54 protein-coding genes (2 of these 54 only partly in view) are annotated in these 56,015 nt (G+C 64.5%); 6 read left to right on the forward strand and 48 right to left on the reverse strand.

The features are described from left to right. Positions 1-336, reverse strand: partial view of a P-type conjugative transfer ATPase TrbB gene (trbB, locus tag ACTUWL_RS14755; protein WP_307756212.1) — the 5' portion only. Its footprint begins 615 nt before the window's first position; only the first 336 of its 951 coding nucleotides appear in the window; the start codon lies at positions 334-336; its stop codon lies off the left edge, out of view. A 225-nt stretch (positions 337-561) separates the two neighbouring features. Continuing rightward, positions 562-990 (reverse strand): MerR family transcriptional regulator, encoded by a 429-nt coding sequence (locus ACTUWL_RS14760; protein WP_203368982.1) that lies wholly within the window; start codon positions 988-990, stop codon positions 562-564. A gap of 83 nt (positions 991-1,073) precedes the next feature. On the opposite strand from ACTUWL_RS14760, the gene ACTUWL_RS14765 reads away from it, so the two are divergent. Genes ACTUWL_RS14765 through merA form a run of 3 tightly spaced genes read left to right on the forward strand, consistent with a single transcriptional unit; the run spans position 1,074 to position 3,282 of the window. Then, a complete protein-coding gene (locus ACTUWL_RS14765) occupies positions 1,074-1,490 on the forward strand; it encodes a mercuric transporter MerT family protein (protein ID WP_203368981.1) in 417 nt (138 codons plus the stop codon). Positions 1,491-1,519: 29 nt separating this feature from the next. Further along, entirely contained in the window at positions 1,520-1,828 is a 309-nt protein-coding gene (locus ACTUWL_RS14770; protein ID WP_203368980.1) for a mercury transporter, read from the forward strand. Between the two features lie 23 nt (positions 1,829-1,851). Beyond that, complete coding sequence (merA, locus tag ACTUWL_RS14775; protein ID WP_203368979.1) at positions 1,852-3,282, forward strand: mercury(II) reductase; 1,431 nt, start codon at positions 1,852-1,854, stop codon at positions 3,280-3,282. Positions 3,283-3,385: 103 nt separating this feature from the next. Here the strand turns inward: merA and ACTUWL_RS14780 are convergent, their stop codons facing one another. The 15 genes from ACTUWL_RS14780 to ACTUWL_RS14850 all read right to left on the reverse strand — a co-directional run bounded on the left by ACTUWL_RS14780 (position 3,386) and on the right by ACTUWL_RS14850 (position 13,755). Next, positions 3,386-3,832, reverse strand: coding sequence for a CopG family transcriptional regulator (locus ACTUWL_RS14780; protein ID WP_203369113.1), 447 nt, complete (start codon positions 3,830-3,832; stop codon positions 3,386-3,388). Between the two features lie 7 nt (positions 3,833-3,839). Beyond that, positions 3,840-5,822: a conjugal transfer protein TraG gene (locus tag ACTUWL_RS14785; protein ID WP_203368978.1), complete on the reverse strand. Its 1,983-nt coding sequence runs from the start codon at positions 5,820-5,822 to the stop codon at positions 3,840-3,842. Between the two features lie 41 nt (positions 5,823-5,863). Continuing rightward, positions 5,864-7,603: a relaxase/mobilization nuclease domain-containing protein gene (locus tag ACTUWL_RS14790; RefSeq protein WP_203368977.1), complete on the reverse strand. Its 1,740-nt coding sequence runs from the start codon at positions 7,601-7,603 to the stop codon at positions 5,864-5,866. Next, the gene (locus ACTUWL_RS14795) at positions 7,596-7,961 is read right to left on the reverse strand and encodes a hypothetical protein (protein ID WP_203368976.1); all 366 of its coding nucleotides are present in this window, start codon (positions 7,959-7,961) and stop codon (positions 7,596-7,598) included. Before ACTUWL_RS14795 ends, ACTUWL_RS14790 begins: the two co-directional genes overlap by 8 nt. Then, positions 7,958-8,674, reverse strand: a complete 717-nt coding sequence (locus tag ACTUWL_RS14800; protein WP_203368975.1) for a lytic transglycosylase domain-containing protein — start codon at positions 8,672-8,674, stop codon at positions 7,958-7,960. The genes ACTUWL_RS14795 and ACTUWL_RS14800 overlap by 4 nt, the downstream gene beginning before the upstream one ends. 4 nt (positions 8,675-8,678) lie before the next feature. Then, positions 8,679-9,014, reverse strand: a complete 336-nt coding sequence (locus ACTUWL_RS14805; RefSeq protein WP_203368974.1) for a DUF736 domain-containing protein — start codon at positions 9,012-9,014, stop codon at positions 8,679-8,681. A 34-nt stretch (positions 9,015-9,048) separates the two neighbouring features. Continuing rightward, on the reverse strand, positions 9,049-9,594 hold the full coding sequence (locus ACTUWL_RS14810) for a S26 family signal peptidase (protein WP_203368973.1): 546 nt from the start codon (positions 9,592-9,594) through the stop codon (positions 9,049-9,051). Next, positions 9,591-10,109, reverse strand: coding sequence for a DUF2840 domain-containing protein (locus tag ACTUWL_RS14815; RefSeq protein ID WP_203368972.1), 519 nt, complete (start codon positions 10,107-10,109; stop codon positions 9,591-9,593). Before ACTUWL_RS14815 ends, ACTUWL_RS14810 begins: the two co-directional genes overlap by 4 nt. Further along, positions 10,106-10,360 (reverse strand): hypothetical protein, encoded by a 255-nt coding sequence (locus tag ACTUWL_RS14820; protein WP_203368971.1) that lies wholly within the window; start codon positions 10,358-10,360, stop codon positions 10,106-10,108. The genes ACTUWL_RS14815 and ACTUWL_RS14820 overlap by 4 nt, the downstream gene beginning before the upstream one ends. Continuing rightward, positions 10,357-10,995 carry a ParA family partition ATPase gene (gene parA, locus ACTUWL_RS14825; RefSeq protein ID WP_203368970.1) on the reverse strand — a complete coding sequence of 213 codons (639 nt, stop codon included), beginning with the start codon at positions 10,993-10,995 and terminating at the stop codon, positions 10,357-10,359. The genes ACTUWL_RS14820 and parA overlap by 4 nt, the downstream gene beginning before the upstream one ends. After that, positions 10,992-12,101: a replication initiator protein A gene (locus ACTUWL_RS14830; protein WP_203368969.1), complete on the reverse strand. Its 1,110-nt coding sequence runs from the start codon at positions 12,099-12,101 to the stop codon at positions 10,992-10,994. Before ACTUWL_RS14830 ends, parA begins: the two co-directional genes overlap by 4 nt. Positions 12,102-12,112: 11 nt before the next feature. Beyond that, the gene (locus ACTUWL_RS14835) at positions 12,113-12,364 is read right to left on the reverse strand and encodes a helix-turn-helix transcriptional regulator (RefSeq protein WP_188582766.1); all 252 of its coding nucleotides are present in this window, start codon (positions 12,362-12,364) and stop codon (positions 12,113-12,115) included. 214 nt (positions 12,365-12,578) lie between these two features. After that, a complete protein-coding gene (locus tag ACTUWL_RS14840) occupies positions 12,579-13,058 on the reverse strand; it encodes a DUF2285 domain-containing protein (protein ID WP_448213942.1) in 480 nt (159 codons plus the stop codon). Further along, positions 13,018-13,365 carry a transcriptional regulator domain-containing protein gene (locus tag ACTUWL_RS14845; RefSeq protein WP_374044824.1) on the reverse strand — a complete coding sequence of 116 codons (348 nt, stop codon included), beginning with the start codon at positions 13,363-13,365 and terminating at the stop codon, positions 13,018-13,020. The genes ACTUWL_RS14840 and ACTUWL_RS14845 overlap by 41 nt, the downstream gene beginning before the upstream one ends. A 126-nt stretch (positions 13,366-13,491) precedes the next feature. Further along, positions 13,492-13,755 (reverse strand): DNA -binding domain-containing protein, encoded by a 264-nt coding sequence (locus tag ACTUWL_RS14850; protein ID WP_203368967.1) that lies wholly within the window; start codon positions 13,753-13,755, stop codon positions 13,492-13,494. A gap of 231 nt (positions 13,756-13,986) precedes the next feature. Between ACTUWL_RS14850 and ACTUWL_RS14855 the strand changes: the two genes are divergently transcribed. Then, positions 13,987-14,238 (forward strand): helix-turn-helix domain-containing protein, encoded by a 252-nt coding sequence (locus ACTUWL_RS14855; protein WP_203368966.1) that lies wholly within the window; start codon positions 13,987-13,989, stop codon positions 14,236-14,238. 110 nt (positions 14,239-14,348) lie between these two features. On the opposite strand, the gene ACTUWL_RS14860 is transcribed toward ACTUWL_RS14855, so the two are convergent. The 15 genes from ACTUWL_RS14860 to ACTUWL_RS14930 all read right to left on the reverse strand — a co-directional run bounded on the left by ACTUWL_RS14860 (position 14,349) and on the right by ACTUWL_RS14930 (position 28,962). Continuing rightward, positions 14,349-14,675: a DUF736 domain-containing protein gene (locus ACTUWL_RS14860; protein ID WP_203368965.1), complete on the reverse strand. Its 327-nt coding sequence runs from the start codon at positions 14,673-14,675 to the stop codon at positions 14,349-14,351. A 594-nt stretch (positions 14,676-15,269) separates the two neighbouring features. Then, the gene (locus ACTUWL_RS14865) at positions 15,270-15,710 is read right to left on the reverse strand and encodes a hypothetical protein (protein WP_203368964.1); all 441 of its coding nucleotides are present in this window, start codon (positions 15,708-15,710) and stop codon (positions 15,270-15,272) included. A 148-nt stretch (positions 15,711-15,858) separates the two neighbouring features. Beyond that, positions 15,859-16,026 carry a hypothetical protein gene (locus tag ACTUWL_RS14870; protein ID WP_203368963.1) on the reverse strand — a complete coding sequence of 56 codons (168 nt, stop codon included), beginning with the start codon at positions 16,024-16,026 and terminating at the stop codon, positions 15,859-15,861. A gap of 526 nt (positions 16,027-16,552) precedes the next feature. Next, positions 16,553-17,482, reverse strand: coding sequence for a DUF2493 domain-containing protein (locus ACTUWL_RS14875; RefSeq protein ID WP_203369112.1), 930 nt, complete (start codon positions 17,480-17,482; stop codon positions 16,553-16,555). Between the two features lie 325 nt (positions 17,483-17,807). Then, positions 17,808-18,863, reverse strand: coding sequence for a DUF7146 domain-containing protein (locus ACTUWL_RS14880; protein ID WP_203368962.1), 1,056 nt, complete (start codon positions 18,861-18,863; stop codon positions 17,808-17,810). Then, complete coding sequence (locus ACTUWL_RS14885; RefSeq protein ID WP_203369110.1) at positions 18,863-23,197, reverse strand: strawberry notch family protein; 4,335 nt, start codon at positions 23,195-23,197, stop codon at positions 18,863-18,865. Before ACTUWL_RS14885 ends, ACTUWL_RS14880 begins: the two co-directional genes overlap by 1 nt. A 97-nt stretch (positions 23,198-23,294) precedes the next feature. After that, positions 23,295-23,603, reverse strand: coding sequence for a DUF4326 domain-containing protein (locus ACTUWL_RS14890; RefSeq protein ID WP_203369111.1), 309 nt, complete (start codon positions 23,601-23,603; stop codon positions 23,295-23,297). Between the two features lie 176 nt (positions 23,604-23,779). Beyond that, the gene (locus tag ACTUWL_RS14895; protein WP_203368961.1) at positions 23,780-24,424 is read right to left on the reverse strand and encodes an antitoxin of toxin-antitoxin stability system; all 645 of its coding nucleotides are present in this window, start codon (positions 24,422-24,424) and stop codon (positions 23,780-23,782) included. Then, positions 24,417-24,827 (reverse strand): hypothetical protein, encoded by a 411-nt coding sequence (locus tag ACTUWL_RS14900; RefSeq protein WP_203368960.1) that lies wholly within the window; start codon positions 24,825-24,827, stop codon positions 24,417-24,419. The genes ACTUWL_RS14895 and ACTUWL_RS14900 overlap by 8 nt, the downstream gene beginning before the upstream one ends. A gap of 69 nt (positions 24,828-24,896) precedes the next feature. Then, a complete protein-coding gene (locus ACTUWL_RS14905) occupies positions 24,897-25,169 on the reverse strand; it encodes a hypothetical protein (RefSeq protein WP_203368959.1) in 273 nt (90 codons plus the stop codon). Beyond that, positions 25,166-25,582, reverse strand: a complete 417-nt coding sequence (locus tag ACTUWL_RS14910; protein WP_203368958.1) for a hypothetical protein — start codon at positions 25,580-25,582, stop codon at positions 25,166-25,168. The genes ACTUWL_RS14905 and ACTUWL_RS14910 overlap by 4 nt, the downstream gene beginning before the upstream one ends. Before the next feature lie 71 nt (positions 25,583-25,653). Beyond that, on the reverse strand, positions 25,654-25,848 hold the full coding sequence (locus ACTUWL_RS14915) for a hypothetical protein (RefSeq protein WP_203368957.1): 195 nt from the start codon (positions 25,846-25,848) through the stop codon (positions 25,654-25,656). Position 25,849: 1 nt separating this feature from the next. Continuing rightward, positions 25,850-26,227, reverse strand: a complete 378-nt coding sequence (locus ACTUWL_RS14920; RefSeq protein WP_203368956.1) for a DUF6915 family protein — start codon at positions 26,225-26,227, stop codon at positions 25,850-25,852. 10 nt (positions 26,228-26,237) lie between these two features. Then, entirely contained in the window at positions 26,238-26,717 is a 480-nt protein-coding gene (locus ACTUWL_RS14925) for a DUF6878 family protein (protein ID WP_203368955.1), read from the reverse strand. Between the two features lie 103 nt (positions 26,718-26,820). Further along, positions 26,821-28,962: a ParB/RepB/Spo0J family partition protein gene (locus ACTUWL_RS14930; RefSeq protein ID WP_203369109.1), complete on the reverse strand. Its 2,142-nt coding sequence runs from the start codon at positions 28,960-28,962 to the stop codon at positions 26,821-26,823. A gap of 227 nt (positions 28,963-29,189) precedes the next feature. On the opposite strand from ACTUWL_RS14930, the gene ACTUWL_RS14935 reads away from it, so the two are divergent. Beyond that, complete coding sequence (locus tag ACTUWL_RS14935) at positions 29,190-30,443, forward strand: hypothetical protein (protein WP_203368954.1); 1,254 nt, start codon at positions 29,190-29,192, stop codon at positions 30,441-30,443. Between the two features lie 4 nt (positions 30,444-30,447). Here the strand turns inward: ACTUWL_RS14935 and ACTUWL_RS14940 are convergent, their stop codons facing one another. Beyond that, the gene (locus ACTUWL_RS14940) at positions 30,448-31,398 is read right to left on the reverse strand and encodes an ArdC family protein (protein ID WP_203368953.1); all 951 of its coding nucleotides are present in this window, start codon (positions 31,396-31,398) and stop codon (positions 30,448-30,450) included. Between the two features lie 223 nt (positions 31,399-31,621). Between ACTUWL_RS14940 and ACTUWL_RS14945 the strand changes: the two genes are divergently transcribed. After that, positions 31,622-32,779 carry an IS110 family transposase gene (locus tag ACTUWL_RS14945; RefSeq protein WP_203368952.1) on the forward strand — a complete coding sequence of 386 codons (1,158 nt, stop codon included), beginning with the start codon at positions 31,622-31,624 and terminating at the stop codon, positions 32,777-32,779. Between the two features lie 465 nt (positions 32,780-33,244). Here ACTUWL_RS14945 and drmC read toward each other — a convergent pair whose 3' ends face one another. From drmC to ACTUWL_RS15020, 15 genes are all read right to left on the reverse strand, one after another. After that, positions 33,245-34,006 carry a DISARM system phospholipase D-like protein DrmC gene (gene drmC, locus ACTUWL_RS14950; protein WP_203368951.1) on the reverse strand — a complete coding sequence of 254 codons (762 nt, stop codon included), beginning with the start codon at positions 34,004-34,006 and terminating at the stop codon, positions 33,245-33,247. Further along, the gene (gene drmB, locus ACTUWL_RS14955) at positions 34,006-35,847 is read right to left on the reverse strand and encodes a DUF1998 domain-containing protein (protein WP_203368950.1); all 1,842 of its coding nucleotides are present in this window, start codon (positions 35,845-35,847) and stop codon (positions 34,006-34,008) included. The genes drmC and drmB overlap by 1 nt, the downstream gene beginning before the upstream one ends. Next, positions 35,844-39,863 (reverse strand): DISARM system helicase DrmA, encoded by a 4,020-nt coding sequence (gene drmA, locus ACTUWL_RS14960; RefSeq protein ID WP_307756213.1) that lies wholly within the window; start codon positions 39,861-39,863, stop codon positions 35,844-35,846. Before drmA ends, drmB begins: the two co-directional genes overlap by 4 nt. Next, positions 39,860-41,809, reverse strand: a complete 1,950-nt coding sequence (locus ACTUWL_RS14965; RefSeq protein WP_203368949.1) for a BbrUII/HgiDII family restriction enzyme — start codon at positions 41,807-41,809, stop codon at positions 39,860-39,862. The genes drmA and ACTUWL_RS14965 overlap by 4 nt, the downstream gene beginning before the upstream one ends. Further along, positions 41,802-45,911, reverse strand: coding sequence for an Eco57I restriction-modification methylase domain-containing protein (locus tag ACTUWL_RS14970; RefSeq protein WP_203368948.1), 4,110 nt, complete (start codon positions 45,909-45,911; stop codon positions 41,802-41,804). The genes ACTUWL_RS14965 and ACTUWL_RS14970 overlap by 8 nt, the downstream gene beginning before the upstream one ends. After that, on the reverse strand, positions 45,908-49,030 hold the full coding sequence (drmD, locus tag ACTUWL_RS14975; RefSeq protein ID WP_307756214.1) for a DISARM system SNF2-like helicase DrmD: 3,123 nt from the start codon (positions 49,028-49,030) through the stop codon (positions 45,908-45,910). The genes ACTUWL_RS14970 and drmD overlap by 4 nt, the downstream gene beginning before the upstream one ends. After that, the gene (locus ACTUWL_RS14980) at positions 49,027-49,452 is read right to left on the reverse strand and encodes a very short patch repair endonuclease (protein WP_203368947.1); all 426 of its coding nucleotides are present in this window, start codon (positions 49,450-49,452) and stop codon (positions 49,027-49,029) included. The genes drmD and ACTUWL_RS14980 overlap by 4 nt, the downstream gene beginning before the upstream one ends. Further along, positions 49,424-50,518 (reverse strand): DNA cytosine methyltransferase, encoded by a 1,095-nt coding sequence (locus ACTUWL_RS14985; RefSeq protein ID WP_203368946.1) that lies wholly within the window; start codon positions 50,516-50,518, stop codon positions 49,424-49,426. The genes ACTUWL_RS14980 and ACTUWL_RS14985 overlap by 29 nt, the downstream gene beginning before the upstream one ends. Beyond that, positions 50,515-50,757, reverse strand: coding sequence for a methylation-associated defense system helix-turn-helix domain-containing protein MAD1 (gene mads1, locus ACTUWL_RS14990; protein WP_203368945.1), 243 nt, complete (start codon positions 50,755-50,757; stop codon positions 50,515-50,517). Before mads1 ends, ACTUWL_RS14985 begins: the two co-directional genes overlap by 4 nt. A 152-nt stretch (positions 50,758-50,909) precedes the next feature. Next, a complete protein-coding gene (locus tag ACTUWL_RS14995) occupies positions 50,910-51,632 on the reverse strand; it encodes a hypothetical protein (protein WP_203368944.1) in 723 nt (240 codons plus the stop codon). A 43-nt stretch (positions 51,633-51,675) separates the two neighbouring features. After that, positions 51,676-53,034, reverse strand: coding sequence for a tyrosine-type recombinase/integrase (locus tag ACTUWL_RS15000; protein WP_203368943.1), 1,359 nt, complete (start codon positions 53,032-53,034; stop codon positions 51,676-51,678). Between the two features lie 283 nt (positions 53,035-53,317). Further along, positions 53,318-53,560, reverse strand: a complete 243-nt coding sequence (locus tag ACTUWL_RS15005) for a hypothetical protein (protein ID WP_035650515.1) — start codon at positions 53,558-53,560, stop codon at positions 53,318-53,320. 319 nt (positions 53,561-53,879) lie between these two features. Continuing rightward, positions 53,880-54,302, reverse strand: coding sequence for a PaaI family thioesterase (locus ACTUWL_RS15010; RefSeq protein WP_021077609.1), 423 nt, complete (start codon positions 54,300-54,302; stop codon positions 53,880-53,882). Positions 54,303-54,324: 22 nt separating this feature from the next. Next, a complete protein-coding gene (locus ACTUWL_RS15015; RefSeq protein WP_021077610.1) occupies positions 54,325-55,563 on the reverse strand; it encodes a CaiB/BaiF CoA transferase family protein in 1,239 nt (412 codons plus the stop codon). Further along, positions 55,550-56,015, reverse strand: partial view of a haloacid dehalogenase type II gene (locus ACTUWL_RS15020; RefSeq protein ID WP_021077611.1) — the 3' portion only. The gene runs 236 nt beyond the window's last position; only the last 466 of its 702 coding nucleotides appear in the window; its start codon lies beyond the right edge, outside the window; it ends in the stop codon at positions 55,550-55,552. The genes ACTUWL_RS15015 and ACTUWL_RS15020 overlap by 14 nt, the downstream gene beginning before the upstream one ends.

Consider the following 56,015-nt stretch of genomic DNA (forward strand, 5'->3'; position numbering starts at 1 on the left):
ATAGTCGTCGAGGGTGAAGACGGCGATGGCGGGCTTGCGTATGGCGAAGGCCGGCGCGGTGACGACGGGCGGCAGCAGCCCCTCGAACCGCTCTCCCGTCTCGGGCAGTTCGGCGGAAACGCGCGGCCGCTCCGCGTGGACCTCGGCGCCGACATGGTGTGCGACCAGGCGCACGATCCGCTCGCCGTCAACGGCCGACAGGGTGCGGCCCGTGTCCTCCAGCCCGCCCGACAGCCGGTCGATCCAGAGCCGGCCGTCGGGGTTGAGCATCACCTCGACGATCGACGGGTCTTCGAGGAAGGCGGCGATGGCGGGCCCGAGGGCGGTGCGCAGCATGCGCGCACCGCGGGAGAAGGCCTCGGAATGGAGTGGAGCAACCGCCACGATCGTCCCCGTCTTGGGCCAATCGCGACATGCGATTGGCGACGGGGATGATTAGAAAAGGCAAGAAATGGGACGCCTCAACAAGTATTCACACGGCGTAGCGATCAGGCGTAGAGCGGAGAAAAAATACTTGCGGGGGCGTATTCGAATGTAACGGTCAAGGCAGCCGGCGCGGCCTTACTTGGCGAGCCGCTCTCGGAACAACGTTTCGATCAGAGGACAGTCGAGCCGCGTGCCATCGCCGCATTGCGCGACCACGTCCTTCAACACGCGCTCCATGCGTTTCAAGTCGGCGATTTTCGCGCGTACATCCGCAAGGTGAGTCGCGGCGAGGACGCTCGCTTCCGCGCATGGCTGTTCGCGTTCGTCCGCCAGGCGTAAGAGAGCGCGTATCTCTTCCAACGAGAATCCGAGCTCGCGGGCGCGCAGCACGAAACCGAGACGGCGTTCATGGGCGCCATCATAGCTACGGTAACCGCTGGCGGTCCGTGGTGGTGGCGGCAAGAGCCCGACCTTTTCGTAATATCGGACGGTTTCGAGATTGGCGCCTGTCCGCCGGGCCAACTCTGCGCGTTGAAGGCCATTCGATGACTTCGAGGCGCTCATCAAAAATGCCCTTGACCCTGTAGTCGCTACAGACCTCAGGATAGGCGCAGATTGGATTCGGAAGCAACAGGAGTGTAGTGGCTATGAGCGAAACGACGGCTTCGGCTCATGGTGCGTCCGAGGGAAGCGCCATCGCGGTTCCGCCGCAGGACGCGCGCACGACAGCGTCGCATTGGCTCGCCGTCGGCGGCTTATTGGGCGCGCTGGGCGCGGCTTCGTGCTGTGTCATCCCTTTCGCGCTGTTCCTTGCTGGCGTCAGCGGCGCCTGGATTGGCAACCTGACCGCACTGGAGCCCTACCAGCCGATTTTCGCCGCCGTCTCGCTAGCTTTTATCGGTGCTGGCGCCTGGCGGATGCGGAAGAAGCGGCAGGTCGCGTGCGCCGACGGGTATTGCGCCACACCCCGGTCGGATCGCGTCGCAAAGATCGGCCTCATTGTCGCGATCACGCTGGTCGTCATCGCGGTCGGGTTCCCCTACGCCGCGCGCCATTTCCTGTGAGCGCGCCGCTACGCCAAATGGAGAGAAGCATGAAGAACGGAATTGGATTGTTGGCCGCGCTCGGCTTGTTCGCGGCCCCGATGGCCGCCTGGGCAGGCCAGGCCACCGTCGTCCTCAATGTCCATCACGCTGGCTGCGTGCTGTGCGGGCCGATCGTCAAGAGCACGATCGCCCATGTCAAAGGCGTCAGCGGCGTCACGGTCAGCCAGGCCGACGCGATGGCCGACGTCACCGCGACCGTCACCTACGACGCCGCCGTCACCTCGCCGGGCGCGATGATCAAGGCGACCACCGATCACGGCTATCCGGCCGAGGTCGCCAAGTCGACGAAGGGCTGAGGCGGCGAAACCGAGACGAAACCATGAGCGATTACTGCACGCCGAAGGCGAAGGAATCCGACTGTTACGACCTTGTCGTCGTCGGCGCCGGATCGGCAGGATTTTCGGCCGCGATCACTGCCGCCGAGCAAGGCGCGCAGGTGGCGCTGATCGGGGCTGGCACGATCGGCGGCACTTGCGTCAATATCGGCTGCGTGCCGTCGAAGGCGCTGATCCGCGCGGCCGAGACTTTGCACAATGCGCGCGCCGCGGCGCGGTTCGGGGGCGTTTCCGCCCACGCCGAGGTCCGTGACTGGCGCGCGACCGTCAGGCAGAAGGACGAGTTGGTCTCTGCCCTGCGGCAGGCCAAATACGTCGACCTGTTGCCGGCCTATAACAACATCGCCTATCGCGAGGGAACGGCGAAGCTGGTCGAAGGCGGCGTCGAGGTCGCCGCCGCGCGCCTCGTCGCCGAGCGGATCATCGTCGCCACCGGCGCCCGGCCGGGCGTTCCGGCGATCGCGGGGATCGAGTCCGTGCCCTATCTGACGAGCACGACCGCGCTCGAACTCGCGGAGCTGCCAAGCTCGCTTCTGGTGATCGGCGGTGGCTACATCGGCGCGGAGCTGGCGCAGATGTTCGCGCGCGCAGGCGTCAGGGTGACGCTCGTCTGCCGTTCGCGGCTGCTGCCCGAAGCGGAGCCGGAGATCAGCATCGCGCTGACGCGCTTCTTCGCCGACGAGGGCGTCGAGGTCGTCTCCGGCGTCGCCTATCGCTCGATCCGCAAGACGGAGACAGGGGTCGCGCTGGCGCTCGTCCGCGACGGCCGCGAGGCGACCATCGAGGCGGAGAAGGTGCTGTGCGCGGCGGGGCGCGCGCCGAACACCGAGGGTCTTGGCCTCGCCGAACTCGGCGTCAAGCTGACGCCGAACGGCGCCATCGTCGTCGACGATCGCATGCGCACCAGCCGTCCGAGCGTCTATGCGGCGGGCGACGTCACGGGGCGGGACGAATTCGTCTACATGGCCGCCTATGGCGCCAAGCTCGCGGCGAAAAACGCGCTCAACGGCGACAGCCTCGCCTATGACAATTCCGCCATGCCGGCCATCGTGTTCACCGATCCGCAGGTCGCGAGCGTCGGGCTGACGGAGGCGGCCGCGCGGGCGGCGGGCTACACGACGCGCGTTTCGACGATTACGCTCGATCAGGTTCCACGCGCGCTCGCCGCGCGCGATACGCGCGGGCTCATCAAGCTTGTGGCGGACGCCGGCAGCGACAAGCTCATCGGCGCGCATGTCCTCGCCCCCGAGGGCGCGGACAGCATCCAGACGGCCGTTATGGCGATCCGCGGCGGCCTGACGGTGCGCGATATCGCGGAAACGATCTTCCCCTACCTGACCACCGTGGAGGGGCTGAAGCTCGCCGCGCTCGCCTTCGACAAGGAAGTGGCGAAACTCTCATGCTGCGCGGGTTGAATTCGCAGCAGCAACCAATCCGAGAAGAGCGGACGCCAGAGCAGTCACGGGCGGTAGGAGTCGGAGAAGAGATTTCACACTTGTCTTACGCCGTCGCTTGTTCTCAAACAGGTTCGACGGAATTTTGTGAAGTAGGCGCACGATCTTCCGGAATCTCTTGCCTCAACTTCGGACCTTCATTGAGTCTCCTTCCCAACGCGGCGACGAAATTATCGTATCGTGCGCCGGCTTGTGCCCGCGCAGCCTTCGCGGCCGGTTCGGGAAGCGGCGGTGTGGTGTTGAGCCAGAAGCGGATGAATAGGGCCAGCGTCTCGACGCTGATGCCTATGTCACGCTCGAGGCGCGCCAAGCGGCGATCCTGCTGGTCGAGCCGCTTGGCGATGGCTGCTTCCCGCCGTTCGTCCGCGTCCGGCGACAAAAACGAAGCGATGGCGGCTTCGGCGATGAGCGACATCGATTGCTCTCGCCGCGCCGCATAGGCCGACAGGGACTGCATCACATCCGCGTCGAGATAGACGGAGAGCTGAGCCTTCTTCTTCGACATGGCTATGCGCGCCTCACATGCCGAGGTCGTCGCCCGGATCGAGCGACGCCTGCCGCGCGATACCCTGCATGAGATCGTTCATGCGACCGATCCGCGGCGCCTCCTCCTCCATGTCGTCGACCGGATCGAGCGCGAACTCATTCTCGATCGGCGCCTGCTTCTCGACGGTTCCTTGGCTGAGCTCCGGCTGCTTCCGCCGATCGGCGTTCTTCGGATCCTCGTCGTCGGCGTCATCACCTTCGGCCGCCACCGACGCCGGAGGGCGAGGAGGCAGCGGATACGAACTCCAGTCGTCGGGACGGCCCTCCTTCGGCCGCGCCGGGACGGGCGGCGCCACGATCCGCTCCTGGAAGCGTCCGTCCTCATAGTAGCGGGCCTTCTTCGCCCGGATCGGATGGGCGCCCGACACCATTACGATCTCGTCGGTGGGCGGGAGCTGCATGACCTCGCCGGGCGTCAGCAAGGGACGCGCCGTTTCCGAGCGGGAGACCATGAGATGCCCGAGCCAGGGCGACAACCGGCTCCCGGCATAGTTCTTCATCGCCTTCATCTCGGTCGCGGTGCCGAGCGCATCGCTCACCCGCTTGGCGGTCCGCTCGTCATTGGTCGCGAAGCTCACCCGGACATGGCAGTTGTCGAGGATCGAGTTGTTCGGGCCGTAGGCCTTCTCGATCTGGTTCAGCGACTGGGCGATGAGAAAGCTCTTGATGCCGTAGCCCGCCATGAAGGCGAGCGCGGACTCGAAGAAGTCGAGGCGACCGAGCGCCGGGAACTCATCCAGCATCAGGAGAAGCCGGCGTCGCCCGGCTTTGGCCAGCAGGTCCTCCGTCAGTCGCCGGCCGACTTGATTGAGGATCAGGCGGATCAGCGGCTTGGTCCGGTTGATGTCTGACGGCGGCACGACGAGGTAGAGCGTCGTCGGCCGATCGGCGGCCACGATGTCGCCGATCCGCCAGTCGCAGCGTCGCGTCACCTCGGCGACCACGGGATCGCGGTAGAGGCCGAGAAACGACATCGCCGTGCTCAGCACGCCGGATCGCTCGTTGCCGGACTTGTTCAGCAGCTCGCGCGCGGCGGAGGCGACAACAGGGTGGACGCCGGCCTCACCGAGATGCGGCGTCCGCATCATGGCCGAGAGCGTCGACTCGATCGGTCGCTTGGGGTCGGACAGGAAGGAAGCGACGCCGGCAAGGGTCTTGTCCTCCTCGGCATAGAGAACGTGAAGGATCGCGCCGACCAGCAGCGCGTGGCTAGTTTTCTCCCAATGGTTCCGCTTCTCGAGACTGCCTTCGGGGTCGACCAGGATGTCGGCGATGTTCTGAACGTCGCGCACCTCCCACTCGCCACGGCGCACCTCAAGGAGCGGATTGTAGGCCGACGACCTGGCGTTGGTCGGATCGAACAGCAGCACGCGACCGTGCTGGGCGCGGAAGCCGGCGGTGAGCTGCCAGTTCTCGCCCTTGATGTCGTGGACGATCGCCGAACCCGGCCAGGTCAGCAGCGAAGGGATGACGAGGCCCACACCCTTGCCGCTCCGGGTCGGCGCGAAGCACAGCACATGCTCGGGGCCGTCGTGGCGGAGATAGCTGCGTTGATAGCGGCCGAGCACAACGCCATCGGGACCGAGCAAGCCGGCCTCCTCGATCTCTTGTTGCTGCGCCCATCGTGCGGAGCCGTAGGTCTCGGCATTCTTCGCTTCGCGAGCCCGCCAGACCGACATGCCAATGGCGACGGCCGCGGCGATGATCCCGCCCGACGCCGAGATATAGGCGCCCTCGATGAAGATCGAGGGAGCGTAGGCGTCGTAGGCGTACCACCACCAGAAGAAGGCCGGTGGCAGGTAGAACGGGAAGTGCAGGATCTCGAACCAGGGACGGCCGAGTTCGGGCTGAAAGCCGAGCCGCCAGGCGGTCCATTCCGTCGCGGTCCAGATCGTCAAGAGGACGATCCCGAAGACGGTGATGACCTGGCCCCAGAGTATCTTCGTCGCCGACATGCCGGCCGTCCTTTCCTGAGATCTGTGATGAGAGTGTCCGCTCACAGGCCGAGCCCCCGATTGCGGCCGAAGCCCCAGTCGACGCCGCCATCATCGCGGGCGACGCCGGAGACGTGGCGGCCGAGCTGTTTCTCAAGCGACGGGGTCCAGGGCACGAGCTGGAAGCCAAGGCCGTTATCGATCATGGCGAAGCGGCCGGAGGCGAGCGCGAAGCGCTGACGGTATGATCCGGCGACGTACTCGCCGGAGGCGGCCTGGTTGAAGGTCTGGCCTGTCTCGGCCGCAAGCCGCTCGCCCAAGGCTTCGATTTCCCGACGGCGGAGCGTGCCGATCAGGCCCTGGGAGAAGGTGATGCCCCGCGTCTGTCGCTCGGCCAGCCCCTGCTCGATGAGCTGGTCGGCCCGCCGCTCCTGCGCATCGCGGACCTCGGCGCCGAAGCCCGTCTGGCTAAGGTCGACCGGATCACGCGAGACCGCTTGGCGGTCGAGCCAAGTCGCGCCGCTGGCGGTCACCTGATCCTCGATGGCGAGGTCCGACCGCACGGCGAGCGCGACGCGGCGACGCCCTTGCGCGTCGTCGAACTTCCTCAGCTCGACGATCGAGCCGGGCGCGCTGTCGCCGGTGGCGTCGAGGTCGGGGAATTTGATGTGGTGGGTGCGGCCGTCGACGCCGTCGATGACCGCATAGGCGGTGCCTTTCAACTCGTCGTCGAGCCCACGATCAACGAGACGACCGATGACGGGCACGTCGAGGCTCTCGCCGGCGAGCACATAGCTCGCGGCCGCGCGCTCGATACCGCGTCCTCGTAAGCCCCGATGAATCCGCTTGATGATGTCGCCGCGCTCGCCGAGTTCACGGAGCGTGGTTTCGGCCGCCTCGTCCATCGTCCACTGGCCGGCTCCGATCTGATGGGCGAGACCGAGGCTCTCCAGATGCCGCAGGCGGCCGACCTTCAGTGAATGGAACGGATCCGGCTCCTGGCCCGGAGAGAGTGCAACGTCGATGACGCCATGTCGGCCGCCGTCACGGACGAGCTGCCGGTCGAGCTGGGTCCAGCGCTCGGTTTCGACCTGACGCTCGAGCGTTTGGTGGATAACGAGGTCGCTACGCAGCCCTAGCTCCCGCGTGACCAGATCCTGGGCGCGAGCGCGCATGCCCTCCTTGATGTAGTCGCGGGAGATGACGAGGTCCTGGCCGTCCTCGGCAACGCCGCGCACGATAATGTGGACGTGCGGGTGCTGCGTGTTCCAGTGATCGACGGCGACCCAATCGAGCTTGGTGCCGAGGTCCTTCTCCATCTGGCCGACCAGCTCGCGGGCATAGCCCTTGAGGTCGGCCATCTCCGGCGCGTCCTCGGGTGAGACGATGAAACGGAAATGATGCCGATCCTTTTCGCACCGTTCGGCGAAGGCCTGGGGGTCGGCGTCCTCGGTCTCCGGCCCGAACAGCCGCGCCTTCTCCCCGTCCCGGGTGACGCCCTCGCGCCGGAGGTAGCCGAGATGAGCGCCGAGCGTCGCCGCCCGGGCGGTGTGGCGCACGACGCGGGCCTTCACCGTCACTAGGCGCGAGCGGCTCGTCAGCAGATGGTTCGCCCGGACAGCGGCGATACGGCCGCGGCCGAAGGTCGAGCGGCTGGAGCTTCTGAGCAGACCTTGCCGCGATACGCCGCCGCCGGCGCGCTGGGCGGCGGCGAGCGCCTGGGCGATGAAAGGCTTGGCCCGCTGACTGCGCGAAGAGCGGATGCGGCCTGGCCGAGGCTGGAAGTCGTTCTCCTCAGCCATCGCCGGCCCCGGCAATGTGCGAAAAACAGAGGATGGGCAATGCGTTGACGGCGCCGCGCACCGTGCGTTCCAGAGCCTCACGTTGCGCGATCAACGAAAAACACAAGCAAAAACAACCGACCGACAGAGCCGCACCTTGCGGCCTTTTATCTGGCCCTCTGTCGGTCGGTTCCTGCACGCCTCCCCTGTCCGCCCTTCCTCCTTCCCGGAAGGACGCTGCGCCGCGCCAGCCTGCGAATTCGCATCCGAGAGCCTCGAGATAGCCTAGCGAGACCCCGAACATCGTCGCGACGCCAAGGAAGGCGCATGCGGGTCGAAGCAAGAGCGCGGCGTGATTGCGGGGGAGTAGCACCGTCATGGCTTCGGTCCCGCTGCTGCAACTGAGACGAACAGACCCGTGGACTGCGGCGCGATGGCGGAGAGATCGCGCACCGCGACGACGGCCGGCGTGTCGCTCGGAGGCTGCTTGGCCGACGTGCGATCAGCGGGTTCAGCGCTTGCCGGCCGCGTTATGAACAGCGGCGCTTGCGTCCAGGACGACGGATCGGAGGCCGCCACGAGAACAGGCCCATCGATCGCGCCGGCCCCGACAAAAGGGATGAGCGCGGCGACGTAAGCGACGGTCTCGGGCGGTAGGGGCCGATGCCGATCACGATAGTCTTCGTATCGACCAGGCCCCGCATTGTATGCCGCGAGGAAGCCCGGCGATCCGTAGCGGTCGTGCATTTCGCGCAGGAAGGCCGCGCCCGCCAGGATGTTGTCGTGGGCATCAAACGGATCGCGACCAAGGCCGTACCGAGCGCGCAGCGCCGCCCAGGTGTCGGGCATGAGCTGCATCAAGCCGATCGCCCCCTTGGGCGAGATTGAGCGCCGATCGCCGCGGCTCTCGACTCGCATGATCGCCCGTATCCACGCCGCCGGAATGCCGAAGCGTTGCGCCGCCTCCGCAATGAGACCGGCATAGGGATCGCTCGGCGCGTGCAGGTCGATCCGCGCGGTCTGGGCGTGAGCGACGGCGGCGGGCATGCCGAACGCCGTCGCCCCGACGAGCATGATGAAAGCGGTCCGCATGCGCTCAATCCCGCTGGGCGCGCTTGGGCGGGCGGTTCCAGTTCAGCACCCACGCAGACTTGTCGTCGCCGGACTGAAAGAGATTGGCGCGGATCGGCTGATGCAGCGCCGGGTCATCGATGACGAGCGAGACGTATTCGCCTGCTTTCTCGCCGGTGCGTTTCCAGCCCGCGCCGATCTCCGGGCCGTCGGCATCGCCCCGGTGGATGCGATAGTCGGGCGCATTCTCGGCATCGGAAGATTCGGCCGGAACGAGGGAGAGGTCGTGGGTGAAGAAGAGCGTCTGAATGCGTCCGGTGAAGCCGGATTTATCGCGGGTGAAGTGACCGATCTGCGCCATGGGAACCTCCTGGGTTGGCGGGTTGAGAAGCGGATCAATCGGTGGCGGCGCGCCAGACGAAGCGGCCGTCGCCGGCCTCGTCGGTCCACAGCGGGACTGCGCGCGCGACGATCGAAGCTGCGGGGAGCGGGCCGAAATAGCGGCCATCCAGGCTGTCCGGGACGGTCGGGTTCATGAGGAAGACCTCGTCCGACCGAAGCACCCGACAGCCGCTCCAGCGCGGCAGTGGACGGTTAAGGTGATCGCGGTCATGAGCGACGCCGACCTCGACCTGATCGACGGTGACGAGGTCGCCGGCCCGACACACGATCTGTCCGGGTAGCGCCATGACATGCTTCAGCAGCGGCACGCCCTTGGGCAGGAAGCCGCCGTCGGCGAGGTAGCTCGCGATCGGTTCGGGTGGACGCACGACGACGAGTTCGAGCGTATGGAGCGTACCAACGGCATGCAGCGCATAGAGCCCGGTCGGGGTGCTCGCCGTGGCGTTCCAGATCAACCGTGGGGCCGGGTGGAAGAACGCGAGGGCGCCGACGCCGAGCATCGCGAAGTACGTCGTCATGACGTAGCCGAAGCGGGTCATGGCGCGACGCTCCGGCGCTTGAGCCAGGCCGCATGTTGCTCGCGCGTGTAGGCGCGTGGCTCATGCCCAGCAGCGAGGCGGTTGTGGAGGTGACGCCAATATTCCGGCGCAGCATCGGCAGGATCGATGTCGAGCGCTTCGACCGCATCGATCGCCTGCAGCACGCGCTCGACCTTCGGCCAGCCATCGACGCGCAGCAGGATTTCGCCGCCGGGGCGCACGAAAGGCAGCGTCTGGTAGCGGACGCCGGGCTCGACCGCGCGCACGATGTCCATGCGCGAGACGACCGTGCCGAAGTCGTTCGACGCCCAGCGGACGAAGGCGAAGACGCTGCCCGGCTTGAAGCTGGAGATGCTGCGGCGGCGATCGAGGATTTTCTCCTCGGCGCGTCGGCCGAAGCGCAGCCAATGCTCGATTGTCTTCTCGATCCAGGTCAGCTCGACATGGGTCAGTGCGACGGTGCGCCGATGCGACGGAGGCACGACGCACGGCGGCGACTGCTCGTTGTCGTTCATGAGGACTCTCCGGGATCGGGGGGAAATTCGCGGGAGAGGAGGTCGCGGAGCATGTCGGCGACGGTGATGCCGCGACGGAAGGCGGCGACCTTGATGCGGCCGCGTAGCGCCGGAGTGACGTCGATCGTCAGTCGTGCGCTGAAGGCGGAGGTGTCATCCGACCGTCTGCCGTTCGCTTCGGGAGCCTTGATCCAACTCTCGGCGCCGCCGGGTCGGGATACGAAGCCACGTCTGGTGGACCGTTCGCTCATGGCGCGATCCTCGCGACCTCGGCGGCCATCGCGGCGATCTCGCGCGCCGCAGCGCTTTGCTCCGCCAATTCGAAGACCAGGCGGCCCGACTGCGCAGCGTCGGCAAAGACGACGCGCTGACCAATGGTGCTGGACAGCACCGGCGGATCGTGGTCGGCCAAGGTCTCGGCCGTCTCGCGGGCGATGACGGTACGGACGCCGCAACGATTCAGCACGAAGCGCGCGGCAAGCTGCGGGCGATAGATGCGCGCCTCACGCAGGAGAGCCAGCATCTCGGCTGACGCCCAGCCATCGAGCGGCGACGGTTGCACGGGGATCAGCACCAAGTCGGCGGCGAGCAGGGCCGAGCGCATCAGCCCAGCGACGCGGGGCGGGCCATCGATGACGACGTGGTCGCAGGTTGCGGCCAGTTCCGGCGCTTCGCGGTGGAGCGTGTCGCGCGCGAGACCCACGACGCCGAACAGCCGCGAGACATTCTCCCGCGCCCTCTGTTGGGACCAGTCGAGCGCCGAACCTTGGGGATCGGCGTCGATCAGCGTGACGCGCATGCCGTGCAGCGCCCATTCGCCGGCGAGATGCAGCGCGAGCGTCGTTTTCCCGACGCCGCCCTTTTGATTGAGCAGTGCGACGATCATCGCTTCCCTCCCGGCTTGCGGTTGAGGGGCAGCGATGGTTGTCGTTCTGGATGGCTGGAAATCCGCCCGGCGCCGCGTTTGTCCGCAGAGCCCGCAGGCCAACAACAAGAGTTAGATTCTGAGTTAGACTCTAAGTTAAGGCCTGGAATCGCGGTTTCAGGCCAGAGGGTTAGCTGCGGTTTGCACGCCCGAAGTCCCGATAGGCGCACGCCTGAAGTCCCGATAGCGGGAACGCCCGAAGTCCCGACCGCATTCACAGCGATATCCACAGGCCCTGTGGATAAACCGGCCGGCAGGATGCGCAGCATCTCGCGCCGCCCATCGCGCTCGATGTTGAGCCGATAGCCGGGAAGCGGTTGGCGGGCGGAGATCCGGCGCAGATCGAAGGCGAAGTCTGCGACCTTGGCGAGGCTTCCGGATTTTTCGTGTAGGTGCGCGAACTCGAACAGCCAGCCTCGGGGCTGGCGGCCGGCGTGTTTGCGGGCGACGCGATAGAGCCACCGCTCGATACCGCCGGTGAGGCGAAAATAGGCCGGGTCGATCGTGAGAACGAGCGAGCGGTCGACGACGCCGCGATAGAACCAGTCGGGAAGGACGAACTCCATCCCCTCGACCCGACCATCGCGCGTCGTGCATTCCTCCCACTCGTTGATCCAGGAGAACTGGTGTCGCCGCCAGTGCTCGCCGTTGCGGATCGTCGTGCGGATGACGGTCGATTGCAGGCGCGCGAGCGCGCCCTTCAAGAGCTTGTAGTCGCGGAAGCCGGTTTGGCGGCCGATCGCCGTCAGGAGCTGATAGGGCGTGAAGCGCAGAAAGCGCGATGTCTTGAAGCCAAGGTTTTCGGCCTCGACGATCTGGCTCGCCGCCCAGATCAGGACGTCGGCGTCCCAGATGGTGGCCATGCCGAACTCGGGCGCCGCGTAGACCTCGACGCGGACGTCGCCGGCTTCATAGAGAATGGGGGCCGTGCGCCTGGCTTTGGCCAACGAGAAGAAGGGCCGCTCCATCAGGTCGCGCTGGTCGCGCGGACTGGCGTCGCCGGTGGCGACGATGAACGGTTCGAGCTTGCTCCGTTCGATGTTGGAGATGAGGCGGCGCGACGACATCGGCGAGCGCCTCAGCGATGCGCGTGGCCGGCGGCGCGGGCCTCGACGTAGCGGGGGTCCGAGGTCGAACGGCAGGCGGCCTGGTCGGCCCAGGCTTCGAGATCGCCGACCGCGTACACCACGCGACCGCCGAGCTTGCGAAAGGTCGGGCCGCTGCCGTGACAGCGATACTTTTCCAGGGTGCGCGGCGAGATGCCGAGGATGCGCGCCGCCTCATGGGTTCGGACGTACCGGGTGGCGAGCTGCGCGGACCTGTCGAGCATGGGAAGCCTCCGTCTTGCCTCGAAGCGCCGCGGCCAAGTCGCGGCATGTCGGGGTCACGGTGGCGGAGAGCTCAGGCGTTGGGGGTGGACGAAGATTTTCGGAAGGGAGCGTCCCCCTTCGCGCGACCATGAGCCGGCGATGGTCCAATTCATCACCGCCGAGACGGAAATGGATGGAAGAGCGGTGCGCGCTGAAATCAGGTTCTGTGGCTGATCAGTCGCCGCGCAGAAATTTGAGATAGCCGCGTTCGACGAGCGCGATCGAGTCGTGGATCAGACGGTTGGCCGCGCGTCGCGCGTGGGAGTCTTTCCACTCGACAGATGGAAGTTGGGCCTGGTCCGAATGCAGGATGATCTCTGCGACGTCACGAGGACCGCCGCCCATGTCGTGAACGTCGAAGGCGTGAAGAAGCTGAACGAGACGGCGCTTGCGCTGCTTGGTCAGTCGCAACGCCCGTGGGAGAAGGCCGATGGTTTGGCCGCCCACCTTGCGGATGAAACGCGCCGCGACATCGAGTCGGAGATCGACCGACACGGCGCCGAGCGGCAGGAGAATCACGGGGCGCCGAACGGCCAGATCGCTGTTGATCCGGATGTGAAGCTCGCCGGACCCATCGACGATTACGACCTCGCGACCCTCATCATCGGTCCGGTCAGCGACGATCGAGCCGAGTTGGGATGGGTCGAGGGCCACAGGCGCGAATCCGCTCGGCGCTGCATCGAGCAGCAGCGTGCCGGGCGACAGTTCCGGCAGCCAGGTAGCGGGTTCGTCGCCGACCGGAATGCTCGGGTCGTGGGCGAAACCGCAACCCCCATCGTCGGGCGAAATCCGCGCGAGCGGACTCCGCATCGACGTGATCGCGTGCGATCTGGCGTTGGATTTGGGCGTATTCGCGCCGATATTCGGCGTTGCGGCGCAGGAATTCGACGGCGAAGCCGGGACGTTCGAGGCGATTCAAGTGATCGATCGTCTCCGGCGAGCGCCAATACTCTGTGGGCATGGCGTTTCCTCTCGTCTTGCACCCCTATTCGGGGAGCCTCAGACCATCCGGAAACGCAGGCTTTGCGCTAGACCTTATGATTGCATCGCGCGCGACGACAACCCGTACAACACACGTCTTGGCGACTCACTGCGCTCGTGGCTGAAGCAGGTGCCGATAGCCGGTTTCGGTCATCCAGCGGGCGCGCGCCAGGTGGCTTTCATGGACGATTTTGGCACGGCAGGGCTCTTGCGCCGGATCGAGTCCGAAGAGCACCAGCACGACCTCTCGCCAGTCGGCGCCCTCTTCCTCGGCCATCAGCAACCGTAGGTATATCGCCAGATGTTGCTCATCATAGGCGTTCACGCTGTCGGTAAGCGGCGGCCGGTCACAGAAGGGCGCCTCGGTCATTGCGATCTTTCCCCCCGTCGAGATCAAAGCAATGGAGTAGGGATTCATTTACCGCAAATTTTGACAGACTTCGCGCCTGATTGAGCCGGTGTCGTGATGCTTATGGCGCATCACGTTGCTCAAGTTGACGATGTAGAGGCACTCGAGACCGGGGATGGATAGCATAACCCGCGGACGAATCGGAATGATCGTTCCTGGAACGATGGTTCCGACCTCGGCTCCATCATCGCCATGGATCTCAAGGAGGTCATGGCGATCAATCTGCGTCGGTTGCGTCATGCGAAAGGGATGACGCAAGAGGAGTTGGCCGAGCGGGCCGGGTTGAGTGCCCGGTATATCGGGGCGATCGAGCGCGCCGACGTGTCGGCGAGCGTCACCGTGCTGGGCCAGGTGGCCGAAGCGCTGGAGTTAGAGGCGGCCGAGTTGGTGCGAGCTCCTCATCGCAATGGCGACTTGGCGAACTCGGCCGAGCCTCAAGAATAGCGCCTTCGCCCCGTGCGCCGCTGGGTTCGAGCTGGGCCGATGGCGGCCCAGGAACTCTCGAAAAAGTCGATGCCCCGCCCGGATCGGCCGGACGGGGCATTGTAGGGAGGTCAGTCGCTCCGGCGGCCGTTGGGGCGGGACCAGATCAGGCTGTAGCCCTCGCCGTCCTCGTCATCGAACAGGTTGGCGAAGATCGGGGCGGTGAAGCTCGGATCGTCGAGCTTGAGGCCCAGATAGTCGCGGCCTTCGTTGGAGCGCTTGGCCCAGGCGGCGCCGATCTCGACCCGGCCGACATAGACGCGATGGCTGGGGCTGTTGTCGCCTGAGCGGGTGGTTTCGGGGACGATCCGGACGTTCTTGGCCTGGAGCGAGAGGGTGACGATTTCGCCGGTGAATTCGTTCGAGCCGGTCTTCTTGAAGGTGCCGATGGTCGCCATGGCGGTTCTCCTTGATCTCTGTTTCCGAGCCCGCACCATTGCGGCCTCGATGGTGATCGACAGGCCGGGGGCGATCGACGGCGCACCCCGAAGGGGCTCGACAGCAAAGGAGGAACTTTCTTGTTTCGCGAGGAATGACGGCGCAGCCGGCAGGGGAAGAAAGTTGTGACGCCGCTGTTGCGCCTTAGGCGGTCGAGGCTTTAGCCGGCCTTCGGCCAGATCAGTCCATCGAAGAGGCCGTTGGGTGCGCTCGGCCTGACAGAGCCGACATCAAGGGGAACATGGCGATTATCGAGCCGCCGCAAGCTCCGGCCGGTGAAAGCGACGGCGATCCGAGCCCTGTCCTGGCTGCCAACGGATTTTCCGTTTCGAAGCCCAAGCTCAGGCTGCACGCTCCATTTCATGCGACCCGTTGACCGGGTTTCGCAGGCGTCGCCATCTGGTCCAAGTGCCCAGACGACCGCCATGACTCCGGCCACTCTGCGATGGCGGGCTGAACTTCACCGCCGAAGCCGCTCTCTGGTCAGCTTCGATGACGGGGACTGCGGGCGTGCCGGATGCCTGATCTGACCCAGCCCCGCCGACGCGACGGTGTCAGCCCCGCGCCAAGCCCTGTCCGGCCGGTCCGGGCGCGGCCATTCCGGTGAAACGGACGAACGCCGTGACGCTGACGGCGATCGCGCCCACGATGGCGAAGATAGTCTGCCAGGTGGGTGAAGGCATCGCCATCTGGGCGATTCCATGCGTGGCGCAGTAGCCGGCGACGGTGGCGGGCGCGACGTAGAGGAGGACGATCAAAAGCCGAAGCCAAGTCCACGGCACAAAGGCGAGCGCGAGTTGCCCAAGGCCAAAGGTTATGCCGCCGGCCACGACACCCACCGCGATGCCGCCGAGCACGCCGGCTCCAGTGTGGAAGGCCCAGACGCCGATCGTCAGGCCGGCGAAAAAGGGCAGTGCGAAGACAGCGAGGTTGAACAGCAGCCAGCAGAAGAAGCCGATGCCGACGATGACGAGCAGTGGTCCAAAGATGATCATGGCGGTGCGCTCCGTGAGATAAAAGTCTGACGGTCGCGCCTTCCACCACCACCACGGCGCGACCGCGAATATAGCCGCAAACGGGCGTCAGCGGGAGCAGAAATCCCGCTGGCGCTCTGAGGTTCAGCATTCGTGGCGGTTCGCCCCTTCATGATTGGAAGGGGTCGAATTCGTGGACGACGGCGGCAGGATCGCCGTCATACTCGGCGGCCAGCATGACGCCGTAGTTGCCAGTGTCAGCATGAAAGACGACGACGCAGACCATGAGGGTGGTGGCGAGGTTCCAGCCGTTGGCGAGTGCGAGGGTTTGAGACATTGATCCGGCTCCTGTGCTGAGGCGGGGGCCATCCCCGCGCGACAGGCGCCCGATGTGTCCGGCCGAGGGCCGCAATCACCGCGAAGGCGAAGACAGAGCGGCGGCACGCTTCAGCGTAAGCCGACCCTTCACGGGTTGATGGCGTCAGGCCCTTGGCCGGACCAAGGATCAGCGCAGATAGACGCGGGGTGGCGCCCGCCCGCAGGAGTCGCCTCTCGGAGCCCTTCGATGACCGTGCGCGGAACTTCGTTGTCCTCACGGTGCGCTGACCGATCGGCTAAGCTGCCCTAACGAGTCGACATGATGGTTGAGGCATGCGGCATGGCGGAGTTCACGGGACGCGACCTGCACCAGGTGAAGAAGGCGCTCCTCGACGGCCTGATCGAGAACGATACGGAGTTGGCGCACTATGCTCGTGCGGCCCGGACGCCGTCACGGGTGAACCGGAATGAAAGGCGGCGTTACGGAAAGCCGATAATCCGTCTCGGCGGATCCACGTCACTACGCATGAAGGGTAAGGCGGCGCTCACGCGCCGCCGAATTTCCAGACCGGGATGCCGAGCTTCTTGGCCTTGTCGGCGAGGTTGTCCTGGATGCCGGTGCCGGGGAAGTGCATCAACCCGATCGGCAGGACCTCCAGCAAGGCGTCATTGCGCTTGAACGGCGCGGCCTTGGCGTGTTTCGTCCAGTCGGGCTTGAAGGCGATCTGCGGGACCTTGCGGTTGTCGGCCCATTTGGCGGCGATCAGCTCGGCGCCCTTGGGCGAGCCGCCGTGCAGCAGCACCATGTCCGGGTGCTTGGCGTGGACCTGATCGAGCTTGGCCCAGACCAGCCGGTAATCGTTGAAGTCGAGCCCGCCGGTCAGAGCCACCTTCGGCCCCGCGGGCAGAAGCACCTGGTTGTCGGCGCGCCTCTTCGCCGCCAGGAAGTCGCGGCTGTCGATCATCGCCGCGGTGAGGTTGCGATGGTTGACCTTCGACCCGTTGCGGGGCCGCCAAGCTGAGTGGGTGTGGTGCTCGAATTGGTCGGCGGCCTGGTCGCGCATCAGCTCGAAGGCGTTGCGGCGTTCGATCAGCGTCTGCCCTTCCGCCGTCAGGCGCTCCAGTTCGACGGACTTGACCTCACTGCCGTCCTGTTCGCGCTGGGACCGTTGCTGCGCCAGCTCGTTATCGTCGAGGTCGCGTTCGATCCGGTCGATGGCCCGGTGAAAGACGTTCACCGTGGACCAGAGCAGGTCCTCGAGGTCGGGTTCGAGGCGGGTGTCAGCAAGCGCCACCACGAGGGCGTCGAAGATGTCGGAGATGCTGCCGGCGAGGATCTGTGCTTCGGGAAGCGGCCTGGGGTCGGGCTCGTCGTGGAAGGGGCGGTAGCCATAGAGCTGGAGTTCGTGGAGGACCTGGTCGGTCGGGGATGAGCTGTGGTGCGGCTCGAATTGGTCGTCGTGGTCGGTGGTCATCGCGGCTTTCCTCGTCGGATCGGCCGCGCCCATCGCGGCCTTCATGGCGACGAAGGCGGCGGGCGGAATGGACTTGCACCCGCAGCGAAGCGGAGGGCCGGAGCCTCGGCGGAGGACCGAAGAGGGCCGACTATTTTGTCTCGCGATGTAAAGGCGGCCTCGGCCGCCGACGGAAAATAGTCGGCCCACAAGGTTGCCGGTCCAGGCCGCTTGCCGCCCGATCGCCCTCTCAGAAGGCCGTGGGCGTGGTCCTCTCCGACGCTGACGGAAAGCATGACCGCCGACCCTATGGCGACGACGCTGCCGCGCCCCATCCCCGTTTCGGCTATGCCGCCAGATCCATGAAGCGGGCGACATCCTGCGCCGCGATCTGCACGCGGCTTGCCGCCCGAAGCGCATCGATCCCGAGCAAGCGGAGATCCTCGTTGAAGTCCCCGAGCCGTGGCGAGATCACGATCGCCTCGATGCCGGCCTCCTGCGCGCGTTCGATCAACGTCGCCATCGCGCCGTCACCGGCAGGATCGTCGTCGCGGGCGATGTAGAGCCGGCGCAATGTGTCCGGGAGCAAGATGGCCGAGAGATGCGCCGCCGAGAGGGCTGCGACCATTGGCATTGCGGGCAGCACGCACCTGAGCGACAGCATCGTCTCGATGCCCTCGCCAGCCGCCATCACCTCGCCCGCCACACCGAAGCGAACAGCGTGACCGAGCAGTTCGCCCATCGCCCGCCTCGGGGTGTCGATCGGCGCCTTGCCGAGCGTCGCCTCGGAGAAGCCGCCCGGATCGAGCCAGGTGCGATGCGCCCCGGTGAGATGGCCCGCGAGATCGGTGACGGAGGCGATCATCGCCGGCCAGGTCTCGGTGGGGCTGTGCTCATCCGGCCGATAGTAGCAGCGCGGGTGGAAGCGCAGGCTTCCGGTTCCGTGCAAAGCCGTAATGCCGCGATTACGGAGATACGTTTCTACGTGAGTCCGAGAAATCGGCTCCGACATGGCGAACAATCGACGTGCCGCCTCCGGCGATCCGGTAGGGGCGCTTGGTGCGCGTAATCGGGAGCGATCCGGTTCCGGCTCTGGGTGCGGGAGGCTGAGGAAGGTTCGCGCCTCGTTGGCAACGTCCTTGAAGTCGATCAGGCCGCAGCTTTCGCGGATCACGTCCAGCAGGTCGCCATGCTCGCCGGTCGCCGCGTCAGTCCATTTTCCGGCCGGTCCTTTCACCGATTCCTTGAGCCGGACGAACATCGAGCGGCCAGGCGTGTTGCGCACATCGCCCACCAGCCAGTAACGGCCCTCCCGCCGTCCAGCAGAGAGGTAGTGGCGACACACCGCCTCGGCCTCGCGCGCGAGACGCTGTGTCAGTTCGGACGCCTCGTGGCGCGCCATCACGCAGCCGCCCGCTCGCCGATACGCTCGACCGGATAGTGGTCGAGCACCTTCGCGAGCACCCCGGCGCCGTTCGCATCGGTCGGCACGAACATGCGCAGCTTCCAGGAGATGATCTCGCTGAAGAGGCCGTAGGCGCGCAGGCGGTCGCGCATCGCGTCGGCGAAGCCAGACAGCTCGATGCGGTGAGCGCCCATGACGCGCACCCGATGGAGTTGCAGGCCGTCGGTAAGGTCGAGGACGGTCCGCCCCTCGATCAGCGCCGCGAAGGCCGCATCCGGCGTCAGGGTGGTCGCCCCGGTCAACGAGGCGTTCGCTGCCCAAACGGCTGAGACCCTGCGGCCGATGATGCGTTCGCCTGCGTCGGTCTGTAGCCGATAGACGCGCGTCGACTCGTTTGGCATGCGCTTCCAGATTGGGAGCAGCAAGCCGGCGACGATGTGGATCGTGCTGTCGGCGAACTCGGGCACCTCCGACACTTCGCGAGCCCATGTCGCGGCGAAAGCCTCGCGGTCGGCCGCCTGCCAACGGCTCTCGTCCATCATCTTAAGCGAGGCGTGATGATGCTCCATCGGCCGGATCAGCCGAACGCGGCGTTCGATCTCGCCGTCGTCGAGCATCATGCTCGGCGCCGGGATCTGCACGGCGGCCCGGCCCGAGCGCTCGTTGATCAGCAGCATCGCGCGGGGATCGGCAAGGTGATCGAGCGCGTCGTCCAGCGTCACCGGATGATTGCGCCGGCGCTCGGTGATGGTGAGCAACCGGGTCTCTGCGCCCGTCGCGGGATGGGTGTAGATCGCGCGGCGATCGGTGACGACGAAGCTCTCGGCCCGCAGCGTCTCCAGGCCGACGTCATAGACGCCGCTGGCGATGGCGCCCTCGATCTTGGCGTTCAACAACTGCTCGAACGCCGTGAACAGCACGCCCTGAAGCTCGATGGTGAGCGCCAGCAGGCGGTTGAGGAAGGTCGTTATCGGCGGCAGCTCGTCCTTGATGCCGTTGGCGTCCATCAGTTTGAGGCCGGTGGCGTCCTCGAACATCTGGAGCGAGCAATCTTCAATCTTGCCGCGCACCAGCAGTAGATAGAGCTGGCGCAGCGCGTCGCGGGCGTAGTGCGATTCCAGATTGTCTTCGGGCCTGAACAATCCCTGTCCGCCGGTCTGGCGCTGACCGCGGGTGATGGCGCCCAGCGTGTCCAAGCGACGGGCGATGGTCGAGAGGAAGCGCTTCTCGGCCTTCACATCCGTGGCGATCGGCCGGAAGAGCGGCGGCTGCGCCTGGTTGGTGCGGTTCGTGCGCCCGAGGCCCTGGATCGCTGCGTCGGCCTTCCAGCCGGGTTCGAGCAGATAGTGGACGCGCAGGCGACGGTTCCGCGCCGACAGCTCGGCGTGGTAACTGCGGCCCGTCCCGCCCGCCTCCGAGAAGATGAGGATGCGCTTCAGGTCGTCCATGAAGGCGGCGGTCTCGGCGAGATTGGCGGAGGCGGCGCGGTTCTCGACGACGAGGCGGTCGCCCTTGCGCACCACGCGGCGCGAGCGTCCGGTCACTTCGGCCACGAGGTCCGTGCCGAAGCGCTGGACGATCTGGTCGAGCGCGCCGGGCACTGGCGGCAGCGAAGCAAGCCGCTCGATCAGCTCGTTGCGACGGGCAACGGCCTCGCGGCTCTCGACCGGCTGGCCGTCGCGGAAGACGGGCCGCGACGAGAGGTTGCCCTCGCTGTCGGTGAACGGCTCGTAGAGCTGCACCGGGAAGGAATGGGCCAGATAGTCGAGGACGTACTCGCGCGGTGTGATGTCGACGCGAACGTCGCTCCATTCCTCGGTCGGGATCTCGGCGAGCCTGCGTTCCATCAACGCCTCGCCGGTCGAGACGATCTGGATGACGGCGGCGTGGCCGTTCGCGAGGTCCTGATCGATCGAACGGATCAGCGTCGGCGTCTTCATCGAGGTCAGCAGGTGGCCGAAGAAGCGCTGCTTGGCGCTCTCGAAAGCCGAGCGGGCCGCCGACTTCGCCTGCCGGTTCAACGTGCCGGTCTCGCCGGTGATGTTGGCGGCCTGCATCGCGGCGTCGAGATGGTTGTGGATGATGGCGAACGCGCCGGCATAGGCGTCGTAGATGCGGCGCTGCTCGTCGGTGAGCGAGTGCTCGACCAGCTCGTATTCGACGCCGTCATAGGAGAGCGAGCGGGCCGTGTAGAGACCGAGCGAACGCAGATCGCGGGCGAGCACTTCCATGGCGGCGACACCGCCATCCTCGATCGCCTCGACGAACTCGGCTCGGGTGGCGAAGGGGAAGTCCTCGCCTCCCCAGAGGCCGAGCCGCTGGGCATAGGCGAGATTGTGGACGGTGGTCGCGCCAGTGGCCGAGACATAGACCACGCGCGCGTCGGGCAGCGCGTGCTGCAGGCGCAAGCCCGCGCGGCCCTGTTGCGAGGGCGCGACATCGCCGCGGTCGCCCTTGCCGCCACCGGCGTTCTGCATGGCATGGCTCTCGTCGAAAATGATCACTCCGTCGAAGTCGACGCCCAACCATTCGACGATCTGGCGGACGCGCGAAAGCTTCTCGCCGCGGTCGTCGGACCGCAGCGTAGCGTAGGTTAAAAATAGGACGCCTTCGGTCAGCCGGATCGGCTTGCCTTGGGGGAAGCGCGATAGCGGCGTGATGAGCAGGCGCTCCATGCCGAGGGCCGACCAGTCGCGTTGCGCGTCCTCGAGCAGCTTGTCGGACTTGGAGATCCAGACTGCCTTGCGGCGGCCCTTCAGCCAGTTGTCCAGGATGACGCCGGCCGACTGGCGGCCTTTGCCGGCCCCGGTGCCGTCGCCCAGCATGAAGCCCCGGCGAAAGCGGACGGCATTCAGCGCATCGTCACGGGCGGCGGCGACGAGATCGAAGGTTTCGTCCACTGTCCACGCGCCGGCGAGATAGTCGCCATGTGCCTCGCCGGCATAGATCACCGTCTCGAGCTGGGCGTCGGACAGGACGGCCTCGCTGACGAGACTGATCGGGAGGCGCGGCCGGTAGCTCGGCTTCGGCGGCGCGACCGAGGACATGGCGGCGGATTGCACCAGCTTGGTGGGATGGGCCTGGGCTCCGGGAATCCGGATCGATTGGAGCCGGTATTCCTCATAGATCGCATCGCTGAGATGCGCGCCCTCGGGCGGCGTCCAGTCGATGGTCTCGTAGGCGAGATCGACCGCCTCCGGATCGGCGACAGACGGCTTGGCCGGCTGCGCCGCTGCAACACGGGCGAGATAGCCGCGCACCGTCCGCGGTGCGGCGGCGGCCGACACGGGGATGGCGAGGCTGGGCGCGAGCGTCAGACGCGCCGGAATGTGCTCCGCGATCCAGCTCAGCAACGTGGCGACGTCGGGCGCCATGCCCCGTGACGCCGGTAACGCGGACGGGTCGTCAGCCGGCACCTTGTCGAGGACGATCAGCCGCGTGTCGATGCTCGTGCCGTGCTTGGCATAGACCGCCCCATCGATCGCGGCGGTGAAGACGATGCGGCCGCGCTCCTGCAGTCGGGCGAAGGCGTCGCGCCAAGCCGGAGCGTCGGGGGAAAAGTTCGCGCCGCTGATCGCCACCAGCCGCCCGCCCTCGGCCAAGCGCGCGAGGGCCGAGGCGATGTGGCGATAGGTGGTATCGGCCATACGGCCAGCCACATTGGCCATCGCCGAGAAGGGCGGGTTCATCAGCACGACGCTCGGGACGATGGCCGGATCGAGGTGATCGTCGATCTGGGCGGCGTCGAAGCGCGTGACGGTGACGGCCGGAAAGAGAGAGGAAAGCAGCGTCGCCCGGACCTCGGCCAGCTCGTTCAGGACGAGTGCGCCGCCGGCGATCTCGGCCAGGATGGCGAGGAGTCCGGTGCCGGCCGAGGGCTCAAGCACGCGATCCGTCGGCCCGATGGCGGCCGCAGTCAGGGCCGCCAGGCCGAGGGGGGTCGGCGTCGAGAACTGTTGGAAAGCCTCGCTCTCGGACGAGCGGCGGGTGTGGGCGGGAAGCAGGCCGGTGATCTTGGCCAGGGCGGAAAGACGCAAACCCGGAGAGTCGGCTTTGCGGAACAGCGCCTTTCCGTATTTGCGCAGGAAGAGGATGGTCGCCGCCTCGCAGGATTCGTAGGCCGTTTTCCAGTCCCAGGCGCCAGAAGCGTCGGAAGCGCCGAAGGCCGCTTCCATGGCGGCGCGTAGGATCGCGGCATCGATGCGCTGGCCGCGCTCGAGGTAAGGTAGGAGTCGCTCTGCGGCGGCGATGATCGCGCCGGCCGCGTCAGGATGAGGAACAGGCGACAGTGGCGCGGCCTGGTCGGCCGCGATCGGAGAAAGGTCGTTCATGAAGGGAGCCTCGGGAGAGCGGGAGCGGACGAGCCGGTCGGCGCTCTCTCTTCGACCGCACCGGCTCAAACCCGTCCCGGCCGCCCTCTTCCTCTCATCACGCCGCCACCTTCACGGACCGCCACCACGCGATCCGCTCGTCGCGGCTGGCGTTGGCCAGCCGATATAGGAGATCGCCGTGGCAGGGGAGCGGCGCGCAGAAGCAGACGAGGTCGCGACCGCGCAGCTCGTCGAGCGCGCGCAGCAGATGGTGCTGATCTGCGAGCCAGCGTTCGTGCTTCACGATGACGGCGGCCCGATCGCCGTCGGGGCCAATCCGAAACGGATTGCCCCATTTGCTGCCGCGACCGATGTAGACGGCTCCGGCTGGAACGCCAGTCACTCGCTTGTTGAGAACCTTGCAGATCTGCTTCGCCTCCGATCCGTTGGGCGGTCTCGGCGACGGACGGCGTAGAGCGGCGACGGTCACGCGCCCCGCGCGGAAACGGCTTGCCCGTTGACCGGCGCAGCGCGACGTCCAGGCAAGACACGCCCGAGGGTCGTGGGCTGCGTCACAAGGTTCGGAGAGCGAAATGCCGACGATCAGCCGAAACGGTGGCCGGCTGCGGCGAAGGTGTAAGCGTTGGCGGTGATGGCATCGTCGACGGACTCGTCCGAGGCGAGATAGTCGTATTCGCGCTCGAGCTGGCGATAGAGCCAACGGGCGAGATCGCGCAGCGCCTCGATGACGATTTCCTCCGTGTCAGCGGTCATGTCTTGCCGGGTCGGGCTGTCGCGTTCGACCGAGATCGCCATGCTGTATTCGTGGTAGTAGCGGTCGCGATGCGTCACGGTGGCGTGGAGCTGGTAGAAGTTCCGGCGCTGGATTGCCTGAAGGACATCGGCGATCCGATGGAGCTCATTGTCCTTCGGCGCATGATCGCGGATCGCCCGCGGCGCGCCGGTCGCGTGGCTGTAGCGCCCCTCGAAACAGGCACCATCGCCGTGACTCCAAAAGCCCGAGAACCAGATGCAGGGCTTTTGCCCCGTGCCGCCGCCATAGAGACGGACCGGCACGGTCTTTAGGTCGACGCCGAGGATGGCGCAGATCCGTTCAAAATCGTCATAGACGAACTCGAACCAGTCATGGTCGAGGCCGACTTGCCGATACCATGCGCGGGCTTTGTCCTTCGCCTCGTCGGAAAGTTCGTCCAGGCGATAGACGGTGGTTTCTATGATCTCAGGCATCGGGATCGCCTCCGTCGAGAGCGATGACGAGCCATTCGTTGGTGCTGACCCAACAGATGGTCTCGCGGACGCCGAGGTCGATGACATGCGCGCCACCACCGAAGGCGTCCAGGCGCGGACGCGAGCATGTGTTGGCGTACTCGAACCCCCAAAGACCTTTGAGGTCGAATTGCTCCGCGCAGAGCAGGACGAATTCGATCACCCGCTCGGGATCGCCCGAGCAGTCGTCGTGAATCCAAAGCTCTGCTCCGCCATCGCTCTGGATGGAAAGGTCGAAGCCGTCCGAGAAGCCAAGGCCATCTTCGTCCTCGGGTGCGTTGGCGTAGAGGTCGAGGGCGCGGGCCGCGTTCTCGGGCGTGCCGACATCGAGAAGGCACGAGAAATGGGTGAAATAGTCGGCCATGGCAGTCTCCGTAAAAGGCGAAAACCCGGCGCGGGGCCGGGCTTCGGGTGGGTTTGTGTGTGTTTGGGATCAGGCGGCGGGCGGACCGTGGATACGGTCGTCGTCGAACTCGGCATCCTCGATGACGGGCTCATGACCGTCCGGATCGATCCGGTCGATGTAGGCGATGACGCCCTCGCGCCGTTCGTCAGTGTCGATGTGCTCGGGGTATGCGATGGATTCCATCGCGATCCGTGCGGAGGCCTTCGCCTTCTCGATGGCCTCGGCGTCAGTCGCGGCTTCGAGCGTCACGCTGTCGAAGGCGCGCAGCCAGAAGGTGATCTTGACGATGTATTCGGTCACGACGTGCCTCCATCACCGTCGGGATCGCGCGCCCCGGCGAGGATCGCTTCGGCCTTGGTGATCGCGGCGTGCGCGCGTTGTCGCCAGGCCAGATCGTCCGCCGGATCACCCTCGGGTGCGTGGGCGAAGATCTTGAGCAAGCCGAGCAGGACTTCGAAGTGCTCGGCCTTGCGCTGGAGGCTCTCGCCGAGGTGCGAGGGAACGGGGAGCGCCGGGACGCTGTATGGCGATACGTCGCCCGGCCAGATGCCGGTCACATAGGTCTCGCCGGCGGTTTCGTAGTCCTCTTTCTGCCCTTCCCAATCATCGTCTTCGATGGCGAGGCGGCAGGCTTCCGCGAGTGTATCGGCTTCGTAGCCGCGCTGGCGGTAGATCGGAATCCGGTAGGTAGCTTCGATCGTGAAGATTGGCATGATGACCTCCAGAAATGCGAAAAGCCCGGCTGGGGCGGGCTTTGGGTGGAAACGAAGCATGTAATGCGGCGTCAGAGGCGCCAGGCTCGAACCATCTCCTGGGCCTGATCGTGGTAGGCGAGCATCTGGCGATAGAAACGATGACGCTCGCCTCTGAGCGCCGGATCACGGCGGGCGCGCGGCTTCAGCTTGCGCGCAGCGGCGCGCACGACGGCCCGCCATCCGTCATGAACCGTGACGTCGAGGCGGAGATAGGTTCCGTACATCTCAGCCTCCGGCGGCTGAGCCGACCACCGCGAACGGATCGACGAGTTTGTGGATCGGCTGCGCGCGGCCCATCCAGGGTTCGGGTCGGATGCAGCGCACCCAGTCGGCGAAGCTCGGAATGAAACCAAGATCCTCAACGACGTGCTGTTCGCCGATCAGGCGCACAGGCACGACGCGGCCGGTCGAGATCGTGATCGTCGGGCCGAAGAAGCGTTCCAGCATGAAAATGCCTTCGGCGTGATGCCGCAGCGCCCGGTGGCGGAAGTCGGCGGTGATCGCCTTCGACTCATCGAACCATTGGTGCAGCGGCAGGTAGTCTTCAGCGGTCCCGCCCCATTTCCTGACCGACGAGAGGGCGTGGTGATAGCAGTGTCCCATGGCCGCCTCCTCAGAAGGTGTGGGTGTGGTTTTCGGAGGCGGTGTAGCGCTCGTTGTAATCGAGCGTGATCGCGCCTTCCGCGACATCGAAGATGACGTCGCCATAAGCGCCGTCGCCATTCTCCCAGCCGCAATGCGTCTTTTCGAGAACGTCATAGGCCAGGCTCTCGACGGCGTCGGAGATGCTCACCGACGAGCGCTTCGGCTCGGTCTGGTCCCCGACGGCCTCGGCGAATTCGATGGTCGCGCCAGGCATGGTGACGGAATCGTCGCCGGCCTGAGCTTCCACATTTTCGATCTGACCGGAGTCGCCGTAGCCGTCGAAGCTGACGACGACGCGGGTGATGCCGGCGAACGCCAGTGCGTCGAGTAGCGCGGTCTTGTTGAGGGCAAACAGTTCGGCATCAAGCTTGGCTCGGGCCGCGGCCTTCATCTCCCATTCGGAAAGCGGAGCCTGGGATTCAGACGTGGTGTCGGATGTGTTGGTCATGGTGGTTTCCTGAAACAAAAGCGCCCGGCGCGTGGGCGGGGCTGTCGGATTGGTTGAGGGGAAAGGATGCGCGGGACGGCCGAAACCGCCCCGCGCGATCGGGTTACTCAGCCGCGATCGTCTGCGGCTCGTCTTCTGCTTGCTCTGAAGGCTCGTCGTCGTCTCCGGCGAGGAATTCCGGCAGCGCCTCGGCCTCGCCTTCGTCGCCGACCTGATCGACCGACGGCGCGTCGTCGTCGACGGTGCGCAGCGGCTCAGGCAGCCAGAAGCTGTCGGCGAGAAGCCGCTCGGCCTCCTTGGCCATGTCGCCCTTCTTCAGATGGTCGATGAGCTGGGCGGCACGCTCGCCTGCGCCTTCGCGAACCGCTTCCAGGATGCGGCGCTTCGGCACGCGGCCGAGATAGTTCTCGACGGTCGGACGCCATCCGGCCTCCACCATGTCGAGACCGACGGCCCGGGCGATGCGGTTGGCCTCGCCGATGCGATGCTCGACACCGTGGGACGAAATGCCGGCACCGTAGCGGTCGGCCTTCTCGTAGAGCGCGTTGACCCCGAACGAGGCGCAATGCGCGAAGAGGGCGGCCTGGTCGTCGCCGGTCAGGGTGGTGAGCCAGTCCCAGAGATCGGCTCGATCCTTCGGCAGCCGTTCCTCCCAGCTTTTGTGGCGTTCGGAGATCGTCTTGGCCGTCGGCGTATCCTTCAGACCCTGCGCCTGGATCGGGAAGGTGACGCTGCGAATGGCGACCTCCATGGCGCTGCCGGAGGCGAAGTAGCGCGAGAAGACATCCAGGCAGAACTTGTGCAGAACCGCCTGGAACGCGACCGACGGCGTGGTCGCGAGCTTGTCGCGCAGCGCCAGCGTCCGTTCCGCAGTCAGCTCGGTCACAAGGCGGTCCGGCAGCGGCTTCACCACGTCGTCGTCCTCGTCCTCCGGTTCGGAAACTTGGCCGCCGATAGTGATGACCGCGCGCTGGATCACCGGCGCGCCGGGTTCCACGCCATCTGGGCTTGCCGCGCCGGTTTCATCATCGCCTTCCTGTCCGGGCTCCACGATGGGCGCCTCATCCTCGGGACGGACGTAGCCACGGTCGACGGACAGAGCACCTTCGGAATCGATGCTGACGAAGACGCCGGCACGGGCGGTGTCGGTGGGGTCGAAAGTGACGGGACGATCGTCGAAGGCGGCGAGCGCCGTTTCGATTTCGCCGAGCCGTTCGTCCACCTCGTCGGGCAGCTCGTCTGCCCCGTCATACTCGGCTTCGAGCTTGGCATATTCGGCGTTGAGCGCGTCGATCGTCGCCTGTTCCTCGGGCGAAAGATCGGCGGCAACTCCCTCCAACGCGCGGAGTCCGCGCGTGTGGCCATAGGGGAAGTCGGCCGCGACCTCGATCCACTTCCAGCCTTCGGCCGCGATCTTCTCGGCCTCGGTCTTCAGCTTCTCAGTGAAGAGGCCATCGAGCAGCGCCACGTCTTCGAGCCAGCCGCCGTCGTCGGACTGGAACAAGTCGCGCAGCACTACGCCACCGGCCGCCTCGTAGGCATCGAGACCGACGAACACTGCCCGGCGGTCCGAGGCACGCACCGTCTTCTCCGTCAGCATGCGGCGGATCTGATAGGGTTCCTTCTGCCAGGATCCGGAGACGGCCTGCCAAACCTGCTCTTGGCGTGTGTGGTCGGACGTGACAGTGAACGCCATCAACTGCTCCAGCGACATGCCGTCCTCGGCGTAGAGGTCGAGCAGGGTCGGCGAGACCGACGCCAGGCGCAGGCGCTGCTTCACGACATTCACGCCGACGAAGAATGCAGCGGCGATGTCTTCCTCGGAGCGCCCCTTCTCACGCAGGGCCTGGAAGGCGCGGAACTGGTCGAGCGGATGCAACGGCGCACGCTGGATGTTCTCGGCCAGTGAATCGTCCTCGCCGAGGATGTCGGTGCCAGGATCGCGGACCACGCACGGAACCGGCGCGGTCTTCGCCAGCCGCTTCTGCTTCACCAGCAGCTCGAGCGCCCGGTAGCGGCGGCCGCCGGCCGGAATCTCGAACATGCCGGTCTCGGCGCCCTCGGCGTCGAGAACCGGCCGGACGTTGAGGCTCTGAAGCAGGGTGCGCCTTGCGATGTCCTCGGCCAGCTCCTCGATGGAGACGCCGGCCTTCACGCGCCGGACGTTGGACTGGGACAGAACCAGCTTGTTGAAGGGGATGTCGCGCGAGGACGACAGGGTGATCTTCTGAACAGCGATAGCCATCGGGATGTACTCCGCGACGGGCGCCGGGAGACTCTCTCTCGGCTTCCAACCCGTCACGAAGACCGGCGCAGCCCTCTTCCTTTCGGACCGCCGCGCGGGCCCTGGCGCCGCGGTAGAAGCCCCCGGCCGCCGGTGCCCGCAGGAACAGGCGGCGCGCGGGACCTCCCTTAAAGAGCCGCTCCATTGCTAAGATGGCGTCAGGGCACGTTCGTCGGGGATGAAGCGTAATGGCAAAACGGATCATCACGGTCTTCTACGCTTGGCAGAGCGACCGGGATCAGAAAGGAAATCGACACTTCATCCGTCGCGCTCTCGACGAAGCCGCCAAGCGCATCAATGACGATGATGCCCTGGCGGTTGAGATTAAGGTCGATGCGGATACGGAGGGCATCCTGGGCACGCCCCCGGTGACTGAAACGATCCTCAAAAAGATTGGCGCATCAGACATTTTCGTGCCGGACCTGACCTTCATCGCGCAAACCGACGCGGGTAAGCTGACCCCCAACCCCAACGTCATGGCCGAATATGGCTACGCGCTTCGCGCGCTGACGTTCGAGGCGATGATGCCGGTCATGAACACACATTATGGCGCGCCAACTGAGCTGCCGTTCGACCTGGGTCATGTTCGCCATCCCACCCAGTATGATTTGCCGCCCGCTAGCCCCGACGGAGCACGGCGTGCAGCCCGGGCGGTCCTCTCCGAAAAGTTTGAAGCCATCATGAGGTTGATGGCCCAGAATATTCTCAGCAAAGCGCGCACGGATAATCCGTTTGTGCCCACCGCACCGGTCCGGCCGCCCGCCTTTTTCTTTCAGCCCGGCGATGTGCTGGTGAATTTCGGCTATCCCGGCGAGCAGGAGATGCGGTTCAAAAGAAATCGGGCCATCTTTCTGCGGCTCTATCCGACCTATGCGGATCAGCCACGTGTCGGCTTGAGCCGGGCAATTGAGGTCGCCCAGCGATTGATGCCGCTGCAGCGCGTGATCACGTCCCCGCACAACCGCAACGACTGGGGCGCTATCAATCTCCAGCCACATGGCGACGGTATTACAAGCTTCACCCAGATCTTCGAGACCGGCGAACTTTGGGGCGCGAGCGAAGAGCCGTTCAGAACGGGCAACCCGTCATTTGTCGCGGCGATCGGCGTGGAAAAGGCGTTCGTGGCGGCTTTGGAGAACCACCGTCTTGTTTACGAGAGAGAACTCAAGCTCCGCCCGCCCTTTACCGTCGAGTTCGGAGCAGTCGGCCTGACGAATCAGCACCTGCTTGTGCCCAGTGTCGAATTTCCTTCGGGGGAATATGCGGGACCGATCCGAAAGGACAGCTTTTGCCGGTCGTTCCAACTAGGCAGCTTCGACGCGACGGAGTGGACGTCCGCCCTCAGAGATTTTCTCATCGACTTCTATGACCTGGCGGCGGTGGACCGGTCGAAGGTTCTCACGGACGCCATCGTTGCGGCGAACCAACTGCCCCCGCGCTAACCCGTCACGCCGCCGCTCGTTCACTATCAGCCTCGCCGAGGACGCGGTCGTGATCGGGCAGAAAGCTCAGGATCCAGTCAGCCGCCTTGCTCGCCTGCGACGCCGCGCGCACGATGGCGCGGTTATCCTCGCGCAGCACCTCGAGCCATGAGCCGATATAGTCGGCATGGCGCACGGTCGGGATGATGCCGAGCGAGGCGCAGCAGAAGGCGGCGTTCATCTCGGCGATCAACTCTTCGAACGCATACTTCTTGGTGCCGAAGGACCCGGTCAGGTCGCGATTGAGGCGGGAGGAATGGCCGCTGGCGTGGCCGACTTCGTGGAGGGCCGTCCGGTGCCAGTTGATCGGCTCGAAATAGGCCTGTGGCGGCGGCACCATCACGAAGTCCGGGCCCGGCGCGTAGAAGGCGCGGTTGCCGCCGATGCGGAAGTCGATGCCGGTCGCCCGGATCAGCGCCTCGACCCTCGGTTCGATCAGGTCCGGTGGCGGCGGTGGCGCAGCGGCAGCAATCTCGGCCGGCAGGTTCTCGCATTGGGCAGCGTTGAAGACGGTGAATCGCTTCAGGAACGGGATCGCGGCCGCCTCCTCGCCGGTCTCGCGGGCGCGCCGCTTTTCGTCCTGGGGCGTGAAGCGGTCGGCATAGACGACGGTGGTGCCGTGTTCGCCCTTGCGCACGTTGCCGCCGAGCGCAAGCGCCTGGCGAAAGGTAAGCCAACTCTGGGCGGAGAAGCCGTGCTCGATCACGGCGCCCCAGAGGATCAAGACGTTAATCCCCGAATACTGTCTGCCGGTAACGGCATTCTTAGGCATGGCGAGCGGCGCCTTCGCCGCCGCCGTTCCCCAGGGCTGGACCCAAGGCAGGGAGCCAGCCTCCAACTCGCTGATAATCTTTGTGGTGATCTCGTCGTACAGGCTGGCGCGGCCAGGGCCGGCCTCGTGGCGGTGCTTGGACATCGCGGGTCTCCGCGACGGGCGCCGGGAGCCTCTCTCCCAGCCCTCAACCCGTCACGGCAAATCCCGTCCGCACTCTCACTCTCGGCGGGGCGTTGCGGGGCGGCCTGCCCCGCAGAAGGGGTCGGCAGAGACCTCGGCTCGGCCGCAGGGGAAGAAGCTATGGGGCCGGTGCTGAAGATCTGAGAGCATCGTCGCATCTTTCACCCCCACGGAGACGCCCCCGATGAAGCCGGTCGATGATCTGAGCCGCTCGCTTGTGGCCTTTGACCAAGAGTCCGCAGTGGTCGCAGTGATCGAGCTGAGTAACACGAGCTGGTTGGTCGCCGGCACATTACCGGGCGTCGCCCGCCGGCCGCTGAAGAAGCTGGACCCCGATCCGGCGGCGCTGGGGCAGTTGCTGACGCGATGGCGGATCGAGGCCGAGGCCGCCGGTCGACAGATCGGTCGGATGATCGTTGCCTACGAGGCCGGCCGCGACGGGTTCTGGTTGGCCAGGTGGTTGCAGGCTCGAGGCATTGAAACCCACGTCATCCATCCGACTAGCGTGGCAGTGTCGCGCGAGCATCGCCGCTCGAAGACCGACCGGTTGGACTCGGCCATGCTCATGCGGGTGTTCTTCGGCTGGCTGCGCGGCGAGCGCGGCCACTGCAGCATGGTCGCTATCCCAAGCCTCGAGGAGGAGGACGCCAAGCGGCCAAGCCGCGAGCGCGAGAGCCTCGTCGGCGAGCGGACCCGGATCATCAACAGCGTCAAGTCTGGCCTACTTCGGCTCGGCGTGCGCGGCTTTAACCCGGCGCTGCGTCGGGCGGCCAAGCAGCTGGAGACCTTGGTCACGCCGGAGGGCAGTGCCCTGCCGCCCAACACGCTGGACGAGATCCGCCGTGATCTCGCCCGCCTGGCCGTAGTGCGCGAGCAGATCGAGGCTATTGAGCGCGATCGGCTGGCCCGCCTACAGCAAGCACCGCAGTCGCGGTCCAACGCCATGGTTGTGCTTCTGGCCCGTGTCGTCGGCGTCGGGCTTGAGACCGCCGACATGCTGGTCCAGGAGGTCCTGTCGCGGCCGCTGCGCGATCGGCGGGCCGTCGCGCGCTACGCCGGTCTGACCGGCTCGCCGGACGAGAGCGGCGCCCGACGACGTGAGAAGGGCCTGGCCAAGTCCGGCAACGCCCGCGTGCGCCGCGGCCTCATCCAGTTGGCCTGGCGGTTCCTGATGTTCCAGAAGGGCAGCGGTCTGGCGGCCTGGTATCGCTTCCGAACCGAGGCAGCGCCGACAGGGCGCAAAAAGATGATCGTCGCCCTGGCCCGCAAGCTGCTGATCGCCTTCTGGCGATTGGTGACCACCGGCGCCGTGCCGGACGGCATAGTCCTGCGCGCGGCTTGAGGGAGGCGCAGACCCCCAGGAACGACAGAGTTTGACGGCGATCGCAGGCGCGGACGTCGTCGATCAGATCCGAGGTGGCGGTGACACGAGGAACGCCGTGGCCAATATGCCGAGGGAAGAATGTGCCCGCCGCCTCGGAGCCTCGCACTCGAAGCGAATGGCTGCTTCATGGTCCAGGCCCGCAAGGCCAACCGAATACAAGGTTGCGGTGCGACTATCGTGCCCGACAGCGAGCTCCCCTCGGATTCAGATCGGACGACCGCCCAGCGAGCCTTGACAAGGAATTCCCCATACAAGGCTTTCCCCTCAAGGGTCTATTGGATCGAAACCTCCAGGTGACTACCAATTGGCGGCGCGACGACTACCAATCAGCCGATCGGTCCGACGGGTCTACACATTCCATCCGCGCGGGAGAGCGGCTGTCGTCCGGATGGACCAATCTCCGTCGAATTGGCGATTGGCGTTTCAAGTCGGGCAGATGACCTTCGTCTCGATCAATGCGTGCAGGTGGTTGCGCAAATTCGAAGGGACATGGCCACCTGTGATCAGAACTCCTGCTTCCATGTTCTTTTCGAGCGCGTGGCCAGTAAGGTTGGCGCTCGTCAAGAACGCAGCGTTGTCGTCAGCAACGGCCACTTTCGCGTGAACCCGACCATTGGTGAACGGATGCGGGCGATCGGTCCAAACATACAATTTGGCTGAAGGAACGGCGTTTTTCATTGTCGAAACCGGATTGACGAGCAAACTGCCACCTTGAGTCAGTGACGCTTCGACGAGGATGCGAGTGTCGACCCCTCGTTCGATGGCCGCGTTGATCGCGACTATGACTGACGGAACGTCGTAGGCGACGAAGCTCACGATGAAGAGTTCTCGCGTCGCATGCTGAATGAGGTCCAGGAGCACCTGCTCAGTGCGGCGGGTCGCAACGAACGGTGTCGTCGGCCCCGTCCAGACGAGTTCGACGTTAGAATCTCGTTGCACCCGCTGCCGAGTATGGGCCGCGGCCAACAGCATTCCGGCCACGACGTCTCCGGACAACGCAGTATCCTGCCACGCCGTCACGAACGATCCCAAGGCCGCTCGGGCAACCGGCGTACCGACGATTTGCTGTAGGTCTTGTTCCCGAGCCAACGGGGACGCGCCTCGCAGTCGTGACGCGATCGCTTCGATCTTCGATGGTGAAAGTAGGGCCGCCAACTCCGCGACCGCATCCAAGAGCGATCCCATCACGAGGTCCGGAAAAATGCGGCGGTTTGGTTTTCGAGCGTGGGGACCACCAACGCGCGGTCGAGATGCCGATTGCCTCGTTCACAAGACGTTTCCGACACGAAGGAACAAGCATGACAAGCCGCTCCGTGCAGCGATTGATCCTTGCTGGGGTCGTGCTCGGAGCACAGAGGATCGGAAGCGCAGACGTGGGCGCGATCCAGGGCCTGGCGCAGCAGCCGCCCGAGATTTTCAGGTTTACCTAGTTCGACCAATCCTCCGAGAGTTCCATCGGAATCGGCCGCCGCCGTGTAGATGAGGAATCCGGCCTGATTTTTTGCCTCGTCGACTTCTGCGTAGATCCGTTCACGAATACTGGCGGCATTGTATCCGCATTCGAGAGCCAGCTCTCTGATCAGCATGTGTGCCAGGGTGTGCAGCAATACGTAGCGCGCGCCCGGATAGCCTTGTCTCGGATCGAGATTCCGCTTTTGGCGCCACCCACGATGCCCCGTGCGTAAGCGAGCATCGACGTCTTTGACTGCATCCAGGTCGGCCCATGCTTTCAGAGCGTCGGCATCGAAGCGAACGAAGATGCCCTCGCCATGAACCTGTGTCGCCGGCACCCAATCGGGCGCCGAACGGCCCAGCGGAGCACGCGGCGCGGCATCGTCGCCCGATCCCTCATCGGGGGACTCGACGCGCGTGAAGCCGAGCAGAGCATTCACTTCGCGCAATCGTTCCAACAGCAAGACGCGTGTGATAGCCGCTTCGAAGCCCTTCGGAACCCCGACCTTCTTGCTCATGAAATGCGGGTAGTCGGTCGGCGGATCGTCCGCCGTCAGAACCTGCCATTCCGGCTCTCTGAGGTCGCTTTGGCCGACATCCATGCCGCCCGTCCTGTGGGCTTCGATGGCGGACCAAATCTGGTCGCTGGTGAATTGCTCGATGCCAGGGAGCTGCGCCGTCTTCTTCAGCGTTTTGACGACGAAACCGACTTCGCCGGCCGACGAAACGTCCTCGAAGAAGGTCCAGCCGTCCCCGACGAGTTGCGCCAAGGGACTACCCGTCTGGGGGATGGCGAGTACCGACAACGTGACCGGGAACCACCCGTTTGTCGCACCGAGCAGAATCGCCCGAGGTTCTTCGACACAATCTTCGTCAAAACGATCAATGTGAGGATGCCTCCCGCGACACCCGGGCAAATTGTCTCTGCCGGCCTGGCCGAAAGCCTGGGCCATGTTCTTCGATGCGCCGCAGGCGTCGCATTTGACCCAGAGGTTCTCGGTTTGAAGCGACGCACCGCTTTCAAAGAACCGTAGGGTGCCGCGACATTCAGAGGGGCCAGCATGAACGAACCAGTGCCAAGGGAAATCGTCCAGATGTCCGGCACGACAAGCCGTCAGGAAGCGCGCCGGCACGGCGTCGGCGTCACGAGCTCGCTGATCGTTGTTCGAACCCCGGCAGCCCTCATGGACGAAACGGGTCAGTTCCGGACGGTATCTGTTTTCCTTCAGCTTGAATAAGCCGGCATCGAACGGCGAAAGGAGCCCGCATTTCACGCAACGCAACCACCTCGGGAACGGCTTCACTGGAACGCCGATCAGGGCTGCGGGAGAAAACGGGTCGACGACATCACGCTCGCCGATCGGGGGCATACGCAGCGATTCCACTTGAGGCCCGAGAACGCTGCGGACGTTCGCCAGCAGGCGTGCCTCTTGGATGGGCTGGCATCTATCCTTTTCCCAACGGTCGATCCCCATCGTGACGACCGATAAATTGGGCAGATCGACCAGCGCGCCAGGGCCGTAGGTCCACAGGAGCTGGCTCGGCCGGATTTCGCCTACGGGTGTCTTGCTCATGCGTCACTCCCGTCCGTTGGGGTGACTCGGGCTCGCCAGATGGGGTCGCTCGTCGAGCGAGAATCCTCCATCACCAGCCTCACGCCGGGCTCGACCTCACGCATCGACATCGGGACGGTCCAATCCGTCCACGGCTTCACGCCTGGTGCTTCCAAAAGAGGATACGCCGTCGGGCCTGCGCCATACTTCTGATAAACGAGCGTGCGGCCACCGACGCCCGCCTCTTTGGCCCAATCATCTGCTCGTTGCTTCAATTCCTGTTCGGTCAGCGATTTCTTTGCCGAATCCTCGGTGACTTCCCACGTCCGCTCGGCCACGATACCGATCGTCGTTAACATCTCCGGTCGACTCGGGCTGTTCATCGCGCCCGCCCCTGTGTTCGGCGCGAAGGGATCATAGGCGTTTCGCATGATCGACAGCATCGCGCCCGTGAGGCCACGGTCCAATGCCCGCGGCGAGAATGGCGTCACGGATTGAGCTTCGACGTGCTGATAGAAGGTCGCGTGATAGTGCTCGAACGTCTCATAGTGTGAGAGATCGCGCGGACGCGCCCAGGTGAGGACGGTGGCGACCAAGCCCGGCGGCGTGCGGCCGACGCGGCTGGTCGCCTGGATATACTCGGCCGTTCCCTTCGGCTGGCCGTTGACGACCATCACGCCGAGGCGATTCACGTCGACCCCAACCGAAAGCATGTTGGTGGCCAGGACGACGTCGATCGGACGCGGATCGCCCGGAGCCCGGTTCTCGATCCATTTGCCCGCCGCGGGATCGAACGTCCCGTTGAAGGGGATTTCGAGCTGATCGAGATAGCGCGGGATGTCGTGACTAGAGACACGAGATGTCAGTTCGCGAACGTCGTCTACGCGCCGCTGCGACAAGCCCGGCCGATCGACGAGGCTCATGCTGACGCGGAAGGATCGCGTCTGGACGTCGTCTTCGGCGAGGCGCTTCATTCCGCCCAATTCGCGCAGCGAATTGAAATAGCCGACCAGCGTCATGTAAGGGTCGGCGACCGGACCGAAACGATCGAAGAGCGCCTGCGCCGCAGTCAGGAAGGCCGTGTACGTTCGGATCAGCACCGCAGGGCGAGAGCTGCCAGGCGCGCATATGCCCATGTAGCGGCGGCCGGGCTTCTCTTCGATGGGCCGCTGGACTGAGAAGAAGTTATCCTCGACGTCGAGACCGGAGGGCGGGAAGACCGAAATGCGCCGCATGAACACGTTGCGCACTTGATCTTCGGCGCGCCGGACGGTCGCGGTGGATGCCACGACCTTCGGTCGAACCTTCGTATCGCCGAGAGGCCAGGTGCTCAACTCGTCGACGGCGCTTTCATAGAGGCCGACCATGGTGCCGAGGGGACCGCTGATGAGGTGGAACTCGTCCTGGATGATGAGATCGGGGGGCCGCAGAGCGGCTCGCACGGGTTTCACCTTGGCCGGGGGATGAGCGCCGCGGGCGCGATGCCCCGTACCGCAATCGTGCCCCGGCCAGAGCAAGCCGTGGCGCTCGCATTCTTCATCGACCCGACCGAAGAGGGTTCGGACCTCTGGCCGCCAAGCCATCATGGCGAACTTATCGACGGTAGCGATCATCATCGTGGGAGGACGATGGTAGATCTCCTCGTCGACCACCTTTACCGGCAATCCGGGGTGGGCGAGCCCGCTGGAGCCGGCCCGCGAGAATTCGCAGGTGCCGAGCTTGTCCCCGCAATGAATGAGAGTCCGGCCGATAACCCTGTCGACCTCGATGTCGCGCCCAGCGGAGATCTCCGAGCCGCACCATGGGCAGCTCGTCAATTGCGCAGGCGACGCGATGCCGGCACGATTCCGATCACCATTGCGCAACGCTTCGATCGCCTGGTGAGCGTCTTCGGTTCGGCCCGGCGTCACCTTGTTGCCGACCCACAGTCCCAGTGAGAAGGGTTCCTTGCCCCAGGTCTTCTCGTCCGCGCGACGGATCACCTCCATTGCGCACAACAGCGCGGCCGCGCGCTGGAATTGCTGGAGCGTCAGCAGACGCAGCGTGTATCGCATGATCACGGCGAGGCCGCGTGAGGCGTCAAGCCCACCGAGGTCGCTCTTCAACCGACGCATCCCCATGGCGAAGGCGGCCACACCTAGATAGGCTTCGGTCTTGCCGCCACCCGTCGGGAACCACAGCAGGTCGGCGAAGGCCTCGACGGGCTTCGTTCGATCTGGATGCGCCGGGTCGGCCAGCGACGGCACCGACAACAAGAGGAAGGCCAACTGGAAGGGACGCCAAGATCGGTTCCTCGGAATGTCGATCTGCGCGATATCAGTGGTCTCCCCCCGTCTCCGCTTGAGGGCATAGAGGCTCCGCACGCGCTGTAGCGCCATGGACCTGTTGGCGAAGCGAAAGGCCGTCAGCGCCGCATCGTCGGTAAAGAGCGTGTTCATCCCTTCCCGAAGACGGCGCAGGGTTTCTTCGCATCGGACGATCACGTCCCGGCCCGGATCGTCGAAACCCGTGATCTCGCTCTTCAGGCGCGCACGTTGCTCCTCGATCCATACGGCGTAGTCGTCGACCAGGCACGACAGCGCATCGCGCAGCGCCTGCGGTTCCAATTCAGCAAGGCGGTTCATGTCGAGCCAACCTTCATCGACCATCCGGCGCATCGCCGGGCGATCGCCGAAGTCGAGGCCCGGCGTCTCCGTCACGGCGATTTCGTAGCGCGGAATGATCTCCGTGCGGACCCGCCAAGCCTTCCCGGAATCTTCCGGCATCGCGTCGGAGTGGACCGACACGCCGTGGCCGACGGCGAACTCCAACCGATTGCGATAGATCAGCGCCAAGCGATCGCGTTCCGGATCGTCGACAACGATTTCGTTGGATGGGCGTCGCCTGAAGATCGCCTTCCCCGCAGCGGGTTCCGGCGCGGTCACGGAGATCTCCGGCTGGAACAGCCAGGCGCGGTCCTTGTTGTCGTCGGGCTCGAGTTGACCGTTCACGAGGAACAGGGTGACGAGGCGCTCCCCCTGGTCGTTCGTCCGGACGGAGCCTTGCAGCCTGACGTCGGGCTGGTCCCGGTCGGGCGTCGAGGGCCTTATCGGCCCGTCGTTCAGAAGCAAGGGCGCGACACCACCGCACGGGATGCGCCGCCACACCTTGACCTTGGTCTCCTCCTCCTTGCCGGTCGCCCGGTTCTTCCGGGTTTTGACGACTTCGTGCTCGTCGCTCGGGACACGCTCGTAGCGTCCCCAGCGAACATCGACGGCGAGCGACTCCTCGCCCGGCGCGACGCAGAAGGTGAACCCCATGCTGGACGGCACGAGGGATTGATTGTTCGTCGTGTCGATCTCGTCGAGAGCATCGTCCTCTGGCTCCACGCGGCCGGAAGCACTCGCGAATTCGGCGCCGGGCTCGTGGATGGGCGCCGCTCGCTCATCCTCAATGTCGCCGACCTCGTCTGCGGCTGCCGCTGGCTCGACTGGAGTCGTCTCGCCGTCACCTGGCCGACGTGGCGCGAGCTTCCCTACCAGATAGCGGTCGCGGACGCTCATGTCCTTGATCAGCTCGTGCGGGCCACCGGCGGGACCGAGTAGATCGTCACGAACGGCTACTTCGAGCAGATCGCGCACATAGACGACGTTCTGGATGAGCGGCACGGCTTCGATGTCGGAAATACCGACCGACTGCGCCGCGCGCAGGAAATCATCCCAAGAGAGACGACCGATCGGCCCTGCCGGGATGGTGAGACCCAACCCGCTCAAGAGTGCGGGTGAAGCGACGGTATGGAGCTTGTCGAAATAGAACGAGGTTTCGGTCTCGGTCGATCGAACACGAAGGAGCCGTCCAACCCGAGTGATGGACTGAGCGGGATCGAAGAGAAGCAGCCAGTCACCGGCCGCGATGCTCAAAAACAGATTCGGTCCTCCCACACACGAGAAGACGAAATCGTGCTGTCCCGCACTAACCGTCGTGTCGACGGCCATCCACGCGGCATGGGCCGGGACCTGTTCTGTCGCGCCGTTCTCCGGCGGGCTGGATTCGCTCATATCTGGTTCACCAGTTTCTCAAGGCGATCCAGCTCTTTGCTGGCCTTGAGATATTGCTCGTAGGCCTCCTGAGCGCCCCGGATGAGTGTGTCGTAGTGGGCGATGCGGCTTCCGGGGGAAATAGCCGCCATGGACGATTTGAGGCGATCCGGGTTCGCCTTCTCTTCCTCGATCGACTTGCCGAGAACGAACACGACTTCGATGTTCGGTGACGAATCCCCTTGCTGTAACAAGATCTTTCGCAGCGTATCGACGTAGCGCTGGCCTTGCTCCTGCAATTCGAGGAGCTTCATCACCCGACCGGCCTTCTTGAGTTCGACGATGATGTGCTTTCCGGCGTAGGTACGATAGGCGATGTCGACCCGGCCGAGCTTCTCTTTCTCGTTGAAGTCCTCGACGATAACGCCCTCCGTGACGAGGCGCTTTTCCATGAGTTCACTGCCGGAGGCACGCTCCCACGCCGGATCGAGCAACCAGAGATGGTCGAAGAGATATTTCTGGAGGACCTTCTCCTTGGCGTCCTCATCGACGATCTTCTGAAACTCCTGGATTGCTCCGAGCCTGGACCGCACGATGTCTCGATACAGCGAAGCCTCGAGGGAATCGCGGTCTGCGAGCAGCGTGAGCAGCTTGTCCACGCTGGCGATGCTCGCGATGAACTCGTCGGTCGATCCGCGCAACTTCATGCGCTCGAACGCCAGGATACCGTGCCGATAGAGGACTTTGCGATCGTCTTCATCGTCGATCGGTAGGGCGCTGAGCTTCGCGATCAGCTCCTCGGCGCTCTTGCGGAAGCCTTCTGGCAGTCCATCGAGCCATTCGGCGAGGGCGGGCGAGGTTTCCTTCGCCTTCTCGATTTCGTGCTTCCGCCGCCATTCGTTCCAGCGGCTCTCGACCTGAGTGAGCCGCGAGCGCAGGAACGCGAGTAGTTGCTGGTATCGTTCGTCGTCCTCCTGCACGCGCTGACGGTCGCTGGTAGCGATATCGGGCTTGTCGTCGATGTCCAGGAAATCGGCCTCGATCTGTCCCGTGAGGTATTTGGTGTAGATCCTGGCGTCGTTCAGCTTGTCGAGGATGTTCTCATGGAACAGCCGCCCGCGAGCGAACACGACGATGCCGTTCATGTTACCGGCTTCGGTGCTTTCCAGGTCTTTCGGCTTTCTGGCCGTGCCGATCCAGCCCTTCACGCGCCATGTCGCATCCCAGCCATCGAAGCGATCGGAGAGAGCCTCCTTCTCTTTGAGCTGAGAGGATGCCGTCAGGTCGGGCTTTTCGGTGCCGAACGTCCAGAGAAACTGGACCGTGGCGAGATCGCCGCGATCGGCGGCGGTGATCGGTTGGCCGTCGATCTCGACCTTGAAGCCATGAACGTCCCCCACGACCGAGAACCGCCTCGCCAGGCGCTTGCGGAGGGCCGTAGCTCCCGGCCCGAGACGCTGCCGCTTGACGTCCTTGAGGATGATCTTCGTCCCCTTCATGACGGTGACCTCTCCAGCCGCCAGCGGTTCCGGGCTGTAGAAGGGCTTCTGATCGCGGACGGAATCGTGGATGCCCGAGACCGTCATCCGCAGGCCATGCGCTCCGCCGTCCTTCGCCGAATGCACCTCGATGGTGTCGGCGATCGAGAAGAGCGAGAGCTTACCCAACCCCTTCCTGCCCATGACCGGCCGCCCCTTGGGCGTCACGCGGCCGCTGACCTCCTCTCGGCGCCGGTAGCCGACGCGCAGGTACTTGTCGTTCATGTCGGCGACTGACATGCCCATGCCATCATCGGCGATCTCGATCCACTTGCCGTCAGGGTCGATCCGGATGTCCACCTTCTCGGCATCCGCATCCCAGGCGTTCGCGACGGCTTCGGTCAGGACGGCAGCGATGTTGCTATAGAGGTTGATCCCGAGGTGATCGAGCACATTGAGATCGACCGTCATCTTGTAGGTGTCAGTCATCGACGGTCTCCGTATCGGCGGCGTCAGCGTTGAAGAGATCGCCATCGTCTTGGTCAGTTCGCTTCTTGCTGGGTGCTTGCTTCTTGGCTGCCTTGTGCAGGCCCGCTTCGACTTCCTTTTGGTAGCGCTGACGATTCAGGTCGGACAAACGCCTCAACAATTCGAGACGCGCCGACTCGGAGATCGTGAAGCGGGTTCGGTCGTTCTCTGGCAGAGAAGCTACTTCATGGAAGTCATGACCCAATTCAATATCTGTCCATCCGTAACTGCGGCAGACCGCAATATCCATTTTCTCGTGTAAATAACGAAGTGTGACAATGTCCTGGATAGTGGATTTTGTGCTGTGAAATAAATTGTAAAGCTGTGTCAGGCCGATTGATCGTTCTGTGCTAATTTTTATCCGAAGTTCGGAGTACGACTTTCCAATCTTGGATAACTCATTATCCCTGTGAGATGGTAAAGGCATTTTCTCAAAGCAATCTGATGGTGTGTACCGCATCCGTGTTTCTTGGGTGGACCCCTGCTTTCTGGTCCACGCTTCGTGAACATTAGATTGCAAGAGACAAAAATCGTCGTATCCGTTAAGTGCGAAGATGATTACGTCGAGTGTAAATATTTGATTGTTTGGGATGAAGGCAACATTCAAAAATTTAGAAACTCGTGTGATTCCCAAAACGCAATCGAATCTAATTGTGTCCGGTTGCCAACCGTCAGGATGAGATAAAAATTGATCTCCGCGGCCTATGGCGTGGTACAATGCGGGTCGTTTTTCAGCGTACTGCCACCATCTCTGCGGGAGCGGTTTGCGTAAGACGTAAGTTCCGTCTTTCTTTGTACGCTGCCGTTCCGGCCGGACGTTGTTCTTTACCCACTCGTAGGGCTCTTCATAGCTCTTGGCCAATTCTTCGGGCCAATCCCAGAAATTTATAACGTAGCGGCTCGCGCTTTGTGTGGGGCTTGAATTTAGATCTTTCCCATTCAAATAGGGAAAAATGACTTCTGCATTTCGCTGATTTGCATTGATCATATTCTTGGCTTCGGATTCGCTTAATGTGAATCCAAGACCCAGTATGTATGAGGCTATGAACGAAATACCCGCATTTTCGTCCAGCTCCTGCGGCGACCACTCTTCTCGATCAGACAAGAAGGGAGAGATCAAACTTACCGGCACGCCCGCAAGCATTCGAATGCCATGCCATGGTCCTTTGCAGATATGCACACGGCTGGTAACTACGGCAGCCACTCCGGGCCAAGGCTCGTTTGGGTAAGCGGCGCGGATGATCGCGCCAGTCTGCAACATAGCTTCCAAGCCGACTTGCCGAGTGTCTCCCTCTGCAATCGTGTTGACAGCAAGAAGTCCGAAATTACCGCCTTCCCGTAGAAGTGAGTAAGCACGCAGGAAAAAGTAGGCCACGAGATCAGCGGACCCACGCCGACCTTCGGCAATGTGTTCGACCAACCAATTTCGGTAGATGACGCCAGCGACGCCGGTGATCCGCTGTCCACCCAGGAATGGCGGATTGCCGACAAAGGCGTCGAACCCACCATTGTCCCGCAAGAAGACCTCCGGGAATTCGAGCGGCCAATGAAGTGGCCGGCGGGTAACGCCGTCAGAGGTATCGCTTGCGAGGTCGGCCCAACTTTGCCGCAGCAAGCGAGTCCGCGCATCCGCATCGCCGCCCGAGGCCTCGTCAGCCACGGTCGCCAGCGCCGTAATTCTCACGGCTCGGTCATCGGCGAGGACAATGCCGACGAGAGCATCGGCGATCAGTTCCGGCAGGGCGAGTTCATTGCGTGATTGAGCGTCGAGCGCGGCCATCGCCTCGACATCGCCGATGTCTCGGATGGGGATCGAGCGAAGCTGGCTGCGGAGCGCGAGCGCCTTGTCGACGGCCGACCTGATGGTCCGGCCGAAAAGGCGAAGCTGCGCCTTGCCTGTCGGCTTCATGTCCAGCTCGATGAGCTGGCTGAGATCGTGAATGCCGAGCAGGCTGTCGCCGCTCCGCAGGTTGTGATCGAGGAAGCCGAAAGGCCGCCCCTTGGCGAGCGTGGTCAGCCAGAGCGACAGCTTGGCGAGTTCGACCGCGAGCGGGTTCTTGTCGACGCCGTAGAGGCAACGCTCGGCGATCAGGCGACGCGCCAAGATGGCACGTTCCTCGGTGTCGCGCGACAATGGTTCGAACCCGGTCGTGTCATCGGCGGTGCGGATGCGGCCTTCGTCGTCGATCCGGCCGCCCGCCGATTCCATGTTGGACCAGGCTTCGACCAGCCGGTCGGCGAGCCAGCGGCAAGCCTGCACGAGGAACGCACCCGATCCCATCGCGGGATCGCAGACCTTGAGGTCGAGGAGTTCGTCGGCGCTCTTGAGCTTCCAATCCTCGCGCGCTGCGCCCTCGGCCGGGCCGCGATAGACGATTGGGGTCAGGGTCTCCTCGACGATCTTTTCGGTCAGGCTCTTGGGCGTGTAGTGCGTCCCGCTCTCGCGCCGGTCGGCGCCGAGGACGACGACGAAAGCGCCGGCGTGATGCACCAGAGGGTATCCCCACGGGTCCGTCCGCAGGAGTTCGGCATAAGGCAGGATGCGGTCACGCAGCGCCACGTCGCCACGGCAGATGGTGAGCAACCGCGCCGCCACGCGCTCGTCCGGCTCGCGGCCGATGGTGTTGCGAATGGCGGGCTCAGAGCGCTCGCTCCGCTCCTTCAAGAGTTCGACGATTCTGGCGGCGCCGTCGAGGCGAGCGGACTCGATCTCGCCCAGTGCGACACGCGCATTCTTGGCCTTGGCCGCCCCTTCGAGTTCCAGAGTCACGTCATCGACGCGCTGGACCGTGCGTTCGAGGAGACCTTCATAGACATGGCCGATCTGTTCCACGTCGAGCGCGCGGTAGGAAAGCGTGCGCCCCTCGAAGGTCTGGATCGCCTCCAGCAGGAGCAGAACCGTCCGGTCGTCGATCGGCAGGGGCTCGGCGGGATCGCTCCGCCAGTTCGTGCCCTTCTTGCGGCCTTCGAGGAAGGGGTAGCGATCCGGGTCGAAGAGCGAACCGCCCATCGCCGGCAGCCGCAGCAGCGGATGGTCGATGCCGCCATAGACGCCACGGAACAACGCGAGCAGCCGTGACCATGCCGAGCGGCGGCGTTCGAGTATTTCCTCGGTGTCGGCGCGCAACTGCATACGCAGGCTGGAGAGCGCATAGAAGGCATCGTAGCGGGGATCGCCGAGCAAGAGCAGGCCGCGCTCTTCCGCCGCCAGAAGGAAAACGAGCCGCATCATGACCGTGAGGCCAGCTTCGTAGAGTTCCTTCGGATCGACGTCGTGCAACAGATCCCGATTGCGGTCTTGGTCGGCGCGGTCGAGGGACTGGACCAGCACTTCCACCGCGCGACGGACCTGTTCGCCAAGTGCGTCGGTCACGTCGTCTTGATGCTTCAGCGACCGCTCGAACAGCGCCGGAAGCCTTTCGGCTTCGGGGCCGAAGAACCGACGAACTCCGAGCAGGCTGACGAAGGCGCGGAGTGTTTCGGGCTCCTGGCCCCAGAGGCGGGCATACCAACTGGCGAAGCTCGCCACAGCGCCGGTCGGCGCATGAACGAGCATCCAGCGCTCGCCGTTGGTCACGAGGCCGACCGGGCAACCGACGGCGCGAAGCAGCACCACCATGCGGTCGCCCGGTGTCGTGGCCAGCCCGTCGTAATTCCGGGTGGCGTCGAGATCGGTGTCGGGATCGTAGAGCTGGACGGGCAAGAGCGGGGCGTCGCCCTGGGTCGGATTGACGATCGCCAGGTCGGGCGCGATCGTGACCCCGTGCTCGGGCAACGACACCTTTAGCCGCTCCGGCAAAGTCGCCGCCCGGCGCAAAACCTGATCGTCCACCTCCAGGGCGCTCTGGAGAACCTCGTCGATCCATGCCGCATGGATCGCCGGCAGGTCAGCATCGTCCGCATCGACGGTATCACGCCATTCGTCATAGGTGGCACGCAGACGTTGCGGGCGGCCGGAGGTCAGGGCTTCCAATCCTTGGGGAAGCACCTCCCGCAGAACCGGCACCGCGAGGAACGGTCCCGACACCTCGATGAGGTTGAGCCAGTCGTGGTTGGTGCTCATCGAGGCTGCCCCTTCGTCAAGGACTCGGGCACAAGCAGGATGACCGCGACGGGGAAGGTGTGATCCCGGACATTGGAATATCGGTTCTCGATGGCGCGCACCTCCTGCTCTCGCTCCAGCGGAATGCGGGCGAGGCGTGCTTCCAGGGCGGCATGATCGCGTCGTAGCTGGGTGCGCTCATCTTCGGAGAAGAGCGAGAGCTGTTGCGGCTCGCGGTCGGCGACGAGTTCGGTCCGCAGGGCCTTGTCGAGATCGTCGAGGACCTGTCGGATGTCGTCGCTCTCTCGTTCCTTACGGGCGTCGATCGAATTGGACAGGAAGCGCAGGCGGTCCTTGGAGCGCGCGTCGACCGCGGCCAGTACGGAATCGCGCTGCTTATCGAAGCGGGTGCGCAGCGCCGCGAAGGTCGTGTCCGGCAGCACCGCTGGTTTGGAGTCCTGTAGCCACCGACGCAATTCTGAGACGCGTTCCTCGCGGCGGAATCCCGCGTCGCGCAGATAGCCGCCGGCCTCAGTGAGTTCCTCGTGCAGGCGATGGTGGCTTCCGCCAGTGATGACCAAGCGGGAAACGACGACGATGGTCGGAGCTTCCAAGCGACCGTCGGGAAGCGACCGGGCGGTGACGCGATGGATCTTCTTTACGTCGTCGCGTGCCCAGATCTCGGCGCGGAGCAGGCGCAGACTCATCTGAACGAGGCGGTGATTGAGATGCACCAGAACGACGTCGTCACGCCCCTTCGCCACGTCGTGATCGAAGGTGATCGGTCGAACCTTCTTCGTATAGGGATGCTCGAGACCTTCGAGGCATCGCGACCATGAACCCGACAGCGCCGGCATCCTGAAGGCGGATCCATCGAGGGCCCCCGGCAGGGAAACGGGCTCCAGGTCCGGTTTGTCCGATAAGCGCAGAGCCGTCCTCACCGACCTTTCGACATGGTCGGGCGCGAGATTTTGCTCTCGTTTGGTCTCGGCGAGACGTTCATGCAGTTTCGCGATGCGTTCCCGGAGATCGCGCTCCGCTCTGACGAAGCGGCGAGACTTTTCCATGCGGGCTTCGGCGAGCCGGGTATCCAGGTCGCGCCGGCGCCCCTCGATCAGGTCCGGCAACTGAGGGGCGATGACCGGATTGACGCTGCCCATGTCGGCCCGCATGGCATCGAGCTTGCGCAGGGCACGCAGAATGTCCTCGCCGTGGTCTCCCTCGTCGTCGACCGGGTGCCAAATGACCACCTCGCTGGAGCGCTGACCGTGCCGGTCGATGCGGCCGTTCCGCTGCTCCATCACGTTGGGATTGTATGGGATCTCCAAGTGGATCATGAGATGGCAGTGGTTTTGGAGGTCGATGCCTTCCGAGGCGGCATCGGTCGCCAGGAGGATTCTGACCGGCGATTCTTTGGGGCTGGCCTGGAACGCGGCCTTTACAGTTTCGCGTTCGTCGTGATCCATCCCGCCATAGATCAACGCCAGGCGCTCGCCACCGAACCCGTGACCAGCGAGGATCTGGTGCATCCACTGCTGCGTCGTTCGGTATTCGGTGAAAAGTATGACCCGCTCGTCCGTCCACTGGCCATCGACTTGGAGGTGCTTGGCGAGCCATTCCAGTATGGCGCGAGCCTTGGAGTCCTCTTTACGTGAGGCTTGCTGGGCCCAGGATCGCAAGCGCTGGAGCATCAGCCTTTCTTGTTCGTCGGGCGGGCGGACGTGCTTGCTGGCTTCGCCGATCGCCTCGTCTTCCGCCATCTCGCGCTGGGCATCGTCGGCGTAGTCTTCCTCCGCCTTCGAGATGGCCCGGCGGAGGAGACGCTCATCCAACTTTCGTTGGCCGCGATCGGCCGCGACGCGTCCCTCGATTGTCGCGACGTGCCGCTCCAGCGTGGTCGCGAACGCCGCGGGTGACGACGACAGGCGCTTGCGCAGCAATTGATGGACGAAGCGATCGACGGCTCGTGCGCCCCTTTCCCCCCGCTCCCGGCTGGATATGTAGTCCCCGAGCAGATGACGGATGTCTCGCTCGTCTGCGGCATAGTTGACGCCGAGGGCTTCGAGGCGCCGTACCGGATAGAGTCGATTGCCGTTCGCGTCGACGAGGTCGCTCTTCAGCCGCCGCACCATGACCCGGGCGCGCTGGGGCTCGCTCGGCAGGACGTTTCTGGCGAACCGTTGATCGTCGAGGAGTTCGAGTAGAGCGGTGAACGATTCGGTATAGCCGTCGTGCGGCGTGGCGGTCAGGAACAGCTTGTGCTGGAAATGCGGTGCGAGAAGGCGGACCAGCCGCGTCCGAAAGCTCTCGACCGCATAGTGCCCGACCGTCGGCGCGACGTTGTGGGCCTCGTCGATCACCAAGAGATCGAATTTGCGGGGATGTGTGACCGAGGGCGGCAAGGCATCACGAAACAGGCGCAGGCCTTCACCCTGCTTCGCCCAATCCATCGAGGTGATCAGGAGAGGGAACGACGTCCACGGGTTGGCGTGCAGCCCTCGCTCGCGTCGCAGATGTTTGACGAACTCGGTATCCACGATCCGAAAATCGAGGCCGAATTTTTCCTGCATCTCCGTGCGCCACTTTTCTTGCAGCGACGCTGGGCACAACACCAGCACGGTACGCGCGCGGTGACGGAGGAGCATCTCCTGGACAACGAGACCGGATTCGATCGTCTTGCCGAGGCCGACGTCGTCGGCGATGAGCAGGCTGGTACGAGCCATGTCGATCGCTCGCACCAGCGGGTCGAGCTGGAAATCCTCGATACTGACGCCACTACGAAAGGGGGCTTGCAGGTACGCCCTGTCTGCGTTGGTAGCCGCTCCCCATTGGACGGCGTCGAGAAACGCTTGCAGGGTGTCGGGATCGTCCAAACCCGTTATTCGCGGCAGGCCGGCGCGCTCAATGACATGGGCGCCGGGTTCCAATTCCCACAAAACCTCGATTTCCTCGCCGAGGGCATCCTCGTCGATCGAAGCCAATCGAATGAGGTGGCGCTTGGGCAGACCAGGGGCGACCGAGCCGTCGTCCACCTCTGAAACGATCCATTGACGCCGGCGAGCTTCCACCAACTGGCCGGGCTCGGGGATGGTGTGATGCGCTATCTGTGCGGCCGTGCTGCCAGCCCCCCTGACAATCACTGCACTCTCCCCCCAGCACGAATGATGTCTTCGATGCGTTCGGCCGCGTCATCGGCGCTTTCGTGGGACCAAACACGGACGACCCGCCAACCCGAAGCTCGGAGGCGTCGATCGGTGTCCGCGTCTCGGGCGCGGTTGGTTTCGATCTTGTCGCGCCAGAATTGCGCGTTGCTCTTCGGCCAGGAGGCGTGTTCAGGGCAACCGTGCCAGAAGCAACCATCGACGAAGATGGCGACCCGGGCACTCGAGAAAACGATGTCTGCGACTCGACGCGGCTTCGTCAGCAGCGGGACGTGCAAGCGATAGCGCAGCCCTCTGGCGTGCAGAGCTTTGCGTAAGAAGAGTTCGGCGTCGGTGCCCTTCTGCCGCACTCGAGCCATTCGGAGGCTCGCTTCATGCGACGAGGGGCTTACGCGCGACATCCGCGATGCCTCCCTGCTTCTGCCCCTCCCGATCGGCCTCAATGCCGAGGTGAGCCGAAATGCTCTGCCCGATCGCCTCGCCGAGGACGACTGGCACAGCATTGCCGATCATTCGGCCGAGAACCTTGAAATGGGTGGGGCCACCCTCCGGCACGAAGGCATAGTCCTTAGGGAACCCCTGCAGGATGGCGCCCTCTCGCAAGGAGATACCTCGATCCTGTTCAGGATGACCGAAGCGACCGTTGCCGAAGCCGTAGAACTGCGTCGTGATCGTCGGAGCCGGGTCGCTCCACGTCATGCGCCCGTAGACGCCGGGATAGGTGCGGCCGGTTTCCTTGCGATGGCAGTCTGCGACCAGCCGTTTGGGCCAGTCACGCCACGTTCCGCCAGGGCGGGACGCACGGATGCGCTCCAGGTTCAGATCCGAAAGCCTGGACGACATATGGAAGGCGTCGCTTTTGTGAGCGCTTCCGGCTTCGATGACGGGTAGTTTTCCGATCGCATCTTTGACGGTCCGCGGCTTCTCGTGCGTCGGCGCGATCAGTTCAATCGGGCCGATCGCGCTCGCCAAAATGACCATCCGCCGCCTGGTCTGCGGCAAGCCATATTGAGTGCAATCGACGACACCCTGCCAGACGCTGTAGCCTAGCCTACGCAGAGTGGCGACGAAGTCGTCGAACACTGCGTGCCTTTCGACCAGAGGCACGTTTTCCATGGTCACGACGTCCGGACGGACCGATTTTATGAGGCGCGCGAACTGGTACAGCAGGGGCCAGCGCGGACTCGTCAACGTGTCGTAGCGTTGGGAATAGGTCGAGAATGGCTGACAGGGCGCGCAACCGGCCAAAATCCGGATCTCGGCATCACCATAGAGCTTCTTAAGGTCCGCCGGTTTTACGTTCTTGATGTCCTTGGCGATGAAGCGCGCGCTGTTGTTGGTTTCGAACGGGTAGCGGCAAGCCGCGTCGACATCGATGCCCGCGACGACCGGGATGCCGGCTTGGATCAGGCCATGCGTCAGACCGCCCGCGCCACAAAACAGGTCGATGCACGCCACTCTACTCATTGCTTCCCCTTCGTGGCGCGCTTTTCCCGACCGTTTGCATCACTCACCGCATGTTCATCGCCCTCGTCGGATGCTTTACCGGCCCTCACCCATGAATCGACCTCGTCCGACTTGAACTTCCAAAGCCTTCCGACCTTGTGGGCCGGCATGTCCCTCTTGGTTATCCAGCCGTAGATCGTGTCTTTGCTCACTCCCAGATAGCCGGCGATCTCCTCGACGGACATCCAGCGATCGGACATGAATCGCCCTTTCTTCCGCCGACGCAGACGGCAGAATTATTCCACCGAAACTGGGCTGAGTAAAGCGGGTTTGGTCTGATTTAGGCTGATCTAATAGGAGAATCGCCGATTTCGCGGAAAGCGGTGGGGCGGATCATTCCTGGCGCTGGTGGCTAGGATTCCCACAGAACTTCGGTGGCGAGGTATTCCCATAGAACCGTCCGCACTCTAAGCGCCCCGGACGCGTCCACGGAATATCGATAAGTGCCGGGCTGGACGATCACCCAACCGTCCAGCAGGTCCGCGCCGGTCACGAGGCGTGACATCATGCGGCTCCCGACCTCTGGCCATACGGCCAAACCCGGGCCTTCGCCCGCGCCCTCGAAGTCCGAGCGCTGCTCGGAAGACATGCTTTCGAGGGGAATGGCCCAGACGTGGATGGGGGCATTGAGCATGGGCTCCCCCCATTCGAAGTAGGCATGTCCGCGAGCGTTCTTCACCACGACGCGGTTGATGCGCTCCGCGTCCGGCTTCCACAGGAAACGCTTCTCACCTCCTACAGTCGTGTATTCGGTCCGCGATCGCTCGATCAGAGTGCGCAGCCCGGGACTCGCCGCCAACGCGCGGGCGGCGCTCGCATTCGATTGCTGCTCGGGCGCGCTGGAACCGGAGAGGACGCAGCTCAGAAACGTCACCGCGTATTGCTCATCCCGCGAGAAGCTGGTGTTGCACTCCTTGCAAATCGTGACGACCGGCAAGTGGTGCGGGCGCGGCTTCGACAGCAGGCTTTTCGACGGAACATGGTCGTCGCTCGTGTCAAGGCCAGCAAGCGATCGCGCGCAGTGAATGCACCACGACTTCTGTCGATCATCGACGAACTCTTCGGTTCGCTGCATATGTCCATCCGTTTGACAGTCATAGTCGAGGGAGCGGCATAGATTACGCGGCTTGGCGTTGCACCGCCCCGCCGTTCACTTCGTCTTCGCCCGCCGCTTTTTGCAGAAACCGCGCAAGTGCAGCTTTGCGAGAAGCTCGGTCAAGCGCGTAGGCGGTCTGCTTGAACTCTTTCCCATCCAGCAGGCCCTCAATGTAGCCGGCGATCGTATCGGCCGCCATGATGAGGGCCGTGTCGAGCGTATGGATGTATTTGCTGGTCACGGAGCCCTTGGCATGGCCGACCAAGGCCGCGATCGTCACCTCCGTGAAGCCGAGATCGTTGCCGACGCTCGCGAAGCTATGCCGCAAGACGTGGGGCGTGACGTCCGAGAGCGGAGAGTCCTTGAAGATCTGCTCCCAGTGGTTGGGGAAACTGCCGAAAGCGTTGTCATCCCCGTAGCCGGGGAAGACATATGTGCCGGCGGCTGTCTTCCGACGCTCTTCGAGGAATTCGACGACGGGCAGGCCGATAGGCCGGACCGAGGTGCCCTCCTTACTGTCGATCAGCCGCAGGCAACTGCCGTCGGTATCTGCTTCCGTCCACATGAGGCCGATCATCTCGCTACGGCGGCAGCCTGTGAGAGCGACCTGACGAATGATCTCGACCGTCGTCGCGAACTTCTCGTCCTTCTCCGCCGCGATCAGCATCTCGCCCAGCGTCCGATATTCTGCTTCCGTTAGCCGGCGGGTGCGGACGTTGTCCTTCGGCTTCCGCAGCCCGTGGGCAGGATTGATTGCGATGATGCCTGCTTCGACAGCGTAAGTGAGGATGCCACCGAGGAGCCCGACCGTTCGAGTGGCCGTTCCGGCGCCACCGCGGACAATGGCCTTGCCGCGCAGCTTCTTCGTCTTGACCGACACTCGCGTCTTGCCGGCCATGATGTCCTTGAGGGCCTTGTTGATGTCGGCCTTGGTCAGATCCTTCACGCGTCGCGTGCCCAGGAGCGGGATGATGTGCCGCTCGATGCGCCCAGTGTCCGTCCCAACCGTTGATGGCTTCTTGGGCCGGCCGCCTTTGCCGAGGATCAGCCCTGCGTTCAGGTCATTGACGTAGAGCGTACAGAGTTCCTTGACGGTGATGGCCTTGTGGTCGAGTTGGCGTTCCTCGGCAGGATTGTCCCCTTGAGCAACGCGGCCCAACTGAACCTTGGCCTCCTGCCTCGCACCCTCTGCGGTCCAGACGCCATGCAGGCCGATCGTGTAGCGGCGCGAGCGGCCCAGGGCTCGGTATTGCAGGACGTAGCTGCGCTTGCCGGAGGCGAAGACGCGGAGGCCGAAACCTGGTAGCTCGTCATCCCAGATGACGTAGTCCTTCTCCCGCGACTCCGCGGCGTCGACGAGCCGCTTCGTGAGCTTAGGCATGGGAATTCTCCCGTCCAAACTCCCATTCTCGCGTAAGCACCACGTAAGCAGCCGGACGCAAGTCGGAGCGTGTCCGAGGGTACGTCAGGCGAGCTGAAATTTCAATTTGTTTAGTGATTACAGTGGCATAGCGCATTTGAGCGAAACCCATCGAAAAGCATCGAAGGGCAGGTTAAATTCTCCGAAGGCAAAGGTCACACGTTCGAATCGTGTCGGGTGCGCCACTATGGGATCGACGATGATCGCTCGTGGCGATCCTGCGGCCGTCGCCATCCAAATGCGCTTAGAATTTTCGTCCGCTGGATTCCATTTTCTTGAATTCCCCGCTGATCGTCAGGGATTTCCCTCCCGACGAAGGGGTCTTGGTCGCTTTGCCGGACTGCCGGGAAATAATGATCGAAAGCGAAGCGACCTGCTCCTTGCCATTGATCGTGACATTTGTCGGGCCATCGAAGGAGAAGGCATCCTGGCTTACTCTCCAACCTCCGGCTGTATCGATGTAGTATTGCAGGGTCGACGCGGCCATGTTCCAGTCATCAGTCGACGCGAGTGGAAAATCGCACTCCACCGCTGCGACCGTGGTCTGCGCGTGACCTGCCGGAGCCAACGCTCCCAAGGCCAGAAGCGATAGAAACCCGTTTCGTATGACTCGCACCTATCCACTCCTAAAAAGCTGCCAGTGAGTGACCCCGCAACATAGCCCCTCAGCGCAACCGAGGCGAGCGCTCCACAAGGACGGAATAGCTTCCAAGGGTGACACGCGTCCGGTGGTCTGTACCGTAAAATCACGGAGGCACCGGCCCTCTTGGCCCCGCATCGCGACGCGTTAGGCGCGGACCGCGCTTTCAGCTGCGGTTCAGCAGCTGCCAGGTCGACGTGGCATGCGCGATCGGCTCGCCTGCCGCGTCGGATGCCTGCGACTGCACGAAGAAGGTCTTGCGGCCCCGCTTCAGGAAGGTCGCATGGCAGGTGACGCGCCCGCCGCGCACCGCGGCAAGATACTGCACCTTCATCTCGAGCGTGGTACCGGCGCCCGCGACGTGATTGACGAGATGCCCCATTGAAATATCGAGCGCGGTCGCGAGAACCCCGCCGTGCAGCGTGCCCTGCGGATTGAACAGCGGCCTCACGGCGTCGAAGGACACGATGCACGCCTCGCCCTGATAGGCGATATCAAGTCCGAGCAGACGCGACAGGAAGAACGATCCGAACTCCTGCCGCTCGTCCTCGGCGGCGCGGCGCAACATCTGCTCGGCGATATCCCTCATGACGACACTCTTGTGACGATACTCAAATGTGCGATCGCACGAAGCTCCGTCCAAGATCTCCGAACGCGCCTTCGACCGCGAATCTTTCCAGCCGATCGTCGGTCCAGCCGCGCCATTCCGCAAGCACCTCGCGCGTGTGTTCGCCGAGCATCGGCGGGGGCGTCGACGGCGCCGGCGGCTCGTCGCCGAACCGCGTCGGCCGTGCGACGAACCTGACGTCCCCCGCCGCCGGATGGCGGACGCTCTGGACCATGCCGCGCTGCGTCAGTTGCGGCGTCTCGCAGACCTCGCCGATCGACTTGATCGCGCCGCAGGGAATGCCGGCCGCGCCCAGCAGGTGCAGCCAGTCGGCGCGGCGCCTTTGGGCGAAGATCGGGATGAGGATCGCGACCAGCTCGTTGCGGCCTGCCGCGCGTTTCGGGGCGGTTTCGAAGCGGACGTCTTCGCGCAGATCCGGACGACCGATCACGTCGCAAAACGCCGCCCAGAATTTGTCGTTCGCGACGCCGACATTGATCCAGCCGTCACTCGTCTCGAACGGCTCATACGGGCTGATGGTCGGATGGACGTTGCCGCGGCGCATCGGGCTTTGTCCCGTGGCGAAGTACATGCCTGCATTGAACGTCAGGAGTGACGCCATCGCGTCGAGCATGGAGACGTCGACCCGGCCGCCCTCACCGGTCCGGCTTCGTCGCATCAAGGCGGCCAGCACCGAATGCGACGCATAGAGACCCGTGACGAGATCGGCGATCGATGTACCGACCTTGGTCGGCGGCCCCATCGGATCGCCGGTGATGTCCATCACGCCGGCCTCGCCCTGCAGGATCAGATCGTAGCCGGGACGGGCGGCGTCCGCACCGGTGCGACCGAACCCCGAGATGCTGCACAGGATGATGTCAGACCGGCGAGCCCGCAGCGCGTCGAAGCCGAGCCCCCATTTGTCCAGAGTGCCGGGACGGAAATTCTCGATCACGACGTCGGCCGCGGATGCGAGATCGAGCACCGCATCGCGCCCCGCCGGCGACTTCAGATCGATGGCACAACTGCGCTTGTTGCGGTTCACCGACAGGAAATACGCACTCTCGCCGCCGACGAAGGGCGGCCCGTAGCGGCGGCTCTCGTCGCCTTGCCTGGGATCCTCGATCTTGACGACGTCGGCGCCGAGATCGCCGAGTTGCATCGTGGCGAACGGACCGGAGACCACGCGGCAGAGATCGAGAATCCTGATGCCCGACAGCGGCTCGCGATCAGACGATCGCATCGGCGAGGTCTTTCATCGACGGCACCAGGATGTCGGGCTGGTGCGGCGTGATGCCGAACGGGCGGCTGCGCCGGTCGATGAAGGCCGTCCGCATGCCGGCGGACTTGGCACCGATGCAGTCGAAGGCATGATTGGCCACGAACAGCACCTGATCGGGCTTCACGCCCATGATCTCGGCCGCCTTGGTGTAGGTCGCGACATGCGGCTTGAACGAATTGGCCTCAGTCACCGAGATCACGCGATCGAACGGGATCTTGTGGTGCTGCTTCGCGGTCTCGAGCATATCGGGATCGCCGTTCGACAGCACGACGAGCTTGTATTTGCTTTGCAGCCGCGCGAGCGCCTCCGGCACTTCCGGAAACGGCACCAGCTTCTCGATCTCGCCGACGAGATAGCGCACGTCGTCCATCGTGTGGTCGATCTTCGCGCGGTCCATCACATGGGCAACTGCG

The organism is Bradyrhizobium sp. WCU1, assembly GCF_053474805.1.

Excerpts from the sequence above, each read along its gene's own strand:
- ACTUWL_RS14760 (WP_203368982.1), bottom strand. The coding sequence starts at position 990 with ATGAGCGCCTCGAAGTCATCGAATGGCCTTCAACGCGCAGAGTTGGCC.
- ACTUWL_RS14765 (WP_203368981.1), top strand. The coding sequence starts at position 1,074 with ATGAGCGAAACGACGGCTTCGGCTCATGGTGCGTCCGAGGGAAGCGCC.
- ACTUWL_RS14770 (WP_203368980.1), top strand. The coding sequence starts at position 1,520 with ATGAAGAACGGAATTGGATTGTTGGCCGCGCTCGGCTTGTTCGCGGCC.
- merA (WP_203368979.1), top strand. The coding sequence starts at position 1,852 with ATGAGCGATTACTGCACGCCGAAGGCGAAGGAATCCGACTGTTACGAC.
- ACTUWL_RS14785 (WP_203368978.1), bottom strand. The coding sequence starts at position 5,822 with ATGTCGGCGACGAAGATACTCTGGGGCCAGGTCATCACCGTCTTCGGG.
- ACTUWL_RS14790 (WP_203368977.1), bottom strand. The coding sequence starts at position 7,603 with ATGGCTGAGGAGAACGACTTCCAGCCTCGGCCAGGCCGCATCCGCTCT.
- ACTUWL_RS14795 (WP_203368976.1), bottom strand. The coding sequence starts at position 7,961 with ATGACGGTGCTACTCCCCCGCAATCACGCCGCGCTCTTGCTTCGACCC.
- ACTUWL_RS14800 (WP_203368975.1), bottom strand. The coding sequence starts at position 8,674 with ATGCGGACCGCTTTCATCATGCTCGTCGGGGCGACGGCGTTCGGCATG.
- ACTUWL_RS14805 (WP_203368974.1), bottom strand. The coding sequence starts at position 9,014 with ATGGCGCAGATCGGTCACTTCACCCGCGATAAATCCGGCTTCACCGGA.
- ACTUWL_RS14810 (WP_203368973.1), bottom strand. The coding sequence starts at position 9,594 with ATGACCCGCTTCGGCTACGTCATGACGACGTACTTCGCGATGCTCGGC.
- ACTUWL_RS14815 (WP_203368972.1), bottom strand. The coding sequence starts at position 10,109 with ATGAACGACAACGAGCAGTCGCCGCCGTGCGTCGTGCCTCCGTCGCAT.
- ACTUWL_RS14820 (WP_203368971.1), bottom strand. The coding sequence starts at position 10,360 with ATGAGCGAACGGTCCACCAGACGTGGCTTCGTATCCCGACCCGGCGGC.
- parA (WP_203368970.1), bottom strand. The coding sequence starts at position 10,995 with ATGATCGTCGCACTGCTCAATCAAAAGGGCGGCGTCGGGAAAACGACG.
- ACTUWL_RS14830 (WP_203368969.1), bottom strand. The coding sequence starts at position 12,101 with ATGTCGTCGCGCCGCCTCATCTCCAACATCGAACGGAGCAAGCTCGAA.
- ACTUWL_RS14835 (WP_188582766.1), bottom strand. The coding sequence starts at position 12,364 with ATGCTCGACAGGTCCGCGCAGCTCGCCACCCGGTACGTCCGAACCCAT.
- ACTUWL_RS14845 (WP_374044824.1), bottom strand. The coding sequence starts at position 13,365 with ATGCCCACAGAGTATTGGCGCTCGCCGGAGACGATCGATCACTTGAAT.
- ACTUWL_RS14850 (WP_203368967.1), bottom strand. The coding sequence starts at position 13,755 with ATGACCGAGGCGCCCTTCTGTGACCGGCCGCCGCTTACCGACAGCGTG.
- ACTUWL_RS14855 (WP_203368966.1), top strand. The coding sequence starts at position 13,987 with ATGGATCTCAAGGAGGTCATGGCGATCAATCTGCGTCGGTTGCGTCAT.
- ACTUWL_RS14860 (WP_203368965.1), bottom strand. The coding sequence starts at position 14,675 with ATGGCGACCATCGGCACCTTCAAGAAGACCGGCTCGAACGAATTCACC.
- ACTUWL_RS14865 (WP_203368964.1), bottom strand. The coding sequence starts at position 15,710 with ATGATCATCTTTGGACCACTGCTCGTCATCGTCGGCATCGGCTTCTTC.
- ACTUWL_RS14870 (WP_203368963.1), bottom strand. The coding sequence starts at position 16,026 with ATGTCTCAAACCCTCGCACTCGCCAACGGCTGGAACCTCGCCACCACC.
- ACTUWL_RS14875 (WP_203369112.1), bottom strand. The coding sequence starts at position 17,482 with ATGACCACCGACCACGACGACCAATTCGAGCCGCACCACAGCTCATCC.
- ACTUWL_RS14880 (WP_203368962.1), bottom strand. The coding sequence starts at position 18,863 with ATGGCGCGCCACGAGGCGTCCGAACTGACACAGCGTCTCGCGCGCGAG.
- ACTUWL_RS14885 (WP_203369110.1), bottom strand. The coding sequence starts at position 23,197 with ATGAACGACCTTTCTCCGATCGCGGCCGACCAGGCCGCGCCACTGTCG.
- ACTUWL_RS14895 (WP_203368961.1), bottom strand. The coding sequence starts at position 24,424 with ATGCCTGAGATCATAGAAACCACCGTCTATCGCCTGGACGAACTTTCC.
- ACTUWL_RS14900 (WP_203368960.1), bottom strand. The coding sequence starts at position 24,827 with ATGGCCGACTATTTCACCCATTTCTCGTGCCTTCTCGATGTCGGCACG.
- ACTUWL_RS14910 (WP_203368958.1), bottom strand. The coding sequence starts at position 25,582 with ATGCCAATCTTCACGATCGAAGCTACCTACCGGATTCCGATCTACCGC.
- ACTUWL_RS14915 (WP_203368957.1), bottom strand. The coding sequence starts at position 25,848 with ATGTACGGAACCTATCTCCGCCTCGACGTCACGGTTCATGACGGATGG.
- ACTUWL_RS14920 (WP_203368956.1), bottom strand. The coding sequence starts at position 26,227 with ATGGGACACTGCTATCACCACGCCCTCTCGTCGGTCAGGAAATGGGGC.
- ACTUWL_RS14925 (WP_203368955.1), bottom strand. The coding sequence starts at position 26,717 with ATGACCAACACATCCGACACCACGTCTGAATCCCAGGCTCCGCTTTCC.
- ACTUWL_RS14930 (WP_203369109.1), bottom strand. The coding sequence starts at position 28,962 with ATGGCTATCGCTGTTCAGAAGATCACCCTGTCGTCCTCGCGCGACATC.
- ACTUWL_RS14935 (WP_203368954.1), top strand. The coding sequence starts at position 29,190 with ATGGCAAAACGGATCATCACGGTCTTCTACGCTTGGCAGAGCGACCGG.
- ACTUWL_RS14940 (WP_203368953.1), bottom strand. The coding sequence starts at position 31,398 with ATGTCCAAGCACCGCCACGAGGCCGGCCCTGGCCGCGCCAGCCTGTAC.
- ACTUWL_RS14945 (WP_203368952.1), top strand. The coding sequence starts at position 31,622 with ATGAAGCCGGTCGATGATCTGAGCCGCTCGCTTGTGGCCTTTGACCAA.
- drmC (WP_203368951.1), bottom strand. The coding sequence starts at position 34,006 with ATGGGATCGCTCTTGGATGCGGTCGCGGAGTTGGCGGCCCTACTTTCA.
- drmB (WP_203368950.1), bottom strand. The coding sequence starts at position 35,847 with ATGAGCAAGACACCCGTAGGCGAAATCCGGCCGAGCCAGCTCCTGTGG.
- drmA (WP_307756213.1), bottom strand. The coding sequence starts at position 39,863 with ATGAGCGAATCCAGCCCGCCGGAGAACGGCGCGACAGAACAGGTCCCG.
- ACTUWL_RS14965 (WP_203368949.1), bottom strand. The coding sequence starts at position 41,809 with ATGACTGACACCTACAAGATGACGGTCGATCTCAATGTGCTCGATCAC.
- ACTUWL_RS14970 (WP_203368948.1), bottom strand. The coding sequence starts at position 45,911 with ATGAGCACCAACCACGACTGGCTCAACCTCATCGAGGTGTCGGGACCG.
- ACTUWL_RS14980 (WP_203368947.1), bottom strand. The coding sequence starts at position 49,452 with ATGTCGCGCGTAAGCCCCTCGTCGCATGAAGCGAGCCTCCGAATGGCT.
- ACTUWL_RS14985 (WP_203368946.1), bottom strand. The coding sequence starts at position 50,518 with ATGAGTAGAGTGGCGTGCATCGACCTGTTTTGTGGCGCGGGCGGTCTG.
- mads1 (WP_203368945.1), bottom strand. The coding sequence starts at position 50,757 with ATGTCCGATCGCTGGATGTCCGTCGAGGAGATCGCCGGCTATCTGGGA.
- ACTUWL_RS14995 (WP_203368944.1), bottom strand. The coding sequence starts at position 51,632 with ATGCAGCGAACCGAAGAGTTCGTCGATGATCGACAGAAGTCGTGGTGC.
- ACTUWL_RS15000 (WP_203368943.1), bottom strand. The coding sequence starts at position 53,034 with ATGCCTAAGCTCACGAAGCGGCTCGTCGACGCCGCGGAGTCGCGGGAG.
- ACTUWL_RS15005 (WP_035650515.1), bottom strand. The coding sequence starts at position 53,560 with ATGGCCGCGTCGACCCTGCAATACTACATCGATACAGCCGGAGGTTGG.
- ACTUWL_RS15010 (WP_021077609.1), bottom strand. The coding sequence starts at position 54,302 with ATGAGGGATATCGCCGAGCAGATGTTGCGCCGCGCCGCCGAGGACGAG.
- ACTUWL_RS15015 (WP_021077610.1), bottom strand. The coding sequence starts at position 55,563 with ATGCGATCGTCTGATCGCGAGCCGCTGTCGGGCATCAGGATTCTCGAT.